Source organism: Pseudomonas sp. Z2-11 (genome assembly GCF_054161305.1).
Map to the genome: position 1 here is coordinate 4,908,353 of NZ_CP096395.1, position 57,415 is coordinate 4,965,767.

The following is a 57,415-nucleotide window of genomic DNA, read 5'->3' on the forward strand; positions in this document are numbered from 1 at the left end:
CGGGTCGATCCCGAACTCTTCCGAGCCCATCAGGGCCTCGCCGCTAAGCTTGAGTAGAATGCGTTTATAGCGAGCCTGATAACCACTGCCCTGCTGAGCCATTGCGAATCTCTCCTGCGGCGTATTTTTCAAAAAATTCTGTTGCGGGCTGTTTGCAGCCTGCGTTCACTCTAGCTTGACGCTGACACAGCGCCATCGGAACACGGCTTTGTAAGCCAGTTCCGACAGGAAACCAATATAAATCGGCATCCTTATCCGAAAAGAGGCTGCGCGCGTGAGCGGGCAGCCTCTTCAGGGCGACAGTTATACAAACTGTCTTATTGCTTGCTGGCAGCCAGCTGAGCAGCCACTTCTTCAGCGAAGTTGTCTACTGGCTTCTCGATGCCTTCGCCCACTTTGAAGTAGGTGAAGGAAACGATTTCAGCGCCGCCCTTCTTGGCCAGTTCACCGACCTTGATTTCAGGGTTCTTGACGAACGCCTGCTCAACCAGGCTGGCTTCAGCCAGGAACTTGGTGATACGACCGGCAACCATTTTTTCAACGATTTCGGCTGGCTTGCCTTTGATCTTGTCTTCGTTGAGCTGCATGAACACAGCTTTTTCACGCTCGATGGCGTCAGCGGAAACTTCCGACGGCAGCAGGAACTCAGGGTTGCTGGCAGCGACGTGCATTGCGATGTCTTTGGCCAGCTCGACGTTGCCGCCTTTGAGGGCCACAACAACACCGATCTTGTTGCCGTGCAGGTAAGAACCGACAACATCGCCTTCGACGCGAACCAGACGACGGATGTTGACGTTTTCGCCTACTTTGGCAACCAGGGCTTCACGAGCCGATTCCTGAGCGGCGATCAGCGGAGCTGCGTCGGTCAGTTTGTCGGCGAATGCTTTTTCGACGCTGGCGGCAACGAATGCCTTGAAGTCGTCTTGCAGGGCCAGGAAGTCGGTCTGCGAGTTGACTTCGATGATAACGGCAGCCTTACCGTCATCGTTGATGCCGATCGCGCCTTCAGCGGCAATGTTGCCGGCTTTCTTGGCAGCCTTGATGGCGCCCGAAGCGCGCATGTCATCAATGGCTTTCTCGATGTCGCCGCCAGCCTTGGTCAAGGCTTTCTTGCAGTCCATCATGCCTTCGCCGGTACGCTCGCGCAGTTCTTTGACCAACGCTGCAGTAATCTCTGCCATTTCAAAATCCTCTTGGATAGGTTTTCAACCATTCCACCCGACCGAACGGGCGATCAATTCTTCCTGAAAAACCACTGCTTATAGACCGCTGCAGGTTACAAACAGGTAGCTGCGCTGGCGACAAGTGGTTTTCGAGGTGGCAAAAAGGGGGCCAAGCCCCCTTTTTGCTTACTGAGTCAACGCCAGGGCGTCAATTACTCAGCGGCTGCTGCCGGAGCTTCTTCAGCGAAGACTTCGGTGCCGCCATTTACATTGTTGCGACCACGGATGACAGCGTCAGCCATCGAACCCATGTACAGCTGGATGGCGCGGATGGCGTCATCGTTGCCTGGGATGATGTAGTCAACGCCTTCCGGGCTGCTGTTGGTATCGACAACGCCGATGACCGGGATACCCAGCTTGTTGGCTTCGGTGATCGCGATGCGTTCGTGATCAACGTCGATCACGAACAGCGCGTCAGGCAGACCGCCCATGTCCTTGATACCGCCCAGGGAGCGGTCCAGCTTCTCAAGATCACGAGTGCGCATCAGCGCTTCTTTCTTGGTCAGCTTGGTGAAAGTACCGTCTTCGGACTGGACTTCAAGGTCACGCAGACGCTTGATGGAAGCGCGAATGGTCTTGAAGTTGGTCAGCATGCCGCCCAACCAGCGGTGATCGACGTACGGCGAACCGCAACGTGCTGCTTCTTCAGCAACGATCTTGCCAGCGGAACGCTTGGTGCCGACGAACAGAATCTTGTTTTTGCCCTGGGCCAGGCGCTCTACGAAGGTCAGTGCTTCGTTGAACATCGGCAGGGTTTTTTCAAGGTTGATGATGTGGATCTTGTTGCGCGCGCCGAAAATGTACTTGCCCATTTTCGGGTTCCAGTAACGGGTCTGGTGGCCGAAGTGCACACCGGCCTTCAGCATATCGCGCATGTTGACTTGGGACATGATAGTTCCTTGATAAGTCGGGTTTGGCCTCCACGTATCCCAATGACCAACCAGCGACTGTAAAAGCCGAAGGCACCCAGGTCATCGTGTCGACACGTGTGTGGATTTAAGCTTACGGGGTCATCCCCGGAAAGCGGCGCATTTTATACCACAGCAAGGATTAAAACGAAACCCGGATTCTGAAAACCTGGCGAAGCGCTTGCACGCCGCCCGTTCATTGCCTGGGAATACGCACCCTTACAGAGAGAAGCGATGCACGCGGGCGCGGATTTGCGCTGATCGTCTGGTAGAATCGCCTTTTTCAGGGCCGCAACGACATCATCCGCCGCCCATTTCGTTTTGAACAGCGCCGTCGGGCGCAGAGAGAGCCTGTATGACCGTCACCCTCAAGACTCCCGAGGACATCGCCAAAATGCGTGTCGCCGGCAAACTCGCCGCCGAAGTGCTGGAAATGATCGCCGACTACGTCAAGCCGGGCGTCACCACCGAAGAGCTGGACCGCATCTGCCACGATTACATCGTCAACGAGCAGAAGGCCATCCCGGCTCCGCTCAACTATAAAGGCTTCCCGAAGTCGATCTGCACCTCGATCAACCACGTGGTCTGCCACGGCATCCCCAACGAGAAACCGTTGAAGGATGGCGACACCCTGAACATCGACGTCACCGTCATCAAGGACGGCTACCACGGCGATACCAGCCGCATGTTCCACGTCGGCAACGTACCGGAGTGGGCCGAGCGCCTGTCCAAGGTCACCCAGGAATGCATGTACATGGCCATCGAACTGGTGAAGCCGGGCTGCCGCCTGGGCGACATCGGCGAGGTGATCCAGAAGCACGCGCAGAAAAACGGTTTTTCGGTGGTGCGTGAGTTCTGCGGCCACGGCATCGGCAAGGTGTTCCACGAAGAACCGCAGATCCTCCACTACGGCCGCGCCGGTACCGGCATGGAACTGCAGGCGGGCATGACCTTCACCATCGAACCGATGATCAACCAGGGCCGCGCCGACACCAAGGTACTGGGCGACGGCTGGACCGCCATCACCAAGGATCGCAAGCTGTCGGCGCAGTGGGAGCACACGCTGCTGGTCACCGAGACTGGCTACGAGATCTTCACCCTGCGCAGCGATGACACCATTCCCCGTGTTTCCGCCTGATCAGAACCCAGCCTGACCGATCCGATAGATATAGATAGAAAGGAAAGCCATTCAATGCCGCAGGTGGATCCCGAACTCTTCGACCGCGGCCAGTTCCAGGCTGAACTGGCCCTGAAGGCAAGCCCCATCTCGGCATTCAAGAAGGCGATCCGCCAGGCCCACGAAGTGCTCGACCAGCGCTTTCGCAGTGGCCGTGATATTCGTCGGCTGATCGAGGACCGCGCCTGGTTCGTCGACAACATCCTGCAAAAGGCCTGGGAGCAATTCAACTGGAGCGAGGACGCCGACATCGCCCTGGTGGCCGTGGGCGGCTACGGGCGCGGCGAACTGCACCCCTACTCCGATATCGATCTGCTGATCCTGCTGGAGAGCGCCGACCACGAGATTTTCCGTGATTCCATCGAGCGTTTCCTCACGCTGCTGTGGGACATCGGCCTGGAAGTCGGCCAGAGCGTGCGTTCGGTGCAGGAATGCGCCGACGAGGCCCGCGCCGACCTCACGGTGATCACCAACCTGATGGAAAGCCGCACCATTGCCGGCCCCGAGCGCTTGCGCCAGCGCATGCTCGACGTCACCAGCACGGCGCACATGTGGCCGAGCAAGGACTTCTTCCTCGCCAAGCGCGCCGAGCAGAAGGCTCGCCATCACAAGTACAACGATACCGAGTACAACCTGGAACCCAACGTCAAAGGCTCGCCAGGCGGGCTGCGGGACATCCAGACCATCCTGTGGGTCGCCCGTCGCCAGTACGGCACGCTGAACCTGCGCGCACTGGCCGGCGAAGGCTTCCTGGTGGAAAGCGAGAACGCCCTGCTGGCCTCGTCCCAGGAATTCCTCTGGAAGGTCCGCTACGCGTTGCACATGCTCGCCGGGCGCTCCGAGGATCGCCTGCTGTTCGATCACCAGCGCTCCATCGCCGGCCTGCTGGGTTTCGAAGGCCAGGACGCCAAGCAGTCCATCGAAAACTTCATGCAGCAGTACTATCGCGTGGTGATGAGCATCGCCCAGCTCAGCGAACTGATCATCCAGCACTTCGAGGAAGTCATCCTCGCGCCGGAAGACGAGGCGCCGCCGCAGCCGATCAATTCCCGGTTCCAGTTGCACGACGGCTACATCGAGGCGCGCCACGCCAACGTGTTTCGCCGCACGCCGTTCGCCATGCTCGAGATTTTCGTGCTCATGGCCCAGCAGCCGGAAATCAAGGGCGTGCGCGCCGACACCATCCGCCTGCTGCGGGAAAACCGTCACCTGATCGATGACGACTTCCGCCACGATATTCGCAACACCAGCCTGTTCATCGAACTGTTCAAGTGCAAGATCGGCGTGCACCGCAACCTGCGGCGCATGAACCGCTATGGGATCCTCGGGCGTTACCTGCCGGAGTTCGGCTACATCGTCGGGCAGATGCAGCACGACCTGTTCCACATCTATACGGTCGATGCGCACACGCTGAACCTGATCAAACACCTGCGCAAGTTGCAGTACACCCAGGTGTCGGAGAAATTCCCGCTGGCCAGCAAGCTCATGGCCAAGCTGCCCAAGCCTGAGCTCATCTACATGGCGGGGCTGTATCACGACATCGGCAAGGGCCGCCAAGGCGACCATTCGGAGATTGGCGCGGTGGATGCCGAGGCGTTCTGCCAGCGGCACCAGTTGCCGGTGTGGGACAGCCGGCTGATCGTCTGGCTGGTGCAGAACCACCTGGTGATGTCGACCACCGCCCAGCGCAAGGACTTGTCCGACCCGCAGGTGATCCACGATTTTGCCCAGGCGGTGGGCGATGAAACCCGCCTGGATTATCTCTACGTCCTGACCGTGGCCGACATCAACGCCACCAACCCGACCCTGTGGAATTCCTGGCGCGCCAGCCTGTTGCGCCAGTTGTACACCGAGACCAAGCGTGCCCTGCGCCGTGGCCTGGAAAACCCGGTGGATCGCGAAGAACAGATCCGCCGCACCCAGAGCGCGGCCCTGGACATCCTGGTACGCGGCGGCACCGATCCGGATGATGTCGAGCAACTCTGGTCGCAACTGGGCGATGACTACTTCCTGCGCCATACCGCCGGCGATGTGGCCTGGCACACCGATGCGATTCTCCAGCAGCCGGCCGATGGCGGGCCGCTGGTATTGATCAAGGAAACCACCCAGCGCGAATTCGAGGGCGGTACGCAGATCTTCATCTACGCCCCGGACCAGCACGATTTCTTCGCCGTGACCGTGGCGGCGATGGACCAGCTCAACCTCAACATCCATGACGCCCGAGTCATCACGTCCAGCAGCCAGTTCACCCTCGACACCTACATCGTGCTCGACACTGACGGCGACTCGATCGGCGACAACCCGGCGCGGGTCAAGCAGATTCGCGACGGTCTCACCGAAGCCCTGCGCAACCCGGCGGACTACCCGACCATCATCCAGCGCCGGGTACCGCGCCAGCTCAAGCATTTCGCCTTTGCGCCGCAGGTAACGATCCACAACGACGCACAGCGCCAGGTCACCGTGCTGGAACTCAGCGCGCCGGACCGCCCGGGCCTGCTGGCGCGGGTCGGCCATATTTTCCTGGAATTCGACCTGTCGCTGCAGAACGCCAAGATCGCGACCCTCGGCGAGCGGGTGGAAGACGTATTCTTCATCACCGACGCCCATAACCAGCCGCTGTCCGACCCGCAGCTGTGCAGCCGTTTGCAGGAAGCGATCGTGCGGCACCTGAGCGTCAACCAGGAACCCGACATCAACCTGACGCGCATCAGCATCTGAACGAACATATTCCCCCTGTGGGAGCGAGCCTGCTCGCGAAAGCCGCGGATCAGTCAATGATTTTGCCGACTGACACAGCGTATTCGCGAGCAGGCTCGCTCCCACAAGGGGCAGTGCCCCACATTGAACGAGGCCCCCGATGAACAACGCCCTGTCCCAGCTCCAGCCCTACCCGTTCGAGAAGCTTCGCGCCTTGCTCGGCAGCGTCACGCCCAATCCGGACAAGCGCCCGATCGCGTTGTCCATCGGCGAACCCAAGCATCGCTCGCCCGCTTTCGTGGCAGAAGCCCTGGCCGGCAATCTGGAAAAAATGGCGGTGTACCCGACCACCCTTGGCATCCCCGAGCTGCGCGAAGCCATCACCGGTTGGTGCGAGCGCCGCTTCAACGTGCCAGACGGCTGGCTCGATCCGGCGCGCCATGTGCTGCCGGTCAACGGTACCCGTGAAGCCTTGTTCGCCTTCACCCAGACCGTGGTCAACCGTGGCGATGACGCCCTGGTCGTCAGCCCGAACCCCTTCTATCAGATCTACGAAGGCGCAGCGTTCCTGGCCGGGGCCAAGCCACACTACCTGCCATGCCTGGACACGAACGGCTTCAACCCGGATTTCGATGCCGTCTCGCCGGATATCTGGAAACGCTGCCAGATCCTGTTCCTCTGCTCCCCGGGAAACCCGACCGGCGCCTTGATTCCGGTGGACGTGCTGAAGAAGCTCATCGCCCTGGCTGACGAGCACGACTTCGTCATCGCCGCGGACGAGTGCTACAGCGAGCTCTACTTCGACGAACAGACCCCGCCGCCAGGCCTGCTCAGCGCCTGCGTCGAACTGGGTCGCAAGGACTTCAAGCGCTGCGTGGTGTTCCACAGCCTGTCCAAGCGCTCCAACCTGCCGGGCCTGCGCTCCGGTTTCGTTGCTGGTGACGCCGACATCCTCAAGGGCTTTTTGCTCTACCGCACCTATCACGGTTGCGCGATGCCGGTTCAGACCCAATTGGCGAGCATTGCCGCGTGGAACGACGAAGTGCACGTCCGGGCCAACCGCGCGCTGTACCGGGAAAAATTCGACGCGGTGCTGGAAATCCTCAGCCCGGTGCTCGACGTGCAACGCCCCGACGGCAGCTTCTACCTGTGGCCGAACGTGGCCGGCGACGACGCGGCATTCTGCCGTGACCTGTTCGAACAGGAACACGTGACGGTCGTCCCAGGCTCGTACCTGTCGCGCGATGTGGACGGCGTCAACCCCGGCGCCGGCCGCGTGCGCATGGCCCTGGTCGCGCCATTGGCCGAATGCGTGGAAGCGGCGGAACGAATCCGCGCATTCATCCAGCGCCGGGGTTGATGGCTCTATCGAGCCGAAACGGACCGCTGTCGTGGCGAGGGAGCTTGCTCCCGTTGGGCTGCGCAGCGGCCCCAATCGCAGCATCCGCACCAATGAAGTCACCGCAAAAAAAATCCTGTACAAATGCTCAGTAACGCCTGGGTTGCGCAATGCACCTATTTAGGTACACTCCGTTCATGGTTGATATCCCTCCGATACTGAACGTACGTTTTCTTCCGCACAGACGCTGGGAGTTAACCCGTTCGCGAGTGGCTGACTGACCTCCCCCGCGAGCACCGACGGAGGATCGGGACTGATATCAAGACCGTTCAGATTGGTTGGCCGATAGGCATGCCGGTGGTTCGCAAGCTGGACACTGGACTATGGGAGGTTAGGATTGACCTTGGCGACACCATTGCTCGCGTGCTTTTCACCGTAGTGGGCTCCGACATGGTTCTGCTTCACGGCTTCATCAAGAAAAGTCAGAAAACCCCGCCCACCGACCTGACAACCGCCAAGCAGCGCAAAGCAAGACTATGAGGCACCGTAAATGAACAAGCATATTGGATCTGATTTTGACGACTTTCTGGTCGAGCAAGGCATCGCCGAAGAAGTTTCCGCAGCTGCGCTCAAACGCGTTATTGCCTGGCAGATTGCCGAAGCAATGAAGCTTCAGAAAGTGACCAAAAAGGCCTTGGCACAGCGGATGCACACCAGTCGCACTGCCGTTGACCGTGCGCTGGATCAGAACGATGCGGGAATGACTCTCGCAACGCTAGCCAGCGCAGCGCGTGCGCTGGGTCAGAGGGTGGAGGTTCGGCTGGTTCCTGAGCGGGAAGAGGCTCACGCATAAGCGCTGTCGTGGCAAGGGAGCAAGTTCCCTCGCCACAGAGCCGTCGCTTCGACGGGACTTTTTTGTTCGACTTTCGATTTATCGCGAGCAAGCTCGCTCCCACAGTGGATAGGTGTTGTTCACAAACCTGTGCTCAATACTAATCTCCTGTGGGAGCGAGCTTGCTCGCGATGAGGCCGGCACTCACTGCATCAGATCCAAGGCTCCGGCCCAGGATTTATTTACCCAACCCCAAATTCGCCTCCGCCAAATCCAGCTCCGCCAGCACCTCACGCAACACGTCATCGCCTATCTAGTGATGACGGCTGAGGCGATACAACTCCAACCGCTGCGCTCGGTACGCCTTCAAACGCAATCGGCGCTCCAGCAGGTCCATTTCGAACGCCAGCACCTGGGCTTCGGCCGAGTCGTTGAATACCTCAAGCTGATGACGATACTCGGACATCAGCCGCGCCTTGACCTCCGTCGCCAGAGCCGCCGTGGCCGCGGCAGGCGCGGCTGTCTCGGCCGGTTCCTCCACTTCCAAGGCATGAATCGCCGCTTCAGCGGTTTTACGCCAGGCCTCACGGACTTCGTTGCGGCGTTTGTCGTCCGGCCCCTTCTCGACGCCGCGCAATAGCAGGGGCAAAGCGATGCAAGCGGCGACCAGTGACAGCAGAATCACCCCCGCAGCGATGAAGATCAGCAAGTCGCGCTCGGGAAACGCCTCCCCCGCCCCCAACAGCAACGGCACCGACATCACGCCCGCCAGCGTTACCGCCCCGCGCACGCCGCCAAACGTCAGCAACCAGCAAGAGCGCGCGGTCGGCACCAGGGTCAACTCGCCCTTGCCGCGCCAGCGGCGCAACAGCCCGGACAAGCGCCAGATGCTTTGCACCCAGACAAAACGCAACACCAGCAGCACCAGGAAAATCGCCACCACATCCAGGCAGCGGTAGAACAACATCGGCCACAACGTGGTCTCGTGGCTGGTCACGGCTTTGATGATGTCCGGCAGTTGCAAGCCCAGCAGCAAGAAAATCAAGCCATTGAAGGCAAATTCCAACAGCGCCCAGACGCTGCGATTGAGCAACCGCGTACCAGTCTGGCGCGGCAGCAGGTCAAGCCAGCTCTGCATCATCCCAGCCGCAACCGCCGAGAGAATGCCCGAGGCGCCTAGGCGTTCAGCCAGCACATAAGCGGCAAACGGCAGCAATAACATGAACACCACATGGGTGGCGAGGTCGTCCCAGCCCCGGGCGATCATCCATGCCCGCAAGCGTCCCACCAGCCAACTCAGGGCCACGCCTACCAGCAGGCCACCGACAGCGACCAGGACAAAAGTCAGGCTGGCACTGGCCAGGGAAAACACCCCGGTGATGGCCGCTGCCACAGCGAACTTGAAAGTCACCAGGCCCGACGCATCGTTCATCAGTGCCTCGCCCTGGAGCATGTGCATCAACGGCGCGGGCAAGCGGTCCCGGGCAATTGCCGACACGGCCACCGCGTCAGTCGGCGACAGCACCGCCGCCAGGGCGAAGGCCACCGGCAACGGAATGCTTGGCAACAACCAATGGATGAAATAACCCGCACCGACCACCGTGAACAACACCAGCCCGACCGCCAGCGTCAGGACCGGCCCGCGCAGGCGCCACAGTTCACGCTTGGGCATCCGCCAACCGTCAGAGAACAGCAACGGCGGGAGGAACAGAAACAGGAACAACTCGGGATCAAGCGCCACATGCAGCCCCAGCGAAGGCCAGGCCAGCACGGCGCCGGCAGCGATCTGCACCAGGGGCAGCGGCAGCGGGATCAATCGTCCGACCAGGCGCGAGACGCCCACCAGCATCAACAGGATCAGGACGGTATAGGCGCTTTGCATAACAACTTTCCAGTGACAGCCACACACATCCGGCAACAGGTTGCCGTTGAAGTGCCATGTTAACCGCTTGGCATTGGCCTGGCCGTTGTACCTATGTCGCAGTCCTCCCTAATTTGGATGCCAGCAGATCTGGAGCGCGGCGAAACCGCCAGGCCGCCACAAGATGTCTTCGTCGCGTACCTCGGCACCAGCGCAAAGGGTCCGGCCACACCACACTTCTTTGGGCTTGGCGTGACCGGTCACTACCCAAGCTAAACTGCCCGCTCCGCAGCATTGAGGGTCGAGCGTGCCGACACGATATCGTCGCCTTCGCTCTCGCTATCACTACCGAGCCGTTCGGTCGCATTCGTTTCGACCAGGGGCAACATGCCTTGTAGCTCATCTGGATGCGCGGGCCCGGTGGTAAGCCTGTCCAACGCAGCGGAAGCCTTGTCCGCCAAGGGCTGCGTCATCACAGCCGTGGTCACCCATGCGGCGACCACCGGGGCCATAGTCGCGGTGACGGTCGCCTTGCCCGCCGCCGCTATTCCCGCCGGCGAAACCCCGGCACGCCTGGCCGCGTTGACAGCCGCCGTCTGGGCCATGCCGATCGCGGTGATACCACCGGCCAATGCACCGAGGCCACTGACCAGCCCCGTGGGTGTAACCAGCGCTTGCAGCGATTTGCTGCCGTCGCGCACCGCGTCCAGGGGTAAGCTGCCGACCCGCTTCGCAATTCCCATGGCGGCACTGCCCACGCCATAGCCCTTGAGGTCCTTGTAGCGCTGGTGCCAGTCGTTGCGACCCAAAAGGTATTCCGGGCCAACCCGATGTTTCGATTTATCAATGGAATGTTGCAGATCATAGGCGGCCATGCCGGAAAGCGGAGAACCGACGGCAGCTATCACCGAGTCCACTTTGCTCCCCGTCTGGGCATCGACGGTCTTCGTCACGATGGGTTGGATAACCGTGCGCAGCACGTTCCGCGCGGAAAAGGTCTGGAAGGTCAGGCTGCCTTCGATCGCCTGAGTCGCCAGGCTCGGCTTCACCGCCTGGGCCGCCTCCTGCATGACCGGCTCCAGCTGGGTATCCTCTGCGACGAGCCATTGGGTATCACTGGTCGCACGTTTCATCAGCCCATTGCCGACGGTATCGGCGGCACTGCTGACCAGGCCGGAAATCGCCGACAACGCCAACGGCGCTGTTATGGAGCCGTTTCCCGTTACCGCTGGGGCGAAGTCCAATGCGATGGACGCGGCACCGAAAGGAACCGAGCGCACGAATCCAACAGCATCATGGGCCGCGCGATCCAGCCGCGAACCCTTGGCCAGAACGGCGTCGACGCTTTGCGCAGTTTCCCCATCATTGGCCAAGGTACGCGAACGATCGTCGATCAGCGCTTCGAAGGCTTCGCGATTGGCGCCGTTCATATGGGGCTCGAAAACCCTGGTGAGCTGGGCTTTGATGGCGCCCGCCCGATCTGCCAGGTCCTGTTCAGCCGTGACCGGGCCAATCGGGACGGATGCAGCGGTCCCGGTGCTCGCCGTTGTTGAATGAGCCGGCACGCCGTGTTGCTGGGGCGGGAGTGTTTCTTGGGATTGATTCGTCAAGGCATGAAGCGGTATCGGTGAGATGGCATCCATGGGGAGTCTCTTATGCGAAATAAAGTGCTGGGGTTCACCTGTGCTGTGTGGTCGCCTTGGCCTATCGGTTCCGTACCGTCCGATCCGCCGACAGTCGAGGCACGCAGTGGAACGACGTGGCATAATCGTCGGCTGATTTTCAGGACGATACCGGGAACGTTTTGGGGGAGCATTCATGCCCAATGAAATCAAGCACTTAAAGCTTTACGGCATCAAAGCCTGCGACACGATGAAAAAGGCCCGCACCTGGCTCGATGAACACGCGGTGCATTATGACTTTCACGATTACAAGACTGCCGGCATCGACCGTGAGCACCTGGCCCAATGGTGCAACGAGCATGGCTGGCAAGTGGTGTTGAACCGTGCCGGTACGACCTTTCGCAAACTCGACGACGAACGCAAAGCCGATCTCGACCAGACGAAAGCCATCGAACTGATGCTCGCCCAACCCTCGATGATCAAGCGCCCGGTGCTCGATCTCGGTGACCGAACCCTGATTGGCTTCAAGCCAGATATCTATGCGGCAGAGATCAAGTAAGCCTGCCCAGTCCATTTTGTTGAGGTAATTTTCATGTCCACTACCCTGTTCAGCCTGGCCTTCGGTGTCGGCACCCAAAACCGTGAAGGCGCCTGGCTGGAAGTCTTCTACGCCCAACCGCTGCTCAACCCGTCGGCCGAGATCGTTGCCGCCATTGCGCCGATCCTTGGCTACAGCGAAGGCAACCAGGCCATCACGTTCACCACGGCCCAGGCCTCGCAACTGGCTGAAGCGCTGCGCAACGTCGACGCCGCGCAAGCCAAGCTGCTGACCCGCCTGGCTGAAAGCCACAAGCCGCTGGTCGCCACGCTGCTGGCCGAAGATGCGCAACTGACCTCCACGCCCGAGGCGTACCTCAAACTGCATCTGTTGTCCCATCGCCTGGTCAAGCCCCACGGCCTGAACCTGGCCGGCATTTTCCCACTGCTGCCGAACGTGGCCTGGACCAGCCAGGGCGCGATCGACCTGGCCGAACTGGCCGAGCACCAGCTCGAAGCCCGTCTGCGTGGCGAGTTGCTGGAAGTGTTCTCGGTGGACAAATTTCCGAAGATGACCGACTACGTGGTTCCGGCCGGCGTGCGTATCGCCGACGCCGCGCGCCTGCGCCTGGGCGCCTATGTGGGCGAAGGCACCACGGTGATGCACGAAGGTTTCGTCAACTTCAACGCCGGTACCGAAGGGCCGGGCATGATCGAAGGCCGGGTCTCGGCGGGTGTGTTCGTCGGCAAGGGCTCGGACCTGGGCGGCGGTTGCTCGACCATGGGCACCCTGTCGGGTGGTGGCAACATCGTGATCAAGGTTGGCGAAGGTTGCCTGATCGGTGCCAACGCCGGCATCGGCATCCCGCTGGGCGATCGCAACACCGTGGAGTCGGGCCTGTACGTGACGGCCGGCACCAAGGTTGCGCTGCTGGATGAGAACAACCAACTGGTCAAAGTGGTCAAGGCTCGCGACCTGGCCGGCCAGCCGGACCTGCTGTTCCGGCGCAACTCCGAGACCGGCGCAGTGGAATGCAAGACCCACAAGTCGGCCATCGAGCTGAACGAAGCACTGCACGCGCATAACTGAACCGCTTCACACCTCACCTGTGGGAGCAATCTTGCTCCCACAGGGTCCGGCGTAACTCCAGCAGGGCCCGAAAGCATGTTGATTCCATCCCCCTGGCGTGCCGATTTTCCGGCCCTCGCCGCCCTGCAACGGCAAGGCCAGACCTATCTGGACAACGCCGCCACCACACAAAAACCCCAAGCCCTGCTGGACGCCCTGGCGCATTACTACGCCAACGGCGCGGCCAACGTGCACCGGGCGCAGCATCTGCCCGGCGCACTGGCCACCCAGGCGTTCGAGGACAGCCGGCTCAAGGTTTCCCAGTGGCTCAATGCGGGAAATTGCGGACAGATCGTTTTTACCCACGGCGCCACGTCGGCGCTGAACCTGCTGGCCTATGGGCTGGAACACCTATTCAACCCGGGCGATGAAATTGTCATCAGCGCCCTTGAGCATCACGCCAACCTGCTGCCCTGGCAGCAACTGGCCGAGCGCCGCTCGCTGGCGCTGGTGGTGCTGCCCCTGGATGCCGACGGGGTGATCGATACGGAGGCCGCCACCAGGCTGATCGGTCCGCGCACCCGCCTGCTGGCGGTGAGCCAGTTGTCCAACGTGCTTGGCACCTGGCAACCGGTTCCGGCGTTGCTGGCGATGGCCAAGGCGCAAGGTGCGCTGACGGTAGTCGATGGCGCACAGGGCGTGGTCCACGGGCGCCATGATGTGGAGGCGCTGGGCTGCGACTTCTATGTTTTTTCCAGCCACAAGCTTTACGGTCCCGAAGGCCTGGGCGTGCTGTTCGGCCGTACCGACGCCCTCGCTCGACTGCGTCATTGGCAGTTTGGCGGCGAAATGGTGCAAACGGCTGATTACCACAGCGCCACGTTCCGCCCGGCGCCGTTGGGTTTCGAAGCCGGCACGCCGCCCACCGCCAGCGTGATCGGCCTGGGAGCGACGCTCGACTACCTGTCCGATCTCGACGGGCAGGCAGTAATCGATCACGAAACCGCGCTGCACGATTATCTGCTTCACGGGCTGCTGGCGCGCAACGGCGTGCGGCTGGTGGGCAACCCACAACTGGCGCTGGTCAGCTTCGGCGTCGAAGGCGTTCATAACGCTGATCTGGCGCATCTGTTGACCGAGCAAGGCATTGCCGTGCGCGCCGGGCATCACTGTGCGATGCCGCTGTTCAAGCAATTGAAGCTTTCCGGGGCGATTCGTGTGTCGCTGGCGCTGTACAACGACTCCGCCGATATCGAACGGTTCTTCGAGGCGCTGGATCAGGCCCTGGAGATGCTGCGATGAGCCTGCCTGCCGATGCCGCTGCGGCACTGCGGATTTTTCAGGACGCCTCCGGCTGGGAGCAACGCGCCCGACTGCTGATGCAGTGGGGCGATCGCTTGCCACCGCTGAGCGATGCAGACAAGTGCGAGGACAACCTCGTCAACGGCTGTGAAAGCCAGGTATGGCTGGTGGGTCGGCTGCATGATGGGCACTGGCAGTTTTCCGCCAGCAGCGATGCGCGCTTGATACGCGGGTTGGTGGCGTTGTTGCTGGCGCGGGTCAACGGGTTGTCGGCTGAGGATTTGCGCCAGGTCGACTTGCCGGACTGGTTCAATCAGTTGGGGTTGTCGCGGCAGTTGTCGCCTTCGCGCAGCAATGGCTTGAATGCGGTGTTGAAGCGGATGCGCGAGCTGGCGCAATAACCGTGGCGAGGGAGCTTGCTCCCGCTGGACTGCGCAGCAGTCCCAAAAGCAGTCAACTCAATCCGCCTGACATACCGCGTCGCCCCGTTTCAGGGCCGCTTCGCGGCCCAGCGGGAGCAAGCTCCCTCGCCACAAAAGCTGTTACTGCCCGGGCTTAAGCCGGTCCGCCGGCCGCCGCACGCCCGCGACGATCTTGTCCACAGCCTTGGTCGCCGCGACCATGCCGAACGTCGCGGTGACCATCATCACTGCGCCGAACCCGCCAGCGCAGTCGAGCTTGACGCCGTCGCCGACAAAACTCTTCTGCAGGCAGATGCTGCCGTCCGGTTTCGGGTAGCGCAATTGCTCGGTGGAGAATACGCAGGGCACGCTGTAATGACGGGTCACGGTGCGCGAGAAACCATAGTCGCGGCGCAAGGTGGAGCGCACCTTGGAGGCCAGCGGATCGTTGAACGTACGGTTGAGGTCACAGACCTGGATCAGCGTCGGGTCGATCTGCCCGCCTGCGCCGCCGGTAGTGATGATCTGAATCTTGCGGCGCTTGCACCACGCGATCAACGCAGCCTTGGCGTTGACGCTGTCGATGCAGTCGATCACGCAGTCGATGTTCGGCGTGATGTACTCGGCCATGGTGTCGCGGGTGACAAAGTCGGCCACCGCGTGCACGGTGCAATCGGGGTTGATCCCCCGCAGCCGCTCGGCCATCACCTCGACCTTGGGCTTGCCGACAGTGCTGTCCAGGGCGTGCAACTGACGGTTGGCGTTGCTGACGCAGACGTCATCCAGGTCGAATAGCGAAATCTCGCCCACGCCACAACGGGCAATCGCTTCCGCCGCCCAGGAACCAACGCCGCCGACGCCGACAATCGCCACATGCGCCGCCCGCAGGCGCTCCAGGCCTTCGATGCCATACAAACGGGCGATGCCGGCGAACCGTGGATCTTCTGTACTCATGACCATTACCCCAAAAACCGGCGCGCATTATAGGGCTTTGCCGTGGTAATTCGAGCCGTTCGCAAAATGAAACTCCATCCTCCTTGTGGGAGCGAGCTTGCTCGCGATGGCGTCAGTCCAGCAATAGAGCATCGACTGATCCGCCGCCATCGCGAGCAAGCTCGCTCCCACAGGATTTGTGTTCCTCCTGTCCCGCAGCAAGGGCCCATGACGATCGTTTTGCTATAAGATAACCGCCATTTTGCGCGAACCAGCCCGCGCCAGTACAAGCCTTGCGTCCATACTATATTCCGGAGTTTCCATGACGGCCCACGCCGACCTCTCGCCGACCCTGCAACTCGCCTGCGACCTGATCCGCCGTCCGTCGGTGACGCCAGTGGATGCCGACTGCCAGAAACTGATGATGCAGCGCCTGGGCGACGCCGGTTTCAAGCTCGAACCCATGCGTATCGAGGATGTAGATAACTTCTGGGCCAGCCATGGCAAGCATGACGGTCCGGTTTTGTGCTTCGCCGGTCACACCGATGTGGTCCCGACCGGTCCGGTACAGGCCTGGCAGCTCGACCCGTTCGATGCGGTCATCGACGAACAGGGCATGCTCTGCGGCCGTGGCGCGGCGGACATGAAAGGCAGCCTGGCGGCGATGGTGGTGGCGGCCGAACGGTTCGTCGCCGACTACCCGGATCACCAGGGCTCGATCACCTTCCTGATCACCAGCGACGAAGAGGGCCCGGCCCACCATGGCACCAAAGCCGTGGTCGAGCGCCTCAAGGCCCGCCAGGAACGCCTGGACTGGTGCATCGTTGGCGAACCATCGAGCACCACGCTGGTGGGTGATGTGGTGAAGAATGGCCGTCGCGGCTCCCTCGGCGCAAAACTGACCGTGCGCGGCAAGCAAGGCCACGTGGCTTATCCACACCTGGCGAAGAACCCGATCCACCTGGCCGCGCCTGCCCTGGCCGAATTGGCCGCCGAGCACTGGGATCACGGCAACGATTTCTTCCCGCCGACCAGTTTCCAGATCTCCAACCTCAACTCCGGCACCGGCGCGACCAACGTGATCCCCGGTGACCTGGAAGCAGTGTTCAATTTCCGCTTCTCCACCGAATCCACCGTCGAAGGCCTGCAGCAGCGGGTCGCCGACATCCTCGACAAGCATCAACTGGACTGGCACATCGACTGGGCGTTGTCCGGCCTGCCGTTCCTCACCGAGCCGGGCGCGCTGCTTGACGCCGTGTCGTCGAGCATCAAGGACGTCACCGGCCGCGAGACCAAGGCCTCCACCAGCGGCGGCACCTCCGACGGTCGCTTCATCGCGACCATGGGCACTCAAGTGGTTGAGCTGGGGCCGGTCAACGCGACGATCCACCAGGTCAACGAACGCGTGCTGGCCGCCGATCTCGACGTGCTGACCGAGATCTACTACAAGACGCTCATCAAGTTGCTCGCCTGATGCTCGCCTGCCCGATCTGCAATGAACCCTTGAATGCGGTGGACAACGGCGTGGCATGCCCCGCCGGGCATCGTTTCGACCGCGCGCGGCAGGGTTACCTGAACCTGCTGCCGGTGCAGCACAAGAACAGCCGCGACCCTGGCGACAATCAGGCGATGGTCGAGGCCCGCCGCGATTTCCTCAACGCAGGTCATTACGCCCCGGTCGCCCGGCGCCTGGCTGAACTGGCCGCCGAACGTGCGCCCGGACGCTGGCTGGACATTGGCTGTGGCGAAGGTTATTACACCGCGCAACTCGCCGACGCCCTGCCCGACGCCGATGGCTATGCCCTGGATATTTCCCGCGAAGCCGTCAAGCGCGCCTGCAAACGCAACCCGCAACTGACCTGGTTGATCGCCAGCATGGCGCGGGTGCCGCTGGCGGACGGCTGCTGCCAGTTCCTCGCCAGCGTGTTCAGCCCGTTGGACTGGCAGGAGGCCAAGCGCCTGCTCAGCCCCGGCGGCGGCTTGATGAAAGTCGGGCCTACCAGCGGCCACCTGATGGAGCTGCGCGAGCGGCTGTATGACGAGGTTCGCGAATACACCGATGACAAACACCTGGCCCTGGTGCCGTCGGGGATGGCGCTGGATCACAGTGAAACCCTTGAGTTCAAGCTCACGCTCGACAACAGCCAGGATCGCGCCAACCTGCTGGCAATGACGCCCCACGGCTGGCGCGCCAGCGCCGAACGCCGCGCCAGCGTGATCGAGCAGGCCGAGCCGTTCGAGGTGAGCGTGTCGATGCGCTACGATTATTTCGTTCTGCAGTAACCTTTTTATTCCGGGCCTCGGACAACTGTCCGGGGCCAGTTAAATCCGCGAATGGATTTTTCGAGACCGCAGTGAGGACATCCATGCGCCAACCCGATATCGAGATTTACCTCAAGGACGCCGACGTCGACCACAAGGCGATCGCCGCCTGGCTCGGCCAGGCCCTCGGCCCGTGCAGCGACTGGGTGCAGAAAGGTCAGACGTACAAGTGCAAGGCCGGCGACATCCCGGTGACCTGGTTGCCCAAGGCTGTAGGCAAATGGAACAGCCTGTACCTGGAAAGTGACCAGACCCCGTGGGAAGACGACATCGCCTGCGCCCGCGCCGCCTTCGCCGCGCTGAACGTTGAAGTGCGCTGCGCGCCTGGGTCGTGGGTGGAGGAAGAAGGCGAGGATTCGGCGGATCGCTGGATTCGCATCAGCGCCGATGGGGAAGAAGAGATTACCTGGAAGACAGCGTAAGGCTGGCTTCTGATCAACGTCGACCCTTGTGGGAGCGAGCCTGCTCGCGAAGGCGGTGTGACGGTATATAACTGATCACCTGACACAGCCTTCGCGAGCAGGCTCGCTCCCACGGGGGATTTGCGGCGATTGCAGGAGCGGGTTACAACCCCACCACATCCTCAGCCTGCAAGCCCTTCTGCCCTTCCACTACCGCGTATTCGACCTGCTGGCCTTCGGTCAGTGAACGGTGGCCTTCGCCACGGATCGCGCGGTAGTGGACGAACACATCCGCTCCGCCTTCGCGCTGGATGAAGCCATAACCCTTGGCGTCGTTGAACCACTTCACACTGCCAGTTTCGCGTGTTGCCATGATGCTCACTCCCATTCTTGTTTTCTGAGCCGGCTTTTCGAGGGAAAGCCGTACGCGTTTCAGCCGCCGTCCCACCGTCCGTCGGAAGGCCGGGGCAGTAACTGGCCGAGTATATGACACCCGGAAAAACTCTCAACTGACTTTACTTCGCCGCTTTTTTGCCGATTTTCGGTGAATCCGGCACACTAGTACCGCTTGCTCTTATCCACTCACGCAGAAGCCGTATGACCCGCTCCCCGTTCCGCCGTCTTGTGTTTGGCACCCTGCGCCGGCTGTTGTACCTCTGGGTTCGCTCCGAGACCATCAACCAGTCGTCCTTCACCCTCAACCTCGACCGCAGTCGTCCGGTGTTCTACGTCCTGCAAGATCCTTCGCTCACCGATCTGGCGGTGCTCGACACCGAATGCACCAAGGCCGGCCTGCCACGTCCGGTGCTGCCCGTCTCGGTGGGCGGCCTGCTGGAGCCGGCGGCGTTTTTCTACCTGACGCCGGCGCCGGACTGGCTCGGGCGCCAGGACAAACGCGGTGCGCCGCCGACCCTGACGCGGCTGGTCGACGAACTGACCCACAACGCCGCCGAGGACGCCCAGGTCATTCCGGTCAGCGTATTCTGGGGCCAGTCGCCCGACAGCGAATCCAGCCCCTGGAAGCTGCTGTTCGCCGACAGTTGGGCGGTCACCGGGCGCCTGCGTCGCTTGCTGAGCATCATGATTCTCGGGCGCAAGACACGGGTGCAGTTCTCCGCGCCAATTCATTTGCGCGAACTGATCGAGCACGACAAAGGCCATGAACGCACCGTGCGCATGGCCCAGCGGATCCTGCGGGTGCACTTTCGCAATCTGAAAGCAGCGGTTATCGGCCCGGACATCTCCCACCGGCGCAACCTGGTCAAGGGTCTGTTGAACCAGCCACTGGTCAAGCAGGCCATCCTCGAAGAGGCCGAACGGGAAAAGATCCCGGCTGAAAAAGCCAAGGCCCAGGCCCTGCGTTATGGCAATGAGATTGCCTCGGACTACACCTACACCGCGATCCGTTTCCTGGAAGTGGTGCTGAGCTGGTTCTGGAACAAGATCTACGATGGCATCAAGGTCAACCACATCGAAGGCGTGCAGAACGTTGCCCAAGGCCACGAAGTCATCTACGTACCCTGCCATCGCAGCCATATCGACTACCTGCTGCTGTCGTACCTGCTGTTTCGCAATGGCCTGACCCCACCGCACATCGCCGCCGGCATCAACCTCAACATGCCGGTGATCGGCGGCCTGCTGCGCCGTGGCGGCGCGTTTTTCATGCGTCGCACGTTCAAGGGCAACCCGCTTTACACCGCCGTGTTCAACGAATACCTGCACACGCTGTTCACCAAGGGCTTCCCGGTGGAGTATTTCGTCGAAGGCGGCCGTTCGCGCACCGGGCGCATGCTGCAGCCGAAGACCGGCATGCTCGCCATTACCCTGCGTAGCTTTTTGCGCTCCTCGCGCATGCCGATCGTCTTCGTGCCGGTGTACATCGGTTATGAGCGCGTACTGGAAGGCCGCACCTACCTCGGTGAACTGCGCGGCGCGAGCAAAAAGAAGGAGTCGATCTTCGACATCTTCAAGGTCATCGGCGCCCTCAAGCAACGCTTTGGCCAGGTCGCGGTTAACTTTGGCGAGCCAATCAAGCTGGCGGAGTTCCTCGACGGCGAACAACCCGGCTGGCGCCAGCAGGAGCTCGGTCCGCAGTTCAAACCCGACTGGCTCAACGCGACCACCAACCGCCTCGGCGAACGTGTCGCCCGCCATCTGAACGAAGCCGCGGCCATCAACCCGGTCAACCTGGTCGCGCTCGCGCTGCTGTCCACCAGCCGTCTGGCCCTGGACGATCACGCCATGGCCCGCGTGCTGGACCTGTACCTCGCGTTGCTGCGCAAAGTGCCATACTCGCCTCACACCACCTTGCCCGAAGGCGATGGCCAGGCGCTGATCGCGCACGTCAAAGGCATGGACCTGCTGTCGGAACAGAAGGACGCCCTGGGCAAGATTCTGTATCTGGATGAGCAGAACGCGGTGCTGATGACCTACTACCGCAACAATGTCCTGCACATCTTCGCCTTGCCGGCGCTGCTCGCCAGTTTCTTCCAGAGCAGCTCGCGCATGAGCCGCGAACAGATCCTGCGCTACACCCGTGCCTTGTACCCCTACCTGCAATCGGAGCTGTTCATCCGCTGGTCGCTGGAAGAACTGGACGCGGTGGTCGACCAGTGGCTCGAAGCATTCGTTGAACAAGGCCTGCTGCGTTTCGAAAAAGATCTCTACCTGCGCCCGGCGCCGAGTTCGCGGCATTTCGTGCTGCTGACGCTGCTGTCGAAAAGCATCGCCCAGACCTTGCAGCGTTTCTACATGACCGTCTCGCTGCTGCTCAACAGCGGGCAGAACAGCATCAGCGCCGAAGAACTGGAAGACCTCTGCACCGTCATGGCCCAGCGCCTGTCGATCCTGCATGGGCTGAACGCACCGGAGTTCTTCGACAAGAGCCTGTTCCGCCATTTCATCCAGACGATGCTCGACCTCGACGTCCTGCGGCGCGACGAAGCAGGCAAGCTGAGCTATCACGAACTGCTCGGCGAGCTGGCTGAAGGCGCGGCCAAGCGGGTGCTGCCGGCGGAAATTCGTCTGTCGATCCGCCAGGTGGCGTTGCATCGCAGCGAAGATGCGGCGGATCAGGACGTTCCGACGGCTGCGGACTGAACCCTGGGCGCCTGGTTGCATTCGGGCGCCCTGAATATGAAGATCCCTGGCAATGCCGTACGCTGATTCCCTTCCAAACGTTCAAGGAAAGTGCCCATGCTCCGCCCTACCCTCCGTTTCACCGGCTTCTGCGCCGGCCTGTTGATCTGCGCCAACGCCATGGCCCTGTCGCTCGGTGATCTCTCGCAGAAGGACGCCACGGGCGGTCTGAAGGATGCCCTCACCCAAGGCGCCCAGATCGCGGTCAAGCAACTGGGTAAGCCTGGCGGTTTCAGCAACAACCCCGACGTGAAGATCGAGCTGCCGGGCAAGCTCGGTAAAGTCGCCAGCAAGATGAAGGCCTTCGGCATGGGCGCTCAGGTCGATCAATTGGAAACCAGCATGAACCAGGCTGCCGAAGCCGCCGTGGTGCAGGCCCAGCCGATCCTGGTGGATGCGGTGAAGAACATGAGCGTGACGGATGCCAAGGGCATTCTGAGCGGCGGCAACGACTCGGCCACGCAATACCTGAACAAGAGCAGCCGCGAGCAGATTCGCGCGAAGTTCCTGCCGATCGTCAAGCAAGCCACCGACAAGGTCGGCCTGGTCCAGAAGTACAACGCCTTCGCCGGCCAGGCTGCGACACTCGGCGTGGTGGACACCAAGAGCGCCAACGTCGAGAACTACGTGACCGAGCAGGCGCTGGACGGTCTGTTCGAAATGATCGCCAAGCAGGAAGCAACGATCCGCCAGAACCCGGCGGCCGCGGCGACCAGTTTGGCCAAGAAAGTGTTTGGCACCCTCTGAGCCAAGCGAAAAAACACTGTGGGAGCGAGCCTGCTCGCGATAGCGGTATCAGCCATAGCATGTTTGTTGGCTGTTACAACGCTTTCGCGAGCAGGCTCGCTCCCACATTTGATCCTCGGTGCTATCAGAATTGCGTCAGTTTTTCCTGACCCTGAACCACGCCGCATACAACGCCGGCAGGAACAACAGCGTCAACGCCGTCGCCACGATCAAGCCGCCCATGATAGCCACTGCCATGGGCCCGAAGAACAGGCTGCGCGACAGTGGGATCATCGCCAGGACCGCCGCCAGTGCAGTCAGTACAATCGGCCGGAAACGGCGCACGGTCGCTTCGATGATCGCCTGCCAGGGGGCGAGACCCGCCTTGATGTCCTGTTCGATCTGGTCCACCAGGATCACCGAGTTGCGCATGATCATCCCGGACAACGCGATAGTGCCGAGCATGGCGACGAAACCGAACGGCTGGCGGAACACCAGCAGGAACAGCGTGACGCCGATCAGTCCCAGCGGCGCGGTGAGAAACACCATCGCCGTGCGCGAGAAGCTGCGCAGCTGCAGCATCAGCAACGTCAGCACCACCACGATGAACAGCGGCACGCCCGCATTCACCGATTTCTGCCCGCGGGTTGAATCCTCCACCGTGCCCCCGACTTCCAGCAGATAGCCGTCCGGCAACTCTGCGCGAATCGGGTCCAGGGTCGGGAAAATCTGTTGCACCAGGGTCGCCGGTTGTTCCTTGCCATAGATGTCGGCCCGTACGGTCACGCTGGGTAGACGGTTGCGGTGCCAGATCACCCCTTCTTCAAAGCCATATTCCAGCGTCGCGATCTGCGACAGGGCAACGCTCGTGCCGTTGTCGGTAGGCACCGCCAGGCTTGGCAACAGTGAAAGCTCGGTGCGCTCATGCACGGTGCCGCGCAGCAGGATCTCGATCAGTTCGTTGTCCTCGCGGTACTGGCTGACACTGGAGCCGGTGAGGGAGCTTTGCAGGAAGCTCGACAGGTTGGCGGTGGTGACGCCCAACGCGCGGGCGCGATCCTGATCGATGTTGAGGTACACCACCTTGCTCGGTTCTTCCCAGTCCAGATGGACATTGGCGACGTAGGTGTTTTCGCGAACCTTTGTCGCGACTTTCCGGGCAAGCGCGCGGACTTCTTCGATGTGCTCACCCGTCACCCGAAACTGCACCGGATACCCCACGGGCGGGCCGTTTTCCAGGCGTGTGACCCGCGAGCGCAGGGTCGGGAACTGCTCGTTCAGTGTGCTGATCAGCCAACTGCGCAGGGGCTCGCGGTCTTCGATGGTCTTGGCCAGCACGACGAATTGGGCAAAGCTCGGCGCCGGCAGTTGTTGATCCAGCGGCAAGTAGAAGCGTGGTGAGCCGGTGCCGACGTACGCCACGTAATTGTCGATGCCAGCGTGGTCCTTGAGCAGCGCTTCAAGGCGCTTGACCTGCTCCGCGGTGTTGACCAGCGAAGCGCCTTCGGCCAGCTTCAGGTCGACCATCAGCTCCAGTCGTCCCGACGCCGGGAAAAACTGCTGCGGGACAAAACGGAACAGCACCACCGAGCCGACGAACAACAGCACGGTCAAGGTGATCACCGTCTTGCGTCGACGCACGCACCACTCCACCGTTCGCCGGACTCGCTGATAGAACGGCGTGCCGTAGGGGTCCGGCTGGCCGTCAGCGGTGCCATGCCTGGCCGCGTGAATCTTCGCCAGGTCCGGCAGGAGTTTTTCCCCGAGATACGGCACGAACACCACCGCGGCCACCCAGGAAGCCACCAGCGCGAGGGTCACCACCTGGAAAATCGAACGGGTGTACTCACCGGTGCCCGATTGCGCGGTGGCGATCGGCAGGAACCCCGCCGCGGTGATCAGGGTGCCGGTGAGCATCGGGAACGCCGTGCTGGTCCAGGCAAAGCTGGCCGCCTTGATCCGGTCGTAGCCCTGCTCCATCTTGATGGCCATCATCTCCACCGCGATGATCGCATCGTCCACCAACAGCCCCAGCGCCAACACCAACGCGCCGAGGGAAATCTTGTGCAAACCGATGCCCAGGTAATACATCGCGGCGAAGGTCATCGCCAAGACCAGCGGAATCGCCAGCGCCACCACCATTCCGGTGCGCAGCCCCAGGGAAAAGAAGCTCACCAGCAACACGATCGTCAGTGCTTCCACCAGTACCTGGACAAACTCGCCAACGCCAGTCTTCACCGCAGCCGGCTGGTCGGAAACCTTGCGCAGTTGCATGCCGGCCGGCAGGGTGTTCTGGATGCGGGCAAACTCGGCTTCGAGGGCCTTGCCGAGGATCAGGATGTCGCCGCCCTCCTTCATCGCCACGGCCAGGCCGATGGCGTCCTCCGCCATGAAGCGCATGCGCGGCGCCGGTGGATCATTGAAGCCGCGACGAACATCGGCCACGTCACCGATGCGGAAGGTCCGGTCGGCCACGCGGATCGGAAAGTCACGGATCTCTTCCACGGTCTGGAAATTCCCCGAGACCCGTAGCTGCAATCGCTCGCTGCCGGTCTCGAAGAAGCCGGCGGTCGATACCGCGTTCTGCGCCTCCAGCGCCTGCTGGACTGCCGCCAGGGGCAGGCCGAGGGTCGCCAGTTTCACGTTCGACAGCTCGACCCAGATTTTCTCGTCCTGCAGGCCGACCAACTCGACCTTGCCTACGTCCTTGACCCGCTGCAGCTGGATCTGGATACGGTCGGCGTAATCCTTGAGCACGCCATAATCGAAGCCGTCGCCGGTGAGCGCGTAGATATTGCCGAAGGTAGTGCCGAACTCATCGTTGAAGAACGGTCCCTGGATACCGGGCGGCAAGGTCTGCCGGATATCGCCGATTTTCTTGCGGATCTGGTACCACAGCTCGGGAATCTGCTTGGAATGCATGGAGTCGCGAGCCGCAAAAGTCACCTGGGATTCTCCCGGGCGGGAAAACGAGACGATCTTTTCGTAGTCGCCGGTTTCCATGAGCTTCTTTTCGATACGCTCGGTGACCTGGCGCGACACTTCCTCGGCCGTGGCCCCTGGCCAGACGGTACGGATGACCATGGCCTTGAAGGTGAATGGCGGATCTTCGCTCTGACCCAGCTTGGTGTAGGAAAGCGCGCCGACGATCGCCAGCAAGAGCATCAGGAACAGTACGATCTGGCGGTTACGCAACGCCCATTCGGAGAGATTGAAGCCCATCGGGGATTACTCCTTGGCCGCCAGGTTGACCACGCGATTGGAGCGATCCACCGGCCGAACCTGCTGGCCGTCCAGAAGCACATGCACGCCAGCGGCCACCACCCAGTCATTGGCACTCAGGCCTTCGAGCACCGGCACGGTCTTTTCACCGAAGGCGCCAATACGCACCGGGACTTTCCTGAGCGTGTTGTCGGGCTTGACCACCCAGACGAAGGTGGCGCCGTTCTCGGCGGTGAGGGCCGACAATGGCACCGACAGCGGCGCCTTTTCAGCGGTCTGGATAAACACCCGGGCGCTCTGGCCCAGTTCCGCCGGGACGCTGCCAGCGGTGAAGGCGACGCGCGCGGCGAAGGTACGGGATTTCGGATCGGCGGCCGGCGAGAGTTCGCGGATGCGTCCGCTGAAGCGCTGATCGGGCTGGCTCCACAACTCCACCGACACTGGCTGGCCGATCTTGAACCGACCAAATCCCTGCTCCGGCAGGCTGATCAACACTTCACGCTCGCCGTCGGTGGCCAGGGTGAAGACGGTCTGTCCAGCCGACACCACTTGGCCGACTTCCACCGCCCGCCGGGCCACCACGCCGTCCTGGGGTGCACGCAACACCGAATAGCTGGCCTGGTTGCTGGCAACGTCGAATTCGGCCTTGATCTGCTTGAGCCGCGCGGCACCGGAGCGATAGAGATTCTCGGCGTTGTCGTATTGGGAGCGGCTGACCATCTGCCGCTCCATCAAGGTCTTGTAGCGGTCACGCTCGGCTTTTACCAGGCTCAGGTTGGCCTCGGCCGCGGCAACCTGGGCCCGACTGGCTTCCAGTTGCAGGCGCACATCCTCGGGGTCGAGTTCGGCCAGCGCCTGGTTGGCCTTGACCCGCTGGCCCTCTTCCACCAGCCGGCGGCTCACCTTGCCGCCAATGCGAAACGCCAGGTCCGGCTCGAATCGCGCCCGTACTTCGCCGGGATAACTGTCCATTGCCTGGGCCGAAGGCTCCGGCTTGACGACCATCGCAGGGCGCACGGCGAGCGGCGTCGGCTCCTCATGACCGCACGCAGACAATAAAAAAGCCAGGCTGACTGGCACGGCGAGGGGCAGGACATAGCGGAACATGGTGGATGACCTTTCGCTAATGGTGCTTGGAATAATTATACTGGCGAGTATGTTATTAATAGCAAACTCACCAGTCCAGTATTAAAAGCGAATAATGTCGAACAATCCTCCCTCCTCCAGCGGCCCTGGTCGCCCCAAGGATCTGGCCAAGCGCCAGGCCATTCTCGACGCCGCGAAACGCCTGTTCCTGAGCCTGGGCTACGCCAGCACCAGCATGGACGCCGTGGCCACCGAGGCCGGCGTCTCGAAGCTGACCGTCTACAGCCACTTCAATGACAAGGAAACGCTGTTTTCCGCCGCCGTGATTGCCAAGTGCGAGGAACAGGTGCCGCCGCTTTTCTTCGAATGGGCCGACGGTGTTCCGATTGAACACGTGCTGCTGAACATCGCCCGCGGCTTCAACCAACTGATCAACAGCGACGAATCGGTGAACCTGCATCGGCTGATGGTGGCGTTGGGTAGCCAGGATCCAAAGCTCTCGACCATCTTCTACCAGGCCGGCCCGCAGCGAATGCTCTCAGGGATGGAAAGGTTGCTGACCAAGATCGACCAGAGCGGCGCCTTGAGCATCGACAAACCGCGCAACGCCGCCGAGCATTTTTTCTGCCTGATCAAGGGCGCGGCGAACTTCAGGCTGTTGTATGGCTGCGACGGGCCGCAGGACGCCGAAGCGGCCGAAGCGCATGTGCAGGAAGTGGTGGGGTTGTTTGTGCGGGCTTATCGGCCTTAGTTCGACCGGTCACTTTCGCTGGCTGGGAGGGCCTCTTCGCGAGCAGGCTCGCTCCCACAGGAGAACTGTGGTGAATATGGATTCTGCTGAACAGCTCCTTCCCAAGACCCTATGTGGGAGCGAGCCTGCTCGCGAACGAAGTCACCCCGGTCTCAGGCCTTGAGCGCTTTCTTCGGATAGATATCGTACCGACTGGACTTGCCTTCCAGCCCATGGCTCGGCTTCGGCCCTTCAATGCAGGGGGCCTTGCGCGGGCGCTTGACCACCACCCGGTGGGTCGCCAACGCCAGCGCGGCGGCAAGCAGCGCCGGGGCGTCGGTATCATCGCCCACCAGCGGGCGGAACAGGCGCATCTCTTTTTTCACCAGGGCGGTTTTCTCCCGATGGGGAAACATCGGGTCCAGGTAGATCACCTGGGGCGGCTCGCCTTGCCAGCTGCGCATCACTTCGATGGAATTGCCCTTGAGCAAGCGCATCCGCGCCACAATCGGCGCCACATCGAAATCTTCCGCACCGCGAGCCAGGCCATCCTCCAGCAAAGCACCGATCAAGGGTTGACGCTCGATCAGGCTCATCTCGCAGCCGAGACTCGCCAGCACGAACGCATCCTTGCCCAACCCCGCCGTGGCATCCAGCACTCGCGGACGCACACCCTGGGCGACACCGACTGCCTTGGCGATCATCTGGCCACTGCCGCCCCCGTACAAACGACGATGGGCTGCGCCGCCCTCGACAAAATCCACGCGCACCGGTCCCGGCGCATCGGGACCCAGCTGCTGCAATTGCAACCCGTGCTCGCCGACCTGCAAGGCGAACTCGCCGTCATCCATCTGCAACGGCAGGCCGAGCTGCTCGGCCCACTGCTCGGCGCGGGGCTGGAACGCCGGGGCCAGGGCCTCGACATGGATGCGGCAAGCCGCGAGTTGCTCAGTCATGAAAACATGCTCAAAAAATTAAGGATCGGCAAAAACGGCCGATAACAACGGTGAACGGCATTTTGCCAGAGCTGAGCGTCGACCGAGAAAAATGTCAGACATTCAATCCACATCGATAGGCGTTATCTCCCCTTACGGCGATTACAGCCTGCGCAACACCCAAGCGCTGAGCGGCGTCAGTCACCTGTGGCAGGATTTTTTTGCCCGGGCCCTGGCCGACCAGTTGGGTGAAAACGCACCGGCGCCCGGCAGCTACCAGCCAGTCGCCCTCGATGAAGCGGTTGAACCGACCCTGGGCGCCGAGCTGCTGGAGCATATCGTCAGCCAGCGCACCTGCGACGTGACGGAAACCCAGGTCAAGCCACCCGAGCCGTTGTTCCTGCCGATCGCCGAGTTCGAACTGGATTTGCTCGACAAGCCGTTCCCGCCCTTCCCGCCAGAAGAAATCGTCGCACAGCAAAAGCAACAGACCTTCGAGAGCAACTGGGTTCGCCCGATCGTCCTCGCCGCCGGTCAACCGTTGCCAGAACCGGGCCCGGCACCACAGCCGCGTCGACTGCCCCTGCCGATTGCCGAATTCGAACTCGACCTGTTGGACAAGCCATTCCCTCCATTCCCGGAAGAGGAACTGGTGGCACAGCAGAAACAACTGGACTTCGACACTCGCTGGGCGCGTCCGATCGTACTGCAGAACCTGCGCATCGCTGCCTGATTCCTCAACGACAAATCCACCAGGGCCCCACATCCAGATGAAAATGGTTGCGGTGCGCCGCGTTGTAATCCGGACTCAAGACCACACTGAACATGTCGCAGGCGCCATCGCGCACCTGCCGTAGAAACTGCGCATCGGTGTTGTCCTTCGGCCAATCCCTGAGCACGCTGACGGCTCGTCCATCGGCCAGGCGAAACCCGGCGATGTCCAACGCGCTGGCAGTGGCGTGCTGGCTGCGCGCGCCGCTTTCACGACCGTACATGTTGCGACAGGCAAAACTGCCCAGGTGATCGACCCGCGTGACTTGCTTGCCATAGGCGGCCATTGCCGCTGGCTGCAACGCATGGCGCTCGAACAGCGCGAAGGCTACCGCCAGAGGGCAACTGGCGAGGAAGCTGCTGCTCAGCGCCACGTCACCGCCCTGCACCCGCAGCACATTGGTCAGCGGGCACGAGGTATTGGCGCCGCTGTCGGCCTGGCGAGCGGTGCGCAGCCCCGACGTGGCGAGCGCCTGGTCACACAGTTGCGGATCGTTGCGCAGCGCCATGAGTTTGTAGCGGGTCAGCAGATTTGGCGGCGCTTTCACGTCCAGCGGCGCCCAGGGGTTCCATTGCGGCGGCACGGCCAGCCAACCGCGCCATACCGCCACCACCGCGACGCCAGCGATCAGCGCCAATACCATCAGTCCTTTCAAAAACCGCACGACAACGCCTCGGGATTCAACCCTTGAATAATTGATTGGCCTGGTTGAAAGGCATTGAGCGACGGGTGAAGGTGAAGGTCCCCTGTTGCTGGATTTCTTCGGCGGCGCGGAAAAACTCGCCATACGCCGCCAGCGCGAGGGCCGATCCGACACTGATGCGCTTGACGCCTAGTTCACTCAACTGGGCTACCGTCAGGTCCAGCGCGCCGGACATCAGTACGTTAACGGGCTTGGGCGCCACGGCCCGGACCACCGCCAGCACTTGCTCGGCGCTGCTCAGCCCCGGCGCGTACAGCACATCGGCGCCGGCGTCGGCGAAGGCCTTCAGGCGCCGGATAGTGTCGTCCAGATCCGGCCTGCCATGCAGGAAGTTTTCTGCCCGCGCGGTCAGTAGGAAAGGGAAAGGCAGACTGCGCACCGCCTCGGCGGCGGCCTTGATTCGCGCCACGGCGTGCTCGAAATCGTAGATCGGGCTGTCTTCGCGGCCCGTGGCATCTTCGATGGAGCCCCCTACCGCGCCGGCGTCCGCGGCGCGGAGCAAGCTGCGGGCGCAGTCTTCGGGCGCATCGGCAAAGCCGTTTTCCAGGTCGACGGCTACTGGCAGGTCCGTGGCCGCAACAATCGCTCGCACATTCGCCAGCGTGTCATCAAGGCCCAGGGCGCCGTCAGGTCGTGCCAGGGAAAAAGCGTGACCGGCACTGGTCGTCGCCAATGCTTCAAAGCCGAGGCTGGCGAGCATCTTTGCCGAACCGGCATCCCATGGATTGGGAATGACAAACGCCCCATCGCGTTCGTGCAAGGCCTTGAACGCCTGGGCTCGGCGGGTTTGTGCATCCATGAAAGTCGCTCCTGAGCAATTTTGCGGAGTTCGCCTCAGAGCAGACCGAGTTGCTCGGCGGCGGGTTCTCTATATAGCTCAGGCAGCGCCGGCAAGCCAGGCAAACGCTTCATCAGGCGGCTGTGAAAATGCATCGCGAGTTTCGCCGCGAGCAGATTGTCCGCGGTGTGCAGGAACATATACGGCGTGCGCCCCTCTTCGATCCACACGGCGATTTTTTCTACCCATGGCGTCAGGAACGGCTCGTTGGCCTCCACTACCGGATGACCGACGAAACGCACCTGCGGGTATTGAGTGAACGCCGCCGGTCGCGTCGGCACCCGGGGCTTCTTGTATTGCGCGTGAATGACTTCAGGGGCGGTCGACGCGCAGCTGAACAGGCCGCGGGGATCGAGACAGATGCGTTCGACACCACGATCGAGCAGCAAACGGTTGAGCTGTCGTTCAGCGTCGCCTTTGGCAAAAAACTCATCGTGACGCACCTCTACGGCCAACGACCGTGGGAACGCGTCGATGAATGCCGCCAGCTCCTGCAATCGATTGGGCGTGAACGCCTTGGACAGTTGCAGCCAGAACGGCGAGACGCGCTCGCCCAACGGGCTTAGCAACTGGACAAAGGTTTCGGTGGCGGTCAGGTGTTCGCGCAGGTCGCCGCCGTGGCTGATGTCACCGGGGATCTTGGCGGTGAAGCGAAAGTGCTCGGGCATGATCTCGGCCCAGCGCTGAACGGTGGACGCGGCCGGGCTCGCGTAGAAGGTCGTGTTGCCTTCCACGGCGTTGAATACTTGAGAGTAGAGACCGAGGAAATCGGAGCTTTTGGCATCCTGGGGATAAAGATAATCGCGCCAGGCGTTTTCGCTCCAGGACGGGCAACCCAGATAGTAGGGCAACCGCATCAGATGTAGAGGTCGAGGCCCAGCACTTCCATATCCCAATCAACAAAACCGGCGGTGCTCAGGTAGCTGGCCAGCGCCGTGGCGACACTGCGGCTCATGGCGCGGTGATACAGCATGTCCTGCTGACGGGCGGGAAGATTGCTCAGGCGTTGCGCAGAGGCTTTGGCGGCGCGGGCGGCCAGTTGCTCTTCGGACGGAAATTCCAGCTCACCATCGATGTCATCGAAGTTTTCCGGCTCAGCGGCTTTACCCGCACGAGGCCGACGCTTGATGGGGTAGGACTGGGATGAAACGCCGTCTATACGCATAACAGAATGCTCGGTATCAATGATGGCAATTTAGCGGCACATTCGTATCCGCGCAAATGCGCAAGTGATAACTAGAACACATAAAGGCAAAAAGGTTTAAAAACCGGCGAAAAAAGTGACGACTGGCAATTTTGGGTGTGACTTTTGGGCCTTGGGATGACTTTGGCGGATTTTGAGCCGGAGCAACGCCTTCGTGGCGAGGGAGCTTGCTCCCGCTGGGTTGCGAAGCAACCCCAAGACTTGATTTCAGCCCGACCAGTAAGGATACCAAGGAGATTTCAGGGCCGCTTCGCGCCCCAGCGGGAGCAAGCTCCCTCGCCACAATTGTGCTCGCTCGAGAGTGTGGTCAAGTTTGGGTTTACCGTTCGGACTTGGGCGTCGCGACCTTGTCCCGCAGGTACACCGGCTGCGCATCGTCGGCAGGGATGGCTTCGCCGCGTTCCCAGGCAAAGCGTGCCAGGGCCAGCAGGTCTTCGGCATGGGGCAACATCGAGGCATCCTGGCCGACAAGGCTGACGCCGATTCGCTCGCCGTAGCCCCAACCGGTACCGGCGCCGAACCAGTCGCCGCTGGTGTCAGCCGGCAACGCCGCCGCTTCGGGAGGCAACACCGCCTCGGCACCGACCAGGCGCATCTCGCCAGCGGTTTCGCGATAGCAGCCCCAGTACACCTCGTCCATGCGCGCATCGATGGCGGCCGCTACCTGATGCGCGCCGTGCTCGCGCAAGGCGCGCTGGGCCAGTACGGCCAGGTTCGAGACCGGCAATACCGGGCGTTCCAAGGCGAAGGCCAGGCCCTGCACGACGCCAATGGCGATGCGCACGCCGGTAAACGCCCCTGGGCCGCGACCAAAGGCGATCGCATCCACGGCTTGCAAGGTGATCCCGGCATCGCTGAGCAATTGCTGAATCATAGGCAGCAATTTTTGCGCATGCAGGCGCGGGATCACCTCGTAGTGGCTCGTGACCTTGCCGTCATGCAGCAAGGCAACGGAGCAAGCTTCAGTCGCGGTGTCCAGGGCCAGCAAGGTGCTCATCGATATGTCCGTAAATCAGGTGGGAAAAAGTGCGCCAGTATAAACAACTACGGCCCGCAAGCGGGCCGTAGTTGAGGCTGCGATCAGCGTTTTCAGCTCAGTGCTTCAAGCACCTTGCCGGTGATCGCGTCGACCGAGCCGACGCCCGGGATGTGGCTGTACTTCGGCTTGCCCTGGGCAGCGGACAGCTTCTGGTAGAAATCCACCAGCGGCTTGGTCTGGGAATGGTAGACCGACAGGCGATGACGCACGGTTTCTTCAGTGTCGTCCTTGCGCTGCACCAGCTCGTCGCCAGTCACGTCGTCCTTACCGGCGACCTTTGGCGGGTTGTAGACGGTGTGATAGACACGACCGGACGCTTCGTGAACGCGACGCCCGGCAATACGCTGGACGATCTCCTCGTCATCGACCGCGATCTCGACAACATGGTCGAGCTCCACGCCAGCGGTCACCAGGGCTTCAGCCTGAGGGATCGTGCGTGGGAAGCCATCGAACAGGAAGCCGTTGGCGCAGTCGGCTTGAGCAATGCGGTCCTTGACCAGCGCGATGATCAGGTCATCCGACACCAGGCCGCCGGCATCCATGATGCTCTTGGCCTGAACACCCAGTGGGGTGCCAGCCTTGACCGCGGCGCGAAGCATGTCGCCAGTGGAGATTTGCGGGATACCGAATTTTTCGGTGATGAACTTTGCCTGAGTACCTTTACCGGCCCCGGGAGCTCCCAGCAGAATGACGCGCATCGATGTGCTCCTCAATTTTTTTATGTAAAACGCTCGGATTCGCCTCGTGGGGCCAATCTTCGAAAAACTTGATCGTGACCGCCCAAACGGCCAAAGGCTGATCAAGATACACAGCGGGCCCGACCCACACAAGCCGCCGAAAGTCGGAGTAACCCGCGCCGCACGCGACCTTCGTAGGGGGGAGTGAGAGTCGCAAGCGGACAACAAACTGTCGCCTGGTCGACCTCCCTGCCCCTGCAAACAGCTACGCCCGGACAGGCCGGGCGTGCTGTTTTTTAACCCTCCGGGAGATTAGCCGGTGTTGCGCAAACCGGCGGCAATCCCTGCTACAGACACCAGCAACGCCTGTTCCACAGGGCTGCCCTGGGCCACGTCCTGCTGCCGCGAACGTGCCAGCAGCTCGGCCTGCAACAGGTGCAGCGGGTCGAGGTAGGTATTGCGCAGGCGGATGAATTCCAGCGTGTCTGGGCTATGTGCCAGTAGCTGCGACTGGCCGGTCAGGCCCAGGACCACGGAACAGGCCTGCGACAATAGGTCGCGTAAATGCTCGCCCAAAGGCAGCAACGCTGGTTCCACCAGACGCTCGTCATAGGACTGGGCAATATCGGCGTCGGCCTTGGCCAGGACCATCTCCAGCATGTCGATGCGGGTGCGGAAGAACGGCCATTGCTCACGCATCTGCCCGAGCAGTTCGCCCTCGCCGCGCTCCAGCGCCTTGCCCAGGGCGGTTTCCCAACCGAGCCAGGCCGGTAACATCAACCGGGTCTGGGTCCAGCCGAAAATCCACGGGATCGCCCGCAGGCTTTCGATACCGCCGGCTCGACGTTTGGCCGGACGGCTGCCCAAGGGCAGGCGGCCCAGTTCCTGTTCCGGCGTGGACTGGCGGAAATACTCGACAAATTGCGGATTTTCCCGCACTACGGCCCGGTAGGCATTGACCCCGTCGGCAGCCAGTTCATCCATCAGATGCCGCCATTGCGGGGTTGGCGGCGGTGGTGGCAGCAAGGTCGCTTCGAGCACTGCGGCGAGGTAAAGATTGAGGTTCTGTTCGGCGATGTCCGGCAGGCCGAATTTGAAACGAATCATTTCGCCCTGTTCGGTAGTGCGGAAACGTCCGGCCACCGAGCCCGGCGGCTGGGACAGGATTGCCGCATGCGCCGGGCCGCCGCCACGGCCGACGGTGCCACCGCGGCCATGGAACAACAGCAATTCGACTTGCTGCTCGCGGCAGATGTCCACCAACCGCTCCTGGGCGCGGTATTGCGCCCAGGCCGCCGCCGTGGTCCCGGCGTCCTTGGCCGAGTCGGAATAGCCGATCATCACTTCCTGGGGACCTTGCAGGCGCGAGCGATAACCCGGCAGCAACAGCAGGCGTTCGATCACCGGCCCGGCGTTGTCCAGGTCGGCGAGGGTTTCGAACAGCGGCACTACGCGCATCGGCCGCAATACGCCGGCCTCCTTGAGCAGCAACTGCACCGCCAGCACATCGGAAGCCGCGCCGGCCATGGAAATCACATAAGAGCCCAGGGACGCTGCCGGTGCCGCCGCAACCTCGCGGCACGTGGCCAGGACTTCCGCCGTATCGGCCGACGGCTTGAAGTAAGGCGGCAACAAGGGCCGGCGATTATTCAGCTCGCCCAAGAGGAAACCGATGCGCTGCTCTTCGTCCCATTCCTCGTAACGCCCCAGCCCGAGGTAATCGGTGATCTCGGTCATCGCCGCCGTGTGCCGCGTCGAGTCCTGGCGTACGTCGAGGCGCACCAGGAACAGGCCGAAGGTCACCGCGCGGCGCAGGCAATCGAGCAACGGCCCGTCGGCAATCACGCCCATGCCGCACTCATGCAGGGACTGGTAGCACAACTCCAACGGATCAAGCAGTTCACGGTTGTCCTGCAACACCTCGGCGGTGGCCGGCGTCGTGCCCTTCAGGGAGGCCTGGGCCCAGTTGCGCGTGGCTCGCAGGCGTTCGCGCAATTGCTTGAGCACCGCGCGATAGGGCTCGGCGCTGTCACCGGCCTGGGCGCGCAAGGCCTCGCTGGCTTTCTGCATGGACAAGTCGGCGGCCAGATGATCGACGTCGCGCAAATACAGGTCCGCCGCCATCCAGCGCGCCAGCAGCAACACCTCGCGAGTGACCGCGGCGGTGACGTTCGGGTTGCCGTCCCGGTCGCCGCCCATCCACGAGGCAAAGCGGATCGGCGCGGCCTCCAGCGGCAGGCGCAACCCGGTGGCGGCATGCAGGGCCTGGTCAGCCTTGCGCAGGTAATTGGGGATGGCGTGCCAGAGCGAATGCTCGATCACCGCGAAGCCCCACTTGGCCTCGTCCACGGGCGTCGGGCGGGTCCGGCGAATCTCTTCGGTGTGCCAGGCTTCGGCGATCAACCGCTGCAAGCGTTCGTGGATCTGCGCGCGCTCGGCACTGGTGAGGTCGCGATGGTCCTGGGCGGCCAGTTGCGCGGCGATCGCGTCGTATTTCTGGATCAACGTGCGCCGGGCGACTTCCGTGGGATGCGCAGTGAGCACCAGTTCGATTTCCAGCCGGCCCAACTGCCGGGCCAACGCTTCGGCGCCATGGCCTTCGGCTCGCAGGCGCGCCAGCAGCTCGGGCAGCACGCGTGCTTCGAACGGCGCCGGCCTGGATTCTTCGCGGCGGTGAATCAGCTGGTATTGCTCGGCGATATTGGCCAGGTTGAGGAACTGGTTGAACGCCCGCGCTACCGGCAGCAACTCGTCCTCGCTCAACTGGTTGAGGCTGGCGCTCAGTTCCGCATCCATCGAACCGCGTCGGTCAGCCTTCGCGCCTTTGCGAATCTGCTCGATCTTGTCGAGAAAGGCGTCTCCGTACTGGTCGCGAATGGTATTGCCCAGCAGTTCGCCGAGCAGGTGGACGTCCTCGCGCAAGCGGGCATCAATATCGGTCATCAGCAGGTCTCCAGCAAAAAGGTCCGGACAGCTTTGTAGGAGAGAGTGCCGATGCCGGTCGCTTATGACAAGCGACGAAGGGACTTTAAACCTTGTCAGCCAAAGCTAGTCTCATGGGTAAGCCACACAACGGCTTGTCACTGTCGCGCCCGCCACGAGCGGGTCCATTGAGGCGCCATCATGAAAATCCGTGAACTTGCTCAGCACTGGGAAGAAAACGCCAAGGGTCACCTGACCCAGACCGGTTATACGATTCATCTGGATGTAGAAGCCGCCGCACGTCTGGCGGCGATCTGCGACATGTACCCCAAGCGCCAGCCCGAAGAACTGCTCGGCGAATTGATCGGCGCGGCGCTGGAGGAGCTGGAAGCCAGCTTCCCCTACATCAAGGGCGCGCAGGTCGTGGCCACCGATGAAGAAGGCGACCCGCTGTACGAAGACGTCGGTCCGACCCCGCGATTTCTCGCCTTGTCCCGTCGTCATCTGCGCCAACTCTCCTCGCAAAACGACAAGTCAAAGCACTGATTCCCCTCCCCCCGCATCGCGTTATCCCGGCACCGCTACCGAGTTTTTGGTGCCGGAATACCGCTGCGCACCTTGAAAGTTCAGCTTTTTGGCATCTGACCGATCAGTCAGCATTTCTTTTGGCGATTGGCCATCCTTACCTGAACTTTTGAAAAACGCCTCGGGTCACACCGAGTAACCATACTGGAACGGTCGTTTAAATAAACGCGCCCTGGCGCCAGCGCCAAAACAGACGTCACGGCTTCGGTCCCAGCATGGATTAGTGTTTTTTCAGGAGTTTTCCAATGGAGTTGAAGCCTATGAATACCTGCACTGCCAAACCCTCATCCACTGGCTTGCGCGGCCTGAAGTTGGCTGCCCTGGCTATCGGTAGCAGCTTCATCCTGGCCGGTTGCGCCGGCAATCCACCTTCGGAGCAATACGCGGTCACGCAATCGGCGGTCAACAGCGCCGTCAGCGCGGGCGGCACCGAGTTCGCCGCGGTGGAAATGAAATCCGCCCAGGACAAACTCAAGCAAGCCGAGATCGCCATGCACGACGAGAACTACGAAGAGGCCAAGCGTCTGGCCGAACAGGCCGAATGGGATGCGCGCGTTGCCGAACGCAAGGCCCAGGCAGCCAAGGCCGAACAGGCCCTCAAGGATTCCCAGAAAGGGGTTCAGGAACTGCGTCAGGAAGGCATGAACAAGGTTCAGTAACCCTGTTCGAGCCACGACGTACTTCTCATTGATAAAAGGACGACAGACTATGACGCACAAACATTTCATGATGCCCGCCCTGCTTGCCGCCTGCGTAGCCCTGGCCGCTTGCTCCCACGACCCGAACGCTAACCTGGAACAGGCCCGTACCAACTACAACGGCCTGCAGGCCGACCCCGCGGCCACCAAGGTCGCGGCCCTGGAAACCAAAGAGGCCTCCGACTTCTTGGCCAAGGCCGACAAGGCCTACCTGGACAACGAAGACGAAGCCAAGGTCGACCAACTGGCCTACCTGACCAACCAGCGCGTCGAAGTGGCCAAGCAGACCATCGCCCTGCGCAACGCCGAAGCCGAGCTGAAAAACGCCGGTGACGAACGCGCCCGCGCACTGCTCGACGCCCGCAACGCGCAGATCAAGCAGTTGCAGGACAGCCTCAACGCCAAGCAGACCGAGCGCGGTACGCTGGTGACCTTCGGTGACGTGCTGTTCGCCACCAACAAATCCGACCTGCGCGCCAGCGGCATGACCAATGTGAGCAAACTGGCGCAGTTCCTCCAGGAAAACCCGGATCGCAAGGTGATCATCGAAGGTTATACCGATAGCACCGGTTCGGATTCCTACAACCAGTCGCTGTCCGAACGCCGCGCCAGCTCCGTGCGCACCGCCCTGGTAAAAATGGGCGTCGACCCGGCCCGCATCGTGACCCAGGGTTACGGCAAGGAATTTCCGGTCGCCGACAATACCAGCGTCTCGGGCCGTGCCATGAACCGTCGCGTGGAAGTCACCATTTCCAACGACAACCAGCCAGTCGCCCCGCGCTCGACCATGAGCGCCAACTGATCGGCTGACTGCAACGCAAAAGCCCCGCCTGACTTCAATCAGGCGGGGCTTTTTATTGGCCGAATATTTTTTAGCTGACCATGCCCCTGTGGGAGCGAGCCTGCTCGCGAAGACGGTCATCCAGTCGATACATCTGTCGACTGAGCTAGCGCTTTCGCGAGCAGGTTCGCTCCCACATGGGAAAGATTGGCTTATGGCTGAAGCTTCTGCGGCGTCTCCTGCCCCATGCAGCGCACCGCGCGTTTCTTCTCGTTGATCAGCACACCGGTCAGGCCTTTCTGCTCGGTGTCGAACAGCACCAGTACGCCATCGATGCATTGGGCGACCTGGGGCGCCGGCTCCAGGGCGACTTTATAGTCTTCGCCCGGCACGGTCTTGAGCATGGTGAACTGGTTGAGCAGCAACGCATCCTCGGGCTTGGCGAAATGCAGATAGCCGTAGTACCAGAGCGCCGCGACAGTGCCGAGAATGCTGCAGATACCGGTGATGATCAGGGGGATGGCGTTGCGTTCTTCGCTCATTGCGGGTTCTCGGATGATTCAACGGAAGATTTCGGGTAGTTCGGCACCTCGCCCAGGCGGCGCAAGCCATCGAAGTGCAGGGGATCGTCGAGGTAGCGCAGCATAACGGTTCGCCAGGTCGGGTCGGCGAAAGTCTGCACGTGGCCGCCCCGGGTCGGTTGCAGGACCCGGGGCGGCGGCGCAGCTTGATACAAGCGGATGCCGTTGGAAAGGGGCACGATGGGGTCGTCAAGGCTGTGGTAGATCAGTTTCGGCACGCCGTTCAATTGTGCGATCGAGCCAATGGCGCTGTCGCCGTCCGGCACCAGCCAAGACAGCGGCACCTGCAACGCCCAGGTCAGCCATGAAGTGCTCAGGGCAAAACGTCCGACGTCGCGATAGCTGGCGGGCACGCCATCAAGCACCAGCGCCTTGAGCTGCTGTTGACGCTGAGGATGCTCCACCAGGTAATGCACCGCCAGCGCGCCACCCAGGCTCTGGCCGAGCAGCACCAGCGGCTTGCCTTGGACCTCGGGCGATTGGTCGAGCCATTTGAACGTAGCGTCGATGTCCTGGTAGATCGCCGGCAGGCTCGGCTCGCCCTCGGACACCCCATAACCCCGGTAATCGACCATCAGCACTTGATAACCCTGCTCCGGCAACCACCAGCTCCCACCGAGGTGCCAGGACAGGTTGCCGCCGTTGCCGTGCAAATGCAGCACCGTGCCCTTGACCTCGACACCCGGCTTCACCGGCAGCCACCAGCCACGCAGCTTCAGGCCGTCGGCCGTGGTCAGGATGACGTCGCGGTATTCGAGCTTGGCCCGCTGCGGCGTGAACGGCAGGCCGCGTTCGGGGTAGAACAGCAGGGAGCTGCAGCCACTCAGGGCCAGCAGCAGGCAAATGATGCCGAGGGTTCGCATCCGGTGAAGCCTCGCAAGTTAGACGTAAACGCAGTTCCCCTGTGGGAGCGAGCCTGCTCGCGAAAGCGGTTGAACATTCAACATCAATGTTGACTGCAATACCGCTTTCGCGAGCAGGCTCGCTCCCACATGGATGGGGTGTGTTCAAAGAATGTTCGAATAATCCGCTTCGATCCGGTCCAGGCTCAGGTGGTTCAAGAAGTTGGAAAAGCACATCCAGGCCGACAAGGCGTTCATATCGCGAAACTGCTCGGGCAGGTATTTGGGCGGCACGACCAGGCCCTCATCCACCAACTGGCGCAGGGTGCGCATATCCTCCAGGGTGGTCTTGCCACAGAACAGCAGCGGCACCTGCTCCAGCTTGCCTTTGCGCACGGCCAGCTGAATGTAGTTGTAAACCATGATGAAGCCCTTGAGGTAGGACAAGTCTTTGGTAAATGGCAGACCGGTCGGCACCGAACCACGGAAAACGCGGCTGGCGTTGCCGTAGCTTTCGGCCATTTCGAAGCCCTGCTCGCGGAAAAACTCGAAGACCTGCAGGAAGTCGGCCCCCTCCTCCACCATATGGATGGCGCGGGTGCGGTTGGTGAGTTTGCGCAGGCGACTCGGGTAGGAGGCGAAGGTGATGATTTCCATCAGGATCGCCAGGCCTTCCTGGGTCACCGTCGACGAGGGCGGGCCCTTGGACAGGAAGGTGCAGATCGGCTGGTTCAAACCATTGAGGGTGGTGCCAACGTGCACCAGCCCTTCGTGGACCTCCAGGGCGCGCACATCCCGCTCGTTGAACATCGCGTCGGTGCGGATCTTGATGTAGTCGGCGCCCGCCGCCGCGTCGGCAACGATACCGTCGGACTCGAATACGCGAATGGTTTCCTCGGCCTCGCCAAACACCCGGTTGAGGCGATGCTGCAACAGGCTGACGGCTTCCTTGGCACTGAGCACCTTGGGCTCGTCCTTGAGGTCGCCACGGCCATCGATGTTGTTCAGGTAGTCGGAGAGCATCAGGCCCAGGTCGGCCAGGGTCGGGTCACCGGCGTGGAAGGCATCGGAAGCGGCGCCGTACAGTTCCTGGGAAATCAGCCCGAAATCCTCGGTGCCGCGCGCTTCGAGCATGCGCACCACCATGCGGTACTCCTTGCACATGCGCCGCATGATCTGGCCCACCGGGTTGAACTGCCCAAGCTGACGGGTGATGTCGCGCTCGATGTTCTGGAACTCCAGCTTCACTTTGCTCGAATCGAAGGACAATGGCCGGTTGAGGTAATAATCACGATCCACCGCAGGCATTTCCTTGCCCTTGGCCTTGAGAAACCCCTTGCGGATGCTCTCGTCCCACTTCACCGCGTCGAGAATGCGAATCGGCGTTTGCGCCAGCACAATGCGATCGGACAAGGTGCGTATCGTCTGCTGGTAATCGTCCACCCGAAACTCCTGTGAAAAAACGTCCGCTTGTAGCCGTTATTGGGATTTGCTCAGTCGCTGGTAGCGCACGGCTTCCGAGAACACATCGGAATTGGCCGGGTCGTCGAGGTAGCTGAAAACCTTGTTCATGTCGCTGTCCACCAGCACGCCATCACCCTCCTCGCTCTGGTTTGGCTGGCCGCTGAGGAGCTTCTGGCCGATGGCCTGGTTGATCTGTTCCATGTCCAGGTTGTAGACCACCAGTTCCTGCTTGTCGGTCAGTTCGAAACCGGCGATGACGAAATGGCCGCCGAAGCGCGCCGGCACCTTGGCCGACAAATACCAGCGACTGCCGTGGCGGGAGACGGTCAGGGGAATGGCTTCGCGCTCCTGAGGCCTGGCCCTGAAATAACTGACGGCCTGGTAGCGATGCTTGCCGACCTCCGTCAGCTCCAGGTTCACCGGCTCACCCCAGGCGTTGGTGCTGGTCCAGTGGCCGAGCAGGCCCTTGGGCGCGGCTTCGCTGTCGGGCAACGGCGCCTTGAACGACACCAGGCAGCCACTGAGCAGCAGCAACGACACGGCCAGTGCAACGGCACGCCAGGCTTTCATTGGAACTCCCTATGGCTTCAGCGTCTTGTCTTCCGTGGCGAGGGAGCTTGCTCCCGCTTGAGTGCGCAGCGCTCATAAAAGAGGGGCCGCTGCGCAGCCCAGCGGGAGCAAGCTCCCTCGCCACAGGGGACCGTAATAACCCACCAGGGTCACACCGACGCCAGTACCAAGTGCATGTAACGGGTCAGGATGCCGAGCATGTCTTCTTCAGCTACCGGCTCGGCGCCATTGAGCAAGCCCTGATATTCCATCCGTCCGATAATCGCCGTCAACACTTTGGCATCCTGTTGTGGCTCGCGGGAGCCCAGGACCTGAAAGAACTGACAGGTGCCGTGCAGCAAAATCTGCTGGTGAGAACGCACCAACACCGCCAGGCGCGGGTTGAGCAATGCTTCCTGGCGGAAGGCCTGCTCGGCCATCAGGTAGTCGCGACGACTGTGCAATTGGTGCTGCACGTAATCCGCCGTCATCCGCGCGATGTCGTCCGCCAGTTGCGAGCGCGACGCGGCGCTGCCATCCCCGTAGGCAACCATCTCGCGCAGCAGGCCTTCATTGTTGGTCCACAGCTTGGCCATGAACGCCGCGCTGCGTTCCACGTACTGGGCGAAGGTGTCGGTGAGCAGGTCGTCGATGTCCTTGAAATAATAAGTGGTGGCCGACAGCGGCACGCCCGCTTCGGCGGCCACTGCGCGGTGGCGCACCGCACGCACGCCATCGCGCACGACAATGCGCATGGCCGCGTCGAGAATCTCCTGGCGGCGCTGTTCACTGCCCTGTCGGCTGGCCTTGCGACCCTGGTACTGAACACTTTCAGCGACAGCAGTGGCGACGCCCGCTGCACCTTCTGGAGCCATTGCACGATTCACGACAGGTCTTTCCTCGCTATTTCAGAAGTAACCAATTGATACGTTTGTACCAGACAGGCATTAAAAAGCCGCCCATCGAGGCGGCTTTTTAATTGAAACACTTACGCTTGGGGCCGCATGTGCGGGAACAGGATGACATCCCGGATCGACGGTGAGTTGGTCAGCAACATCACCAGGCGATCGATGCCAATGCCTTCGCCAGCCGTCGGCGGCATGCCGTACTCCAGGGCGCGAACGAAGTCGGCGTCGTAGTGCATGGCTTCGTCGTCACCGGCGTCCTTGTCGGCCACCTGGGCCATGAAGCGCTCGGCCTGGTCTTCCGCGTCGTTGAGCTCGGAGTAGGCGTTGGCGATTTCACGGCCGCCGATGAACAGTTCGAAACGGTCGGTCACGCTCGGGTTCTCGTCGTTGCGACGGGCCAGCGGCGACACTTCGAACGGGTACTGGGTAATGAAGTGCGGCTGCTCCAGCTTGTGCTCGACCAGCTCTTCGAAAATCATCACCTGCAGCTTGCCCAGGCCTTCGAAGCCGAGCACCTTGGCGCCGGCCTTCTTGGCGATGGCACGCGCCTTGTCGATGCCCTGCAGGTCGGCCGCAGTAATTTCCGGGTTGTACTTGAGGATCGAATCGAACACCGACAGGCGCACGAACGGCTCGCCAAAGTGGAACACCTTGTCGCCGTACGGCACGTCGGTGCTGCCCAGGATCAACTGTGCCAGCTCGCGGAACAGTTCTTCGGTCAGGTCCATGTTGTCGTTGTAATCGGCGTAGGCCTGGTAGAACTCGAGCATGGTGAACTCGGGGTTGTGCCGGGTCGAAACGCCTTCGTTACGGAAGTTGCGGTTGATCTCGAAGACCTTCTCGAAACCACCGACCACCAAGCGCTTGAGGTACAGCTCCGGCGCGATGCGCAGGAACATTTCCATGTCCAGGGCGTTGTGATGGGTTTCGAACGGCTTGGCCGCCGCGCCACCCGGAATGGTCTGCAGCATCGGCGTCTCGACTTCCAGGAAGTCACGCTTCATCAGGAAGCTGCGGATGTGCGCGATGACCTGCGAGCGCACGCGGAACGTGTGGCGCACGTCTTCGTTGACGATCAGGTCGACGTAGCGCTGGCGGTAGCGCTGCTCGGTGTCGGTCAGGCCGTGGTGCTTGTCCGGCAGCGGGCGCAGGGACTTGGTCAGCAAGCGCACGCTGGACATTTCGACGTACAGGTCGCCCTTGCCGGAGCGGGCCAGGGTGCCTTCGGCGGCAATGATGTCGCCCAGGTCCCAGGTCTTGACGGCGGCCAGGGTTTCTTCCGGCAGGGTCTTGCGATTGACGTAGACCTGGATGCGACCGGTCATGTCCTGGATCACCAGGAACGAACCACGGTCGAGCATGATGCGACCGGCAACCTTGACCGGAATCGCCGCCTCGGCCAGCTCTTCCTTGGTCTTGTCCGCGTACTTCTTCTGCAAGGCATCGCAGTACGAATCGCGGCGGAAGTCGTTGGGGAAGGCCTGGCCCTTGGCGCGCTCGGCAGCAAGCTTTTCCTTGCGCAGGGCGATCAGGGAGTTTTCTTCCTGTTGCAGGGCTTGCGGGTCGAGTTCTTGGTCGCTCATGTCTTTAAGGTTTCCATCACAGGTTCGTTGCCCCCGGCCCAGGCCGGAGTCTGCCGGCGAGCCGCGCTTCGAAAGCGTGCCCGCCCGCCACGTGGGTGTCGCGTTACAGCCCTTGCTTGAGGCTGGCGATCAAATATTCATCGATGTCGCCGTCGAGCACCTTGTCGCAGTCGCTGCGTTCAATGCTGGTGCGCAGGTCCTTGATCCGCGAAGCGTCGAGGACGTACGAGCGGATCTGGTGACCCCAGCCGATATCGGACTTGGTGTCTTCCAGGGCCTGGGACGCCGCGTTGCGTTTCTGCACTTCCTGCTCGTACAAACGCGCCCGCAGCATTTTCATCGCGGTGTCTTTGTTCGCGTGCTGGGACCGTTCGTTCTGGCAACTGACCACGGTGTTGGTCGGTACGTGGGTGATCCGTACGGCCGAGTCGGTGGTGTTTACGTGCTGACCACCGGCCCCCGAGGAACGGTAGGTGTCGATACGCAGGTCGGCCGGGTTGATCTCGATCTCGATGTTGTCATCGATTTCCGGCGAGACGAATACCGCCGAGAACGAGGTGTGGCGACGGTTGCCGGAGTCGAACGGGCTCTTGCGCACCAGGCGGTGCACGCCGATCTCGGTACGCAGCCAGCCAAAGGCGTACTCGCCCTTGATGTGCACGGTAGCGCCCTTGATCCCGGCGACTTCACCGGCGGACAGTTCCATGATGGTTGCGTCGAAACCGCGTTTGTCGGCCCAGCGCAGGTACATGCGCAGCAGGATGTTGGCCCAGTCCTGGGCCTCGGTGCCGCCGGAGCCGGCCTGGATGTCCAGGTAGGCGTTGTTCATGTCCATCTCGCCGCTGAACATGCGGCGGAACTCCAGCTTGGCCAGGTTCTCGTCCAGGCGCGTCAGCTCGGCGACTACATCGCCGACCGCGCCTTCGTCGTTTTCCTCGACGGCCATGTCCAGCAGGTCGCGGCAATCGGCCAGGCCGCTGGACAACTCGTCCAGGGTCTCGACGATCTGCGCCAGCGCAGAACGCTCGCGGCCCAGTTCCTGGGCGTAGGAAGGGTTGTTCCAGACATTCGGATCTTCAAGCTCGCGATTGACTTCGGTCAGACGCTCATGCTTTTGATCGTAGTCAAAGATACCCCCGAATAGTTTCGGAGCGCTCGGACAGGTCCTTGATGGTGTTCAGGATCGGGTTGATTTCCATGGCGGGCAGCACTCGTTGGCGAACTTTTGAAAGCCGGCGAGTATAACGTAATCAAGCGTCGGCGGCAGCCCGCCTGGCGGCTTTAGGGGGAATGAGATTGAGCGTACGGCCCCTGTGGCGAGGGAGCTTGCTCCCGCTGGGTTGCGCAGCAGCCCCAAAACGGCCCCCTCAATCGACCTGGCACACCGAGCCAACTGGTTTCAGGGCCGCTGCGCGCCCCAGCGGGAGCAAGCTCCCTCGCCACAAAAGCAATCTCGCCAGGCAGGTTTATTCAACCCCCACCCGATTGCGCCCGTTGTGCTTGGCCAGGTACAGCCCCTTGTCCGCCGCCGAGATAAGTTGGCGGCACTCACCGCCCTGTTGCGGGGTGAAGGTCGCGACGCCGACGCTGATGGTCAGGTTTTCGCCGCCGTCGGGCGTGGCATGCGGGATTTTCAGGGCAACGACGCTCTGGCGCAGCTTTTCGGCCATCAGCCGTGCACCGCCAGGCGAGGTGCCAGGCAGGACCAGGGCGAACTCCTCGCCGCCATAACGGGCCGGCAGGTCGGACGGACGACTGCAGGCATCGCGAATCGCCGTGGCAACCTTGCGCAGGGCTTCGTCGCCTTCAAGGTGACCGTAGTTGTCGTTGAACGACTTGAAATAATCCACATCGATCATCAACAGCGACAGCTGGGACTGGTCCCGCAGCGCCCTTCGCCACTCCAGCTCCAGGTATTCGTCGAAGTGCCGGCGATTGGACAGCCCGGTCAGGCCATCGGAGTTCATCAGCCGTTGCAGCACCAGATTGGTGTCGAGCAACTGCTGCTGGCTGACCCGCAACGCACGGTAGGCCGCGTCGCGCTGCAACAGCATCATGTAGGAGCGCGAGTGATAGCGGATCCGCGCTACCAGTTCGATATTGTCCGGCAACTTGACCAGGTAATCGTTGGCTCCGGCGCCAAACGCCGCGCTCTTGATCAGCGGGTCCTCCTTGGTCGACAGGACGATGATCGGGATGTCGCGAGTGGCCGGATGGTTGCGGTATTCGCGCACCAGGCTCAAGCCGTCGAGACCGGGCATCACCAGGTCCTGGAGAATCACCGTCGGCTTGATGCGCACGGCGTGGGCGATGGCCTGGTGAGGGTCGGAGCAGAAGTGGAAGTCGATGTTCTGCTCGTTCGACAACCCGCGTCGCACTGCCTCGCCGATCATCGCCTGGTCATCGACCAGCAAGACCATGGCGGCGTTCTCATCGCGCTTGAAGTCGTCGAGCTGTAAATCAGTCATGGGGGCTCACCTGAATACTGCTTGGGGTGCAAGAGGGCATCATTGGCTGAAAATTTCCACCAGGCGTGGCGCTATCCGGTCCAGCGCGAGTATCTGCGCCGCCGCGTCGATAGCGGCGGCCGCCTTGGGCATGCCATAGACCGCGCTGCTCTGCTGGTCCTGGGCGATGGTCACACAGCCCTGCTGGCGCATCAGTTTAAGCCCTTGCGCACCGTCGCGCCCCATGCCGGTGAGCAACACGCCTACCGCCTCACCACTCCAGAAATTGGCGACACTCTCGAAAAACACATCGATGGAGGGCCGATAGATTTCGTTGACGGGCTCCGCCGTGTACGCCAGCGTGCCGTTTTTCAACAGGCGCAAATGATGATTGGTTCCGGCCAACAGCACCACCCCGCCTCGCGGTGTCTCGCCCTCGCGGGCCAGCCGGACCTCAAGGCCCGACACGCCACCAAGCCACTCGGCCATGCCGGCGGCAAACACTTCGTCCACATGCTGGACCAGCACGATGGCCGGGGCAAAATCGCGGGGCAGCGCCTTGAGCAGCACTTCCAACGCCGCCGGGCCGCCGGCAGACGAGCCGATCGCCACCAGGCTGTTGCGTGACACCGAGGCCCGCTGCGCAGCCGGCGCGGCGCGCTCACGGTTGCCCCGCTCGCCGATCAGCCAGCCGATGTTGGCGATCTTGCGCAGCAAGGGGGCAGCGGCGTCCTCGGGCCTGCCGACGCCCAGCGCCGGGGTATCCACTACGTCCAGGGCGCCATGGCCCATGGCTTCGAACACCCGATGGACGTTCTGCTGGCTGTCGCCGGTGACGATCACGATGGCGCACGGCGTGTCGGCCATGATTCGCCGGGTCGCCTCGACACCGTCCATGATCGGCATGAACAGGTCCATCAGGATCAGGTCCGGCGTGTATTCATGGCAACGCTGCACCGCCTCGGCGCCGTTGGCGGCCACCCAGACCAACTGATACGCGGGCTCGAATGCCAGCGCGCGGCGCAGGGCCTCGACCGCCAGGGGCATGTCATTGACGATGGCGATCTTCAAGCGCGCGCTCCTCCGATCAATTCGACCACGGCATCGAGCAAGGCGTCGTCATGAAAACTCGCCTTGGCTAGATAATAGTCGGCCCCGGCATCGAGGCCACGGCGGCGATCTTCCTCGCGATCCTTGTAGGAAACCACCATCACCGGCAGCGATTGCAGGCGGTTGTCGCGGCGCAGCAGCGACACCAGTTCGATACCGTCCATGCGCGGCATGTCGATGTCCGTGATGAGCAAGTCGAAATCCTCCGAACGCAACGCGTTCCAGCCATCCATGCCGTCTACTGCCACTGCCACGTCATAACCACGATTGAGCAACAACTTGCGTTGCAGCTCTCGCACGGTCAGGGAATCGTCCACCACCAGGATCCGCTTGCGTGGGGCCTGGGCCTCGTTCTGCCGGGCGATGCGTTCCAGGCGCCCGGTGTCGAGCAACTTTTCTACCGAACGCAGCAGGTCTTCGACATCGACAATCAACACCACCGAGCCGTCGTCGAGCAAGGCACCGGCGGAAATGTCCTGGACCTTGCCCAGGCGCTCATCCAGGGGCAGCACCACCAGGGTTCGCTCGCCGATGAAGCGTTCCACCGCCACGCCATAGATCACTTCACGCTCGCGGATCACCACGACCTTGAGACTCTGGCCGTTGCTGGGCGCTACCGGGCGGTTGAGCAATTGCGTGGCGGCGACCAACCCCACATGGCGGCCTTCATGCCAGAAATGCTGGCGACCTTCGACCTGGACGATGTCCTCGGGCGACAGGTCGCACATGCGTTCGATATGGGCCAATGGAAACGCATAGGCCTCGCCGCCGACTTCCACCACCAGGCTGCGCACCACCGAAAGCGTCAGCGGCACCTCAAGGTGGAAGCGACTGCCCGCGCCCGCCGTCTGCTCCAGCACCACTGCGCCACGCAACTGCCGGACCATATGCTGGACAGCGTCCAGGCCGACACCGCGCCCGGACACCTCGGTGACTTTGTCCCGCAGGCTGAAGCCGGGCAGGAACAGGAAAGTCAGCAATTCTTCTTCGCTCAGGCTGGCGGCGGTGTGCTCGGGAGAAAGACCACGCTCCACGACGCTGCGGCGCACCCGTTCCAGATCCACGCCGGCACCGTCGTCCGCCAATTCCAGCACCAGCAGGCCGGCCTGGTGCGAGGCACGCAAGCGAATCAGGCCTTCGGCGGGTTTGCCAACCAACAGCCTTTGCTCCGGCGTCTCGATGCCATGGTCGACGGCGTTGCGCAGCAGGTGAGTCAGGGGCGCTTCGAGTTTTTCCAGTACATCGCGATCGACCTGGGTTTTCTCGCCTTCGATTTCCAGGCGTACCTGTTTGCCCAGACTGCGCCCCAGGTCACGAACCATGCGCGCCTGGCCCGCAAGCACATCGGCAAACGGGCGCATGCGGCAGGCCAGCGCCGTGTCGTACAAGACTTGCGCGCGCTGGCCGGCCTGCCAGGCAAACTCGTCCAGCTCAGCGGTTTTTTGCGCCAGGATCTGCTGGGTTTCCGCCAACAGCCGCCGGGCATCGTTGAGCGCCTCCTGGGCCTGCAGACTCAAGGCATGGTCCTTGAGATGCACATTCAGATCTTCAAGAGCACGCAGGCCATTACCTTGCTGGCGCTTGAGCCGCAGCAGGGTCGCCAGCCAAGGCTTGAGACGCTGGGTTTCGACCAGCGACTTGCTCGACAGGTCCAACAGGCTGTTGAGGCGCCCGGCAGTGACCCGCAAGACCCGTTCGCCCTCCTCGGTGACATGCTTTTTCCTTGCCGCCGGTTCTACAGGCTCCATGGGCATGGGCACAGGCTCAGGCATCTCGACCCGCACGGGCTCGAGGGGTATCTCGCTGGTCGGCGACATGGCGCTTGAAGCCGCCGCAGCGGCAGGATCCAGCAGGCGCCCCAATAACGCGACATAGGCCTCGATGTCCTCGGCGCCGACGCTGTTGCCTGGGGTCGCGATGCGCGTCAGCAGGTCGGTGCCTTGCAGCAAGGCGTCGATATGCTCGGCACGCAATACCAGGCGGCGTTCCTGGGCGCTGACCAGGCAATCTTCCATGACGTGGGCCACGCTGACCCCGGCGGGGATCCCGACGATTCGCGCGGCGCCCTTGAGCGAGTGGGCCGCGCGCATGCATGACTCAAGGTGGTCAGCCTGGGTCGGGTCACGCTCCAGGGCCAGCAGGCCGGCGCTGAGTACCTGTGTCTGAGCCTCGGCTTCCAGGCTGAACAGTTCGAGCAACGAGGCGTCGCGCATCTGATCGGGGGTCATGACAGGCTCCGGGACACGGCGGACAACAACTGCTCTTCATCCAGCCAACGCAGGCTGCGGCCTTTGTACTGCAACACCCCACGGGTGTACTTGCCCGCCGATTGCGAAGCACCCGCCAGGATGCGTTCGTCAATCGCATGAATGCCGTCCACCTCATCCACCGGCACCAATACCGGTCCGCCCTGGGCGGCGATAATCAGCATGCGCGGCATGATTCGCCCACCGGAAGGCGCAGCCGAACCAGGCTCCAGCCCCAACAACTCGACTAGCGACAGGCAGGCCACCAGGGCGCCGCGCACATTCGCAACGCCGAGCAAGGCACGCGAACGCTGGTGCGGCAGCGAATGGATCGGCTGCAACGGCGCCACTTCCACCAGGCTGCGAGTACTCAAGCCCAACCATTCTTCGCCCAGGCGGAACATCAATACCGAGCGCGTGACGATGTCACTGTCGACCGGCGCAAGAGCCAGCTCTCGATCATCCTGGCGCAGGGCATAACGGTCGAGCAAACGGGTGGCCGCCGCCGAGTACACCGAACAGTTGCGGCAATGGATATGTTCGACCAGCAATGGGCAGGATTTGTCGCCATGAACCCCGATGCGGTTCCAGCAGTCATCGATGGCCTGGGCATCGTCATGAGTCACGTTATAGGAAGCCGAACCACTCATCGTTTGCGCTCACTCTCAACCGGGCGCCCACTGCGGGCCGCACGTTCCTGCAATCGACGGGCACCGGCCACGTCTCCCTGGGATGCCAGCAGCGCCGCCAGATGCACCAGGGCCTCGGCGTGTTGCGGTTCAAGATACAGCGCCTTGCGATAAAAACCCTGGGCCTCGAGCGCGTTGCCGGCCATGTCGCTGAGCAGGCCCAGCCAATAGAACACCTGCGCACTGGGCGCATGGCTGCGCAAATACTCTTCGCAAGCCGCACGGGCCTCAGCACTTTTGCCGCCGTTGGCCAGGGCGCCGATATTGGCCAGCAAGGTCACCGCGTCGCTGCTCCTGGCTGGGGCGATTGGCGTCACACTAGCTGCAAACGGTCGAGGCTGAAGCGGCGGCGCAGCGACTCGTGGTGGCGGCTGGCGAATCGGCAACGGACTTGGCAACAGCGTTGGCAGCGGTTGCGGCTCGGGCGCGCCCTGGCGGCTGAAGGCGAACGATTGGGGGATGCCGATCGAGCGCATGCCCAGCCGCCCCAGCAAACTGCCCTCGGCGGGACCGATGAACAACACGCCGTCCTGATGGGTCAGGCGCTTGAGCACCTCGAATACCTGTTGCTGGGTCGGTTGGTCGAAATAGATCAGCAGGTTGCGACAGAACACAAAATCATACGGCGCCTCATTCACCAGCAAGGCCGGATCCAAGAGGTTGCCCACTTGCAGGCGCACCTGTTCACGTATGCGCTCATCGAGGTAATAGCCGTCCTCCTCGGCACTGAAATACCGTTCGCGAAAACCAAGGTCTGCGCCACGGAAGGAGTTCCTGCCGTAACGCGCTTGCCGGGCTTTATCAACGGACAGCGGGCTGACGTCCATCGCATCGACTTTGAACTGATGGGGCCCGAGGCCTGCGTCGAACAGGGCCATGGCGATCGAATACGGCTCTTCGCCAGTGGAGCATGGCAGGCTGAGGATGCGCAGGGCGCGCAGGTGCTTGATCGCGGCGAGGCGCTGGGAGGCCAGTCGCCCCAGCGTCGCGAAGGATTCGGGATAACGGAAGAACCAGGTCTCCGGGACGATCACCGCTTCGATCAGCGCCTGCTGCTCCTGGGCAGAATGCTGCAGGCTTTGCCAATAGTCATCGGTGGTCCGGCCAGGCACGGCAAGGACGCGCTGGCGCACGGCCCGCTCGATAATCGCGGTGCCGACGGACGTCACGTCCAGGCCGATGCGCTCCTTGAGGAAATCGAAAAAACGCTGGTCGTTGTTCATCGCCGATCCTCGAAACCATCAAGGTCCAGCGGCAGCGTGGGGAACAGCACCGCACGCACCGACTCGTCGAGCAAATCGTTGACTCGTACCCACTGCAACATTCCTTGGGCATCCTCCCGTACCGGGCCTAGGTAAGGCGCCTGGGGATTATCCAGGCCATAAGGCTTGAAGTCGGCCGGATCACAACGCAGGGTGTCGGTGGCCTGTTCCAGGATCAAACCCAGCACGTGCGCTGCGTGCTGCGCCTCGGGCCGGTAATTGACCAGCACCAGCCGGGTACTGGTGCGCGCCTCGGCGGCCTGGCCGAAGGTCAAGGCGCACAGGTCGAGCACCGGCACCACCCGGCCCCGCCAGGCGAATACCCCGGCCACCCAGGACGGCGTCCGGGCAATCGGCTTTAGCGGCAGGCGCGGTAGCACCTCCACCACATCGATGGCTTGCAGGGCGTAGCGCTCGTTACCGATGCAAAACACCAGGAACAACGCCTGCCGGGCCGCCGGCCCGGTACCGCGTCGGGCATCGAAATCGCTCATCAGACTTTGAAACGCGAGACGCCGCTGCGCAGGCCCACGGCTACCTGGCTGAGCTCGTCGATGGCGGAACTGGCCTGGCGCAGGGACTCCACGGTCTGGCTGCTGGCATCGCCCAGTTGCACCAGGGCGTGATTGATCTGCTCGGCGCCGGTGGCCTGGGCCTGCATGCCTTCGTTTACCATCAACACCCGCGGCGCCAGCGCCTGGACCTGATGGATGATCTGCGACAATTGCTCGCCGATCTGCTGTACCTCGGCCATGCCACGGCGCACTTCTTCGGAAAATTTGTCCATGCCCATCACACCAGCCGAGACAGCGGACTGGATCTCGCGAACCATCTGCTCGATGTCGTAGGTGGCGACAGCGGTCTGGTCGGCCAGGCGCCGCACCTCTGTGGCGACGACGGCGAAACCGCGCCCGTACTCACCGGCCTTCTCGGCCTCGATGGCGGCGTTGAGCGACAACAGGTTGGTCTGGTCGGCAACCTTGACGATGGTCACCACCACTTGGTTGATGTTGCCGGCCTTCTCGTTGAGGATCGCCAGCTTGGCGTTCACCAGGTCGGCGGCGCCCATCACCGAATGCATGGTCTCTTCCATGCGCGCCAGGCCTTGCTGACCTGAGCCGGCGGCGACCGAGGCCTGGTCGGCGGCGCTGGAGACTTCGGTCATGGTGCGCACCAGGTCGCGAGAGGTGGCGGCGATTTCACGGGACGTCGCGCCGATCTCGGTGGTGGTGGCTGCGGTTTCGGTGGCCGTGGCCTGTTGCTGCCGTGAGGTCGCGGCGATCTCGGTCACCGAGGTGGTGACCTGCACCGAGGAACGCTGGGCCTGGGACACCAGTGACGTCAACTCGGCCATCATGTCGTTGAAGCCGGTCTCCACAGCGCCGAACTCGTCTTTGCGCGCCAGGTTCAGGCGTCCGCTCAAATCGCCGCTGCGCATGACATCGAGTATCTCGACGATGCGGCTCATCGGCGCCATGATCGCGCGCATCAGCAATAGGCCGCAAAGAACAGCCACCAGCACCGCGACGACAAACGACAGGCCCATGGCGACCTCGGCGGCTGTCACCGCACGGCCGATGGTCAGGGCGGCCTGCTCAGCCAACTCACGATTGCGCTCGATGATCTGGTTCAAGTGCCCACGACCGTCGAGCCATGCCGGCGTCAGGTCTTTTTCCACCGCCAGCCGAGCGCCTTCGTAGTCCTTGCGCTGGTACAGATCCAGTACCTTCGCCAGGGCTTTGTTGAAGTCCTGGTGATTGACTTCGAATTCATCGAATGAGGCCTGGTCGGCCGGGTCCTGGATCAGCTTCTGGTATTGCTGCATTTCATCGCGCAGATGCTGCTCGTACCGCTGGTAGAGCGCCTTGTCTTCGTCGGTGATTTCCCGGTGATCGGACAGACCCACGAGCTGCTGGGTCTTGACGTAACTGTCGACCCAGCCCCCACGGATCATGGAACTGTAATACACCCCTGGAACGGCGTCGGTACGTACTTCCTGTTCACTGGCCTCGATCTTCAACAACCGCGAGTACGTGATCACCACCATCAGCAACATGATGGCAATGATCACCGCAAAACTCGCCAGAATGCGTTGGCGCAACGTCCAGTTCTTCACAGGAAAACCTCGGGTACTTTGAATTGCCGGGAGTATAGCCGAGGGTGGTGGTGCGTCTGTATGGCGGTCTGGGGGAATTTGACGAAGCCGAGGATCGCGATTTTTCAGGTTGAGCGATGCTCCTGTGGGAGCGAGCTTGCTCGCGATAGCGGTGGGTCAGTGAATAAAATACTGACTGACCGGACGCCATCGCGAGCAAGCTCGCTCCCACAGGGAAAGTGGTGGGCAATTATTGTTCAAACATCACAAAATTATTTCCTGAGACAGGATCATGCAGCCGCCTGACGCACCTGCTTTTCCAATTCCGCCTTTAGCCCAGGTTCCAGCTTGAGTTGTCGCGCCAGTTCGTCGAGGTAGGATTTCTCCATGAAGTTCTCCTCATCCACCAGCATCACGCTGGCGATGTACATTTCGGCGGCGATTTCCGGTGTGCTGGCCGCCCGGGCGACGTCGCTGGGATCCAGCGGTTTGTTGAGCTCGGCGTGCAGCCAGTGTTGCAGTTCCTGGTCGTTGTCGAGCTTGGTGAATTCGCCTTCGATCAGTTGACGCTCGCGTTCGTCCACATGGCCGTCGGCCTTGGCCGCCGCGACCATGGCCTTGAGGATCGCCTGGCTGTGCTGTTCGACCTGCGCCGGTGGGACGCGGTCGAGGGTCTGCGGTTCGGTTTTCGGCGCATTGCCCTGCTGGGCCTGCCAGTTGCCGTAAGCCTTGTAGGCAATCACGCCCAATGCAGCCAGGCCGCCATACGTCAGGGCCTTGCCGCCAAAGCTACGGGCTTTCTTGTTGCCAAGCAGCAATCCCATGGCGCTGGCCGCCAGCGCCCCGCCCCCTGCGCCGGAGAGCATTCCACCAAGGTTGCCGGAGCCGCCGAGCAAACCACCCAGACCGCCGGACGACTTGCCCTGGGAGCCGCCGGCCTTGTTCTGCAACATCTCCTGGCCGGACTTGAGTAACTGATCGAGCAATCCACGGGTGTTCATTTGCTGCCTCCACGCATTCGGGTTAACCGGATCATAAGGCCCCCAGCGTAGATCGAAAGTGCCCCACCGCCCTCGGCCAGATTGCTTCGAGATGTTGCCTGCGGACTTGCCGGTGATTTGAAGGCAGCCACAGCCATTCGATAAAAACGATATACACTCCAAGACATCGATAAATACGTCTCCTGGGTATCCAAAAATGATGACCCTGCGCCAGATCCGTCATTTCATCGCGGTAGCCGAAACCGGTTCGATTTCCGCCGCCGCGCAAACCGCGTTCATTTCCCAATCCACCCTGACCCTGGCCATCCAGCAACTGGAAGAGGAAATCGGCGTCAGTCTGTTCAACCGTCACGCCAAGGGCATGACGCTGACCCACCAGGGGCATCAGTTCCTGCGTCAGGCGCACCTGATACTCGCCACCGTCGACAACGCCAAGCGCAGCCTGCAACAAAGCACCGATCAGGTTGCCGGACAGGTCACCATCGGCGTGACCAGCCTGGTCGCCGGGTACTATCTGGCGGACCTCTTGACCCGTTTCCAGCGCGCCTACCCCAATGTGGCCATCCGCGTGATGGAGGACGAACGCCCCTATATCGAACATCTGCTGGTCAGCGGCGAAATCGACGTCGGCGTGCTGATCCTGTCCAACCTGGAAGACCGCCACGCCCTGCAGACCGAAGTATTGACCCACTCGCCCCATCGATTGTGGCTGCCGGCCCAGCATCCGCTGCTCGAACACGACAGCATCAATCTTGCGGATGTGGCTCGCGAGCCGTTGATCCAACTGAACGTCGACGAGATGGATCGCAACGCGCAACGCCTGTGGCGCGGTGCCGGCCTGCAACCGCAGATCACCCTGCGTACCGCCTCGACCGAAGCGGTGCGCAGCCTGGTGGCGGCCGGGCTGGGGGTTTCGATCCAACCGGACATGACCTACCGCCCATGGTCGCTGGAAGGCGACATCATCGAGGCACGACCCATCGCCGACCTCAACCAGACGCTGGATGTCGGACTCGCCTGGCGCCGAGGCACGGCACGCCCGGCCTCGGTCGACCCGTTCCTGGCTGTTGCCCGCGAACAGCCCCACGGACGCAAGCCATCTATTTAATCGAATGCTGCCTTGAGTATTTCGAATTTGTCGGCCTGGCGACTGGGCACTAGTCTTGCTGCAGCCCCCACAATCCAATGTGGGAGCAAGCCATTGTAGGAGCGAGCTTGCTCGCGATAACGGTCTTTCAGTCAATTTAATGCTGCCTGTCATACCGCTATCGCGAGCAAGCTCGCTCCCACAGGGCCTGTGTTCACCGTTATAAAAAAGAGAAGGCGAATATGGCCGGCACGCAAACCCCGTTATGTACAGCGTTGTTGATCGACGGCGAAAGCGTACCCGGCGAGGGCTTTGTCGAGCCGATCCTCAACCCGGCCACCGGTGAAGTGCTCACCCACATCGCCGAGGCCAGTACCGAACAGGTCGAAGCCGCGATCCTCGCGGCTCATCAGGCCTTTGACGGCTGGTCGCGCACCACGCCGCAGCAACGCTCGAACCTGTTGTTGGAGATCGCCGGCGCTGTCGAAAAAAACGCCGATTACCTGGCCCGTCTCGAATCCCTGAACTGTGGAAAGCCACTGCACCTGGCGCGTCAGGACGACCTGAGCGCCACGGTGGATGTGTTCCGTTTTTTTGCCGGCGCCGTACGCTGCCAGACCGGCCAGCTCAGCGGCGAATACTTGCCGGGCTACACCAGCATGGTGCGTCGCGACCCGATTGGCGTGGTGGCGTCCATTGCGCCCTGGAACTACCCGATCATGATGGCGGCCTGGAAAATCGCCCCGGCCCTGGCCGCCGGCAATACCCTGGTGTTCAAGCCTTCGGAACACACGCCGCTGTCGATCCTGGCCCTGGCGCCGATCCTGGCCGAAATCCTGCCGCGCGGCGTCATCAACGTCATCTGCGGTGG

The 57,415-nt window shown here is 62.1% G+C and carries 51 protein-coding genes and 2 pseudogenes (2 of these 53 cut by a window edge); 21 read left to right on the forward strand and 32 right to left on the reverse strand.

Annotation, left to right across the window (positions count from 1 at the left end):
• The 3 genes from pyrH to rpsB form a co-directional block, all read right to left on the reverse strand.
• Positions 1-102, reverse strand: partial view of a UMP kinase gene (pyrH, locus tag M1E16_RS21765; RefSeq protein ID WP_039591983.1) — the start only. Its footprint begins 642 nt before the window's first position; only the first 102 of its 744 coding nucleotides appear in the window; it begins with the start codon at positions 100-102; its stop codon lies off the left edge, out of view.
• Between the two features lie 215 nt (positions 103-317).
• Entirely contained in the window at positions 318-1,181 is an 864-nt protein-coding gene (tsf, locus tag M1E16_RS21770; RefSeq protein WP_458128350.1) for a translation elongation factor Ts, read from the reverse strand.
• A gap of 194 nt (positions 1,182-1,375) precedes the next feature.
• Entirely contained in the window at positions 1,376-2,113 is a 738-nt protein-coding gene (gene rpsB / locus M1E16_RS21775) for a 30S ribosomal protein S2 (RefSeq protein ID WP_458128351.1), read from the reverse strand.
• 373 nt (positions 2,114-2,486) lie between these two features.
• On the opposite strand from rpsB, the gene map reads away from it, so the two are divergent.
• From map to M1E16_RS21800, 5 genes and pseudogenes are all read left to right on the forward strand, one after another.
• Positions 2,487-3,269: a type I methionyl aminopeptidase gene (map, locus tag M1E16_RS21780; RefSeq protein WP_030139491.1), complete on the forward strand. Its 783-nt coding sequence runs from the start codon at positions 2,487-2,489 to the stop codon at positions 3,267-3,269.
• Positions 3,270-3,323: 54 nt separating this feature from the next.
• On the forward strand, positions 3,324-6,026 hold the full coding sequence (locus tag M1E16_RS21785) for a [protein-PII] uridylyltransferase (protein WP_305499088.1): 2,703 nt from the start codon (positions 3,324-3,326) through the stop codon (positions 6,024-6,026).
• 139 nt (positions 6,027-6,165) lie between these two features.
• Positions 6,166-7,365, forward strand: a complete 1,200-nt coding sequence (gene dapC / locus M1E16_RS21790) for a succinyldiaminopimelate transaminase (RefSeq protein ID WP_434656034.1) — start codon at positions 6,166-6,168, stop codon at positions 7,363-7,365.
• A gap of 176 nt (positions 7,366-7,541) precedes the next feature.
• A pseudogene (locus tag M1E16_RS21795) lies at positions 7,542-7,884 on the forward strand (type II toxin-antitoxin system RelE/ParE family toxin).
• Positions 7,885-7,894: 10 nt separating this feature from the next.
• Entirely contained in the window at positions 7,895-8,197 is a 303-nt protein-coding gene (locus M1E16_RS21800; protein WP_434601720.1) for a Fis family transcriptional regulator, read from the forward strand.
• A gap of 217 nt (positions 8,198-8,414) precedes the next feature.
• Here M1E16_RS21800 and M1E16_RS21805 read toward each other — a convergent pair.
• Together M1E16_RS21805 and M1E16_RS21810 are read right to left on the reverse strand one after the other, a co-directional pair.
• A pseudogene (locus M1E16_RS21805) lies at positions 8,415-10,058 on the reverse strand (Na+/H+ antiporter).
• Between the two features lie 251 nt (positions 10,059-10,309).
• The gene (locus M1E16_RS21810; protein WP_458128352.1) at positions 10,310-11,680 is read right to left on the reverse strand and encodes a type III effector protein RopAA; all 1,371 of its coding nucleotides are present in this window, start codon (positions 11,678-11,680) and stop codon (positions 10,310-10,312) included.
• A 175-nt stretch (positions 11,681-11,855) separates the two neighbouring features.
• Between M1E16_RS21810 and M1E16_RS21815 the strand changes: the two genes are divergently transcribed.
• The 4 genes from M1E16_RS21815 to M1E16_RS21830 all read left to right on the forward strand — a co-directional run bounded on the left by M1E16_RS21815 (position 11,856) and on the right by M1E16_RS21830 (position 14,968).
• The gene (locus tag M1E16_RS21815; protein WP_434628690.1) at positions 11,856-12,218 is read left to right on the forward strand and encodes an ArsC family reductase; all 363 of its coding nucleotides are present in this window, start codon (positions 11,856-11,858) and stop codon (positions 12,216-12,218) included.
• A gap of 33 nt (positions 12,219-12,251) precedes the next feature.
• Positions 12,252-13,286, forward strand: a complete 1,035-nt coding sequence (gene dapD / locus M1E16_RS21820; RefSeq protein ID WP_434572101.1) for a 2,3,4,5-tetrahydropyridine-2,6-dicarboxylate N-succinyltransferase — start codon at positions 12,252-12,254, stop codon at positions 13,284-13,286.
• Positions 13,287-13,361: 75 nt separating this feature from the next.
• Entirely contained in the window at positions 13,362-14,567 is a 1,206-nt protein-coding gene (locus M1E16_RS21825) for an aminotransferase class V-fold PLP-dependent enzyme (protein ID WP_434656024.1), read from the forward strand.
• Positions 14,564-14,968, forward strand: a complete 405-nt coding sequence (locus tag M1E16_RS21830; protein ID WP_434628684.1) for a SufE family protein — start codon at positions 14,564-14,566, stop codon at positions 14,966-14,968. The genes M1E16_RS21825 and M1E16_RS21830 overlap by 4 nt, the downstream gene beginning before the upstream one ends.
• Positions 14,969-15,109: 141 nt before the next feature.
• Here the strand turns inward: M1E16_RS21830 and tcdA are convergent, their stop codons facing one another.
• Complete coding sequence (tcdA, locus tag M1E16_RS21835) at positions 15,110-15,928, reverse strand: tRNA cyclic N6-threonylcarbamoyladenosine(37) synthase TcdA (RefSeq protein WP_434656022.1); 819 nt, start codon at positions 15,926-15,928, stop codon at positions 15,110-15,112.
• A 295-nt stretch (positions 15,929-16,223) separates the two neighbouring features.
• On the opposite strand from tcdA, the gene dapE reads away from it, so the two are divergent.
• From dapE to M1E16_RS21850, 3 genes are all read left to right on the forward strand, one after another.
• Positions 16,224-17,375 (forward strand): succinyl-diaminopimelate desuccinylase, encoded by a 1,152-nt coding sequence (gene dapE, locus M1E16_RS21840; protein WP_434572093.1) that lies wholly within the window; start codon positions 16,224-16,226, stop codon positions 17,373-17,375.
• Positions 17,375-18,184, forward strand: coding sequence for a putative RNA methyltransferase (locus tag M1E16_RS21845; RefSeq protein WP_434572092.1), 810 nt, complete (start codon positions 17,375-17,377; stop codon positions 18,182-18,184). Before dapE ends, M1E16_RS21845 begins: the two co-directional genes overlap by 1 nt.
• A gap of 83 nt (positions 18,185-18,267) precedes the next feature.
• Positions 18,268-18,645, forward strand: a complete 378-nt coding sequence (locus tag M1E16_RS21850) for a hypothetical protein (protein WP_305499079.1) — start codon at positions 18,268-18,270, stop codon at positions 18,643-18,645.
• Between the two features lie 142 nt (positions 18,646-18,787).
• On the opposite strand, the gene M1E16_RS21855 is transcribed toward M1E16_RS21850, so the two are convergent.
• Complete coding sequence (locus tag M1E16_RS21855; RefSeq protein WP_007927922.1) at positions 18,788-18,997, reverse strand: cold-shock protein; 210 nt, start codon at positions 18,995-18,997, stop codon at positions 18,788-18,790.
• 224 nt (positions 18,998-19,221) lie between these two features.
• On the opposite strand from M1E16_RS21855, the gene plsB reads away from it, so the two are divergent.
• Together plsB and M1E16_RS21865 are read left to right on the forward strand one after the other, a co-directional pair.
• Positions 19,222-21,723, forward strand: a complete 2,502-nt coding sequence (gene plsB, locus M1E16_RS21860) for a glycerol-3-phosphate 1-O-acyltransferase PlsB (protein ID WP_458128353.1) — start codon at positions 19,222-19,224, stop codon at positions 21,721-21,723.
• Between the two features lie 96 nt (positions 21,724-21,819).
• Positions 21,820-22,509 carry a DUF4197 domain-containing protein gene (locus tag M1E16_RS21865; RefSeq protein WP_458128354.1) on the forward strand — a complete coding sequence of 230 codons (690 nt, stop codon included), beginning with the start codon at positions 21,820-21,822 and terminating at the stop codon, positions 22,507-22,509.
• 135 nt (positions 22,510-22,644) lie between these two features.
• Here M1E16_RS21865 and M1E16_RS21870 read toward each other — a convergent pair whose 3' ends face one another.
• Positions 22,645-25,710, reverse strand: coding sequence for an efflux RND transporter permease subunit (locus M1E16_RS21870; protein WP_458128355.1), 3,066 nt, complete (start codon positions 25,708-25,710; stop codon positions 22,645-22,647).
• Positions 25,711-25,716: 6 nt separating this feature from the next.
• Positions 25,717-26,817: an efflux RND transporter periplasmic adaptor subunit gene (locus tag M1E16_RS21875; protein WP_458128356.1), complete on the reverse strand. Its 1,101-nt coding sequence runs from the start codon at positions 26,815-26,817 to the stop codon at positions 25,717-25,719.
• 94 nt (positions 26,818-26,911) lie between these two features.
• Here M1E16_RS21875 and M1E16_RS21880 point away from each other — a divergent pair, with 94 nt between their 5' ends.
• A complete protein-coding gene (locus M1E16_RS21880) occupies positions 26,912-27,547 on the forward strand; it encodes a TetR/AcrR family transcriptional regulator (RefSeq protein WP_434572083.1) in 636 nt (211 codons plus the stop codon).
• Between the two features lie 152 nt (positions 27,548-27,699).
• Here M1E16_RS21880 and M1E16_RS21885 read toward each other — a convergent pair whose 3' ends face one another.
• The gene (locus M1E16_RS21885) at positions 27,700-28,482 is read right to left on the reverse strand and encodes a class I SAM-dependent methyltransferase (RefSeq protein WP_434696917.1); all 783 of its coding nucleotides are present in this window, start codon (positions 28,480-28,482) and stop codon (positions 27,700-27,702) included.
• Between the two features lie 91 nt (positions 28,483-28,573).
• Between M1E16_RS21885 and M1E16_RS21890 the strand changes: the two genes are divergently transcribed.
• Positions 28,574-29,194: an energy transducer TonB gene (locus M1E16_RS21890; RefSeq protein ID WP_305499072.1), complete on the forward strand. Its 621-nt coding sequence runs from the start codon at positions 28,574-28,576 to the stop codon at positions 29,192-29,194.
• 4 nt (positions 29,195-29,198) lie between these two features.
• Here M1E16_RS21890 and M1E16_RS21895 read toward each other — a convergent pair whose 3' ends face one another.
• The 7 genes from M1E16_RS21895 to ppc all read right to left on the reverse strand — a co-directional run bounded on the left by M1E16_RS21895 (position 29,199) and on the right by ppc (position 36,637).
• Positions 29,199-29,876 (reverse strand): extensin-like domain-containing protein, encoded by a 678-nt coding sequence (locus M1E16_RS21895; protein WP_434658098.1) that lies wholly within the window; start codon positions 29,874-29,876, stop codon positions 29,199-29,201.
• 37 nt (positions 29,877-29,913) lie between these two features.
• Positions 29,914-30,735, reverse strand: coding sequence for an isocitrate lyase/PEP mutase family protein (locus M1E16_RS21900; protein ID WP_458128357.1), 822 nt, complete (start codon positions 30,733-30,735; stop codon positions 29,914-29,916).
• Between the two features lie 35 nt (positions 30,736-30,770).
• Positions 30,771-31,631 (reverse strand): DUF72 domain-containing protein, encoded by an 861-nt coding sequence (locus M1E16_RS21905; protein ID WP_434601732.1) that lies wholly within the window; start codon positions 31,629-31,631, stop codon positions 30,771-30,773.
• A complete protein-coding gene (locus tag M1E16_RS21910; RefSeq protein WP_305499067.1) occupies positions 31,631-31,939 on the reverse strand; it encodes a hypothetical protein in 309 nt (102 codons plus the stop codon). The genes M1E16_RS21905 and M1E16_RS21910 overlap by 1 nt, the downstream gene beginning before the upstream one ends.
• A 358-nt stretch (positions 31,940-32,297) precedes the next feature.
• The gene (tsaB, locus tag M1E16_RS21915) at positions 32,298-32,975 is read right to left on the reverse strand and encodes a tRNA (adenosine(37)-N6)-threonylcarbamoyltransferase complex dimerization subunit type 1 TsaB (protein WP_434601733.1); all 678 of its coding nucleotides are present in this window, start codon (positions 32,973-32,975) and stop codon (positions 32,298-32,300) included.
• 92 nt (positions 32,976-33,067) lie between these two features.
• Complete coding sequence (gene adk / locus M1E16_RS21920; protein ID WP_434698771.1) at positions 33,068-33,715, reverse strand: adenylate kinase; 648 nt, start codon at positions 33,713-33,715, stop codon at positions 33,068-33,070.
• Positions 33,716-34,006: 291 nt separating this feature from the next.
• Positions 34,007-36,637, reverse strand: coding sequence for a phosphoenolpyruvate carboxylase (ppc, locus tag M1E16_RS21925; RefSeq protein WP_434628661.1), 2,631 nt, complete (start codon positions 36,635-36,637; stop codon positions 34,007-34,009).
• A gap of 180 nt (positions 36,638-36,817) precedes the next feature.
• Between ppc and M1E16_RS21930 the strand changes: the two genes are divergently transcribed.
• From M1E16_RS21930 to M1E16_RS21940, 3 genes are all read left to right on the forward strand, one after another.
• Positions 36,818-37,162, forward strand: coding sequence for a pilin assembly protein (locus tag M1E16_RS21930; protein ID WP_434572070.1), 345 nt, complete (start codon positions 36,818-36,820; stop codon positions 37,160-37,162).
• 284 nt (positions 37,163-37,446) lie between these two features.
• Positions 37,447-37,860, forward strand: a complete 414-nt coding sequence (locus M1E16_RS21935; RefSeq protein WP_014336761.1) for a DUF4398 domain-containing protein — start codon at positions 37,447-37,449, stop codon at positions 37,858-37,860.
• Positions 37,861-37,909: 49 nt separating this feature from the next.
• Positions 37,910-38,701: an OmpA family protein gene (locus M1E16_RS21940; protein ID WP_305499061.1), complete on the forward strand. Its 792-nt coding sequence runs from the start codon at positions 37,910-37,912 to the stop codon at positions 38,699-38,701.
• 191 nt (positions 38,702-38,892) lie between these two features.
• On the opposite strand, the gene M1E16_RS21945 is transcribed toward M1E16_RS21940, so the two are convergent.
• From M1E16_RS21945 to M1E16_RS22015, 15 genes are all read right to left on the reverse strand, one after another.
• Positions 38,893-39,222 (reverse strand): hypothetical protein, encoded by a 330-nt coding sequence (locus tag M1E16_RS21945; RefSeq protein WP_305499060.1) that lies wholly within the window; start codon positions 39,220-39,222, stop codon positions 38,893-38,895.
• The gene (locus M1E16_RS21950; RefSeq protein WP_458128358.1) at positions 39,219-40,124 is read right to left on the reverse strand and encodes an alpha/beta hydrolase; all 906 of its coding nucleotides are present in this window, start codon (positions 40,122-40,124) and stop codon (positions 39,219-39,221) included. Before M1E16_RS21950 ends, M1E16_RS21945 begins: the two co-directional genes overlap by 4 nt.
• Positions 40,125-40,268: 144 nt before the next feature.
• Positions 40,269-41,546 (reverse strand): flavohemoglobin expression-modulating QEGLA motif protein, encoded by a 1,278-nt coding sequence (locus M1E16_RS21955; protein WP_014336757.1) that lies wholly within the window; start codon positions 41,544-41,546, stop codon positions 40,269-40,271.
• Positions 41,547-41,582: 36 nt separating this feature from the next.
• Positions 41,583-42,137, reverse strand: coding sequence for a hypothetical protein (locus M1E16_RS21960; protein WP_305499058.1), 555 nt, complete (start codon positions 42,135-42,137; stop codon positions 41,583-41,585).
• A 149-nt stretch (positions 42,138-42,286) separates the two neighbouring features.
• A complete protein-coding gene (locus M1E16_RS21965) occupies positions 42,287-43,003 on the reverse strand; it encodes a TetR/AcrR family transcriptional regulator (protein ID WP_434572066.1) in 717 nt (238 codons plus the stop codon).
• A 101-nt stretch (positions 43,004-43,104) separates the two neighbouring features.
• The gene (gene lysS / locus M1E16_RS21970) at positions 43,105-44,607 is read right to left on the reverse strand and encodes a lysine--tRNA ligase (protein ID WP_458128359.1); all 1,503 of its coding nucleotides are present in this window, start codon (positions 44,605-44,607) and stop codon (positions 43,105-43,107) included.
• A gap of 103 nt (positions 44,608-44,710) precedes the next feature.
• Positions 44,711-45,806, reverse strand: a protein-coding gene (prfB, locus tag M1E16_RS21975) for a peptide chain release factor 2 (RefSeq protein ID WP_095963568.1) whose coding sequence is annotated in 2 segments (ribosomal slippage) — positions 44,711-45,733 and positions 45,735-45,806 — 1,095 coding nt in all. Because the reading frame shifts where the segments join, the coding sequence is not laid out codon by codon here.
• A 267-nt stretch (positions 45,807-46,073) separates the two neighbouring features.
• A complete protein-coding gene (locus M1E16_RS21980) occupies positions 46,074-47,075 on the reverse strand; it encodes a diguanylate cyclase domain-containing protein (RefSeq protein WP_458128360.1) in 1,002 nt (333 codons plus the stop codon).
• A gap of 39 nt (positions 47,076-47,114) precedes the next feature.
• On the reverse strand, positions 47,115-48,125 hold the full coding sequence (locus M1E16_RS21985) for a chemotaxis response regulator protein-glutamate methylesterase (protein ID WP_434628651.1): 1,011 nt from the start codon (positions 48,123-48,125) through the stop codon (positions 47,115-47,117).
• Entirely contained in the window at positions 48,122-50,392 is a 2,271-nt protein-coding gene (locus M1E16_RS21990) for a response regulator (RefSeq protein WP_458128361.1), read from the reverse strand. The genes M1E16_RS21985 and M1E16_RS21990 overlap by 4 nt, the downstream gene beginning before the upstream one ends.
• On the reverse strand, positions 50,389-51,060 hold the full coding sequence (locus tag M1E16_RS21995; RefSeq protein WP_434572060.1) for a chemotaxis protein CheW: 672 nt from the start codon (positions 51,058-51,060) through the stop codon (positions 50,389-50,391). Before M1E16_RS21995 ends, M1E16_RS21990 begins: the two co-directional genes overlap by 4 nt.
• Entirely contained in the window at positions 51,057-52,322 is a 1,266-nt protein-coding gene (locus M1E16_RS22000; protein ID WP_458128362.1) for a CheR family methyltransferase, read from the reverse strand. The genes M1E16_RS21995 and M1E16_RS22000 overlap by 4 nt, the downstream gene beginning before the upstream one ends.
• Entirely contained in the window at positions 52,319-52,855 is a 537-nt protein-coding gene (locus M1E16_RS22005; RefSeq protein ID WP_458128363.1) for a chemotaxis protein CheW, read from the reverse strand. Before M1E16_RS22005 ends, M1E16_RS22000 begins: the two co-directional genes overlap by 4 nt.
• Positions 52,855-54,477 (reverse strand): methyl-accepting chemotaxis protein, encoded by a 1,623-nt coding sequence (locus M1E16_RS22010; protein WP_458128364.1) that lies wholly within the window; start codon positions 54,475-54,477, stop codon positions 52,855-52,857. Before M1E16_RS22010 ends, M1E16_RS22005 begins: the two co-directional genes overlap by 1 nt.
• A 269-nt stretch (positions 54,478-54,746) precedes the next feature.
• A complete protein-coding gene (locus M1E16_RS22015; protein WP_458128365.1) occupies positions 54,747-55,457 on the reverse strand; it encodes a tellurite resistance TerB family protein in 711 nt (236 codons plus the stop codon).
• A gap of 196 nt (positions 55,458-55,653) precedes the next feature.
• On the opposite strand from M1E16_RS22015, the gene M1E16_RS22020 reads away from it, so the two are divergent.
• Both M1E16_RS22020 and M1E16_RS22025 read left to right on the forward strand, forming a co-directional pair.
• The gene (locus M1E16_RS22020; protein WP_305499047.1) at positions 55,654-56,565 is read left to right on the forward strand and encodes a LysR family transcriptional regulator; all 912 of its coding nucleotides are present in this window, start codon (positions 55,654-55,656) and stop codon (positions 56,563-56,565) included.
• 221 nt (positions 56,566-56,786) lie between these two features.
• Positions 56,787-57,415 carry the start of a gamma-aminobutyraldehyde dehydrogenase gene (locus M1E16_RS22025; RefSeq protein ID WP_458128366.1) on the forward strand. 829 nt of this gene lie beyond the right edge of the window, so only the first 629 of its 1,458 coding nucleotides appear in the window; its start codon is at positions 56,787-56,789; the stop codon falls past the right edge of the window.

Coding starts and splice junctions, on each gene's coding strand:
- M1E16_RS21825 (WP_434656024.1), top strand. CDS start 13,362: ATGTTGATTCCATCCCCCTGGCGTGCCGATTTTCCGGCCCTCGCCGCC.
- map (WP_030139491.1), top strand. CDS start 2,487: ATGACCGTCACCCTCAAGACTCCCGAGGACATCGCCAAAATGCGTGTC.
- plsB (WP_458128353.1), top strand. CDS start 19,222: ATGACCCGCTCCCCGTTCCGCCGTCTTGTGTTTGGCACCCTGCGCCGG.
- M1E16_RS22020 (WP_305499047.1), top strand. CDS start 55,654: ATGATGACCCTGCGCCAGATCCGTCATTTCATCGCGGTAGCCGAAACC.
- tcdA (WP_434656022.1), bottom strand. CDS start 15,928: ATGGTCATGAGTACAGAAGATCCACGGTTCGCCGGCATCGCCCGTTTG.
- M1E16_RS21980 (WP_458128360.1), bottom strand. CDS start 47,075: ATGACTGATTTACAGCTCGACGACTTCAAGCGCGATGAGAACGCCGCC.
- adk (WP_434698771.1), bottom strand. CDS start 33,715: ATGCGCGTCATTCTGCTGGGAGCTCCCGGGGCCGGTAAAGGTACTCAG.
- M1E16_RS21800 (WP_434601720.1), top strand. CDS start 7,895: ATGAACAAGCATATTGGATCTGATTTTGACGACTTTCTGGTCGAGCAA.
- M1E16_RS21880 (WP_434572083.1), top strand. CDS start 26,912: ATGTCGAACAATCCTCCCTCCTCCAGCGGCCCTGGTCGCCCCAAGGAT.
- M1E16_RS21950 (WP_458128358.1), bottom strand. CDS start 40,124: ATGCGAACCCTCGGCATCATTTGCCTGCTGCTGGCCCTGAGTGGCTGC.
- M1E16_RS21890 (WP_305499072.1), top strand. CDS start 28,574: ATGTCAGACATTCAATCCACATCGATAGGCGTTATCTCCCCTTACGGC.
- M1E16_RS21885 (WP_434696917.1), bottom strand. CDS start 28,482: ATGACTGAGCAACTCGCGGCTTGCCGCATCCATGTCGAGGCCCTGGCC.
- ppc (WP_434628661.1), bottom strand. CDS start 36,637: ATGACCGATATTGATGCCCGCTTGCGCGAGGACGTCCACCTGCTCGGC.
- M1E16_RS21870 (WP_458128355.1), bottom strand. CDS start 25,710: ATGGGCTTCAATCTCTCCGAATGGGCGTTGCGTAACCGCCAGATCGTA.
- M1E16_RS21905 (WP_434601732.1), bottom strand. CDS start 31,631: ATGCGGTTGCCCTACTATCTGGGTTGCCCGTCCTGGAGCGAAAACGCC.
- M1E16_RS21945 (WP_305499060.1), bottom strand. CDS start 39,222: ATGAGCGAAGAACGCAACGCCATCCCCCTGATCATCACCGGTATCTGC.
- M1E16_RS21900 (WP_458128357.1), bottom strand. CDS start 30,735: ATGGATGCACAAACCCGCCGAGCCCAGGCGTTCAAGGCCTTGCACGAA.
- lysS (WP_458128359.1), bottom strand. CDS start 44,607: ATGAGCGACCAAGAACTCGACCCGCAAGCCCTGCAACAGGAAGAAAAC.
- M1E16_RS21865 (WP_458128354.1), top strand. CDS start 21,820: ATGCTCCGCCCTACCCTCCGTTTCACCGGCTTCTGCGCCGGCCTGTTG.
- M1E16_RS21845 (WP_434572092.1), top strand. CDS start 17,375: ATGCTCGCCTGCCCGATCTGCAATGAACCCTTGAATGCGGTGGACAAC.
- M1E16_RS22005 (WP_458128363.1), bottom strand. CDS start 52,855: ATGAGCGATTTCGATGCCCGACGCGGTACCGGGCCGGCGGCCCGGCAG.
- dapC (WP_434656034.1), top strand. CDS start 6,166: ATGAACAACGCCCTGTCCCAGCTCCAGCCCTACCCGTTCGAGAAGCTT.
- M1E16_RS21815 (WP_434628690.1), top strand. CDS start 11,856: ATGCCCAATGAAATCAAGCACTTAAAGCTTTACGGCATCAAAGCCTGC.
- M1E16_RS21930 (WP_434572070.1), top strand. CDS start 36,818: ATGAAAATCCGTGAACTTGCTCAGCACTGGGAAGAAAACGCCAAGGGT.
- M1E16_RS21995 (WP_434572060.1), bottom strand. CDS start 51,060: ATGAGTGGTTCGGCTTCCTATAACGTGACTCATGACGATGCCCAGGCC.
- M1E16_RS22015 (WP_458128365.1), bottom strand. CDS start 55,457: ATGAACACCCGTGGATTGCTCGATCAGTTACTCAAGTCCGGCCAGGAG.
- M1E16_RS21850 (WP_305499079.1), top strand. CDS start 18,268: ATGCGCCAACCCGATATCGAGATTTACCTCAAGGACGCCGACGTCGAC.
- M1E16_RS22000 (WP_458128362.1), bottom strand. CDS start 52,322: ATGAACAACGACCAGCGTTTTTTCGATTTCCTCAAGGAGCGCATCGGC.
- M1E16_RS21940 (WP_305499061.1), top strand. CDS start 37,910: ATGACGCACAAACATTTCATGATGCCCGCCCTGCTTGCCGCCTGCGTA.
- tsf (WP_458128350.1), bottom strand. CDS start 1,181: ATGGCAGAGATTACTGCAGCGTTGGTCAAAGAACTGCGCGAGCGTACC.
- M1E16_RS21990 (WP_458128361.1), bottom strand. CDS start 50,392: ATGACCCCCGATCAGATGCGCGACGCCTCGTTGCTCGAACTGTTCAGC.
- M1E16_RS21810 (WP_458128352.1), bottom strand. CDS start 11,680: ATGGATGCCATCTCACCGATACCGCTTCATGCCTTGACGAATCAATCC.
- M1E16_RS21855 (WP_007927922.1), bottom strand. CDS start 18,997: ATGGCAACACGCGAAACTGGCAGTGTGAAGTGGTTCAACGACGCCAAG.
- M1E16_RS21935 (WP_014336761.1), top strand. CDS start 37,447: ATGGAGTTGAAGCCTATGAATACCTGCACTGCCAAACCCTCATCCACT.
- M1E16_RS21875 (WP_458128356.1), bottom strand. CDS start 26,817: ATGTTCCGCTATGTCCTGCCCCTCGCCGTGCCAGTCAGCCTGGCTTTT.
- dapE (WP_434572093.1), top strand. CDS start 16,224: ATGACGGCCCACGCCGACCTCTCGCCGACCCTGCAACTCGCCTGCGAC.
- M1E16_RS21960 (WP_305499058.1), bottom strand. CDS start 42,137: ATGAAAGCCTGGCGTGCCGTTGCACTGGCCGTGTCGTTGCTGCTGCTC.
- M1E16_RS21895 (WP_434658098.1), bottom strand. CDS start 29,876: ATGGTATTGGCGCTGATCGCTGGCGTCGCGGTGGTGGCGGTATGGCGC.
- M1E16_RS21830 (WP_434628684.1), top strand. CDS start 14,564: ATGAGCCTGCCTGCCGATGCCGCTGCGGCACTGCGGATTTTTCAGGAC.
- rpsB (WP_458128351.1), bottom strand. CDS start 2,113: ATGTCCCAAGTCAACATGCGCGATATGCTGAAGGCCGGTGTGCACTTC.
- dapD (WP_434572101.1), top strand. CDS start 12,252: ATGTCCACTACCCTGTTCAGCCTGGCCTTCGGTGTCGGCACCCAAAAC.
- tsaB (WP_434601733.1), bottom strand. CDS start 32,975: ATGAGCACCTTGCTGGCCCTGGACACCGCGACTGAAGCTTGCTCCGTT.
- M1E16_RS21785 (WP_305499088.1), top strand. CDS start 3,324: ATGCCGCAGGTGGATCCCGAACTCTTCGACCGCGGCCAGTTCCAGGCT.
- M1E16_RS21910 (WP_305499067.1), bottom strand. CDS start 31,939: ATGCGTATAGACGGCGTTTCATCCCAGTCCTACCCCATCAAGCGTCGG.